We start from the raw sequence: 56574 nt of genomic DNA on the forward strand, positions 1-56574 counted from the left end.
CCTTCTTTGTCATTCGGCATGCAAAATTGACCCCGTAAGCCGGGGGATCGGCGTCCAAAATTGACCCCCTACAGGTTGGCTGTTGCGCTGCCTGCTTTGTCATGAAGCAGGTGGTCGGGGATGCTGATCGTGGAGACGATTGCGCGGATACGGCGCGAACACTTCATCAAGGGCAAGACGATCAAGGAGATCGCCCGTGACCTGAAGGTGTCGCGGAACACGGTCCGGAAGGTGCTGAGGTCGGGCAAGACCTTGTTCGAGTATGAGCGTTCGATCCAGCCGCGCCCCAAACTCGGGCGTTGGGCGGCGGAGCTTGATGAACTGCTGGCGGCGAACGCGGCCAAATCGGCTCGCGAACAGCTGACGCTGATCCGGATCTTCGAAGAGTTGCGCGGACGCGGCTATGACGGCGGCTACGATGCCGTACGGCGTTACGCCAGGCGTTGGAGCAAGGAGCGCGGGCAATCGACCGCGGCGGCCTATGTTCCGTTGAGCTTTGCGGCGGGCGAAGCCTACCAGTTCGACTGGAGCCATGAGATCGTTCTCCTCAACGGCGTGACGGCGATCGTGAAGGTCGCTCATGTCCGGCTGTGCCACAGCCGCATGCTGTTCGTGCGGGCCTATCCGCGGGAGACGCAGGAGATGGTATTCGACGCCCACGACCGGGCGTTCGCACTGTTCAAGGGTACCTGCAGCCGCGGCATCTACGACAACATGAAGACGGCGGTAGAGACGATCTTCGTCGGCAAGGATCGCCGCTACAATCGCCGCTTCCTGCAGATGTGCAGCCACTATCTGATCGATCCGGTCGCCTGCACGCCGGCGTCGGGCTGGGAGAAGGGTCAGGTCGAGAACCAGGTCGGGCTGGTCCGGGAACGGTTCTTCACGCCACGGCTGCGGTTCAAAACCCTGGACGAGTTGAACGCGTGGCTTCTGGATAAGTGCATCGCCTACGCCAAGGCGCACCGACATCCAGAACTGGCCGAACAGACGGTCTGGGAGGTGTTCGAAGCCGAGCGGCCCAAGCTCGTTCCCTATGCTGGCCGGTTCGACGGATTCCACGCGGTGCCGGCATCGGTCTCGAAGACCTGCCTGGTGCGCTTCGACAACAACAAATACTCGGTCGCTGCCAGCGCCGTCGGGCGCCCGGTCGAAGTTCAAGCCTATGCCGATCGCATCGTGATCCGTCAGGACGGGCGCATCGTTGCGGAGCATCCGCGATCGTTCGGACGCGGCGAGACGACCTACAATCCCTGGCACTACGTGCCGGTGCTCGCGCGCAAACCCGGGGCCTTACGTAACGGCGCACCCTTCAAGGACTGGGTGTTGCCGGCCGCGATCGAACGGATCCGGCGCAGGCTCGCCAGCACCGACGACGGCAATCGACAGATGGTCGACATCCTCAATGCGGTGCTGACGGACGGTTTGTCGGCGGTCGAAGCCGCCTGCGCCGAGGCGATCGCTCATGGCGTTCATTCCGCTGACGTCGTTCTCAACATCCTGGCTCGCCAACGCGAACCCGCTGCACCGGCCAACATTATGACGCCGGCGGCACTGACGCTCCGCCATGCGCCGATCGCCGATTGCGCCCGTTACGACAACCTCCGGAGGACCATCTGATGGAACGAACCCAAATCTTCGACCTCATGGGTGAGCTCAAACTCTACGGAATGAGGGCTGCCTTCGACGAGATCATGGCGACGGCCGTCAAGCGCCAGCACGAACCTCAGCACATCGTCGGCGACCTGCTCAGCGCCGAGATCAACGAGAAGCAGGCGCGGTCGATCAAGTACCAGCTCACCATCGCCAAGCTGCCATTGGCCAAGGATCTCGATGACTTCCAGTTCGAAGGCACGCCGATCAATCAGACGCTCGTCAATGATCTCGCCGGCGGCGGCTTCATCGCCCAGCAGCGCAACGTCGTGCTCGTCGGCGGCACCGGCACAGGCAAAACCCACCTGGCCATCGCAATCGCCAGAAGCTGCATCCGATCCGGCGCCCGCGGTCGCTTCTACAACGTGGTCGACCTCGTCAATCGCCTCGAGATCGAGACCCGTAACGGACGTCAGGGCCGGCTTGCCGAACATCTGACCCGGATGGACTTCATCGTGCTCGACGAACTCGGATATCTGCCCTTTGCCCAATCCGGCGGCCAGTTGCTGTTCCATCTCGTCAGCCGGCTCTACGAGCGTGCTTCCGTCATCGTCACCACCAATCTCGCCTTCGGCGAATGGCCCAGCGTGTTCGGCGACGCCAAGATGACCACCGCGCTGCTCGACCGGTTGACCCACCACTGCGACATCGTCGAAACCGGTAACGACAGCTGGCGCTTCAAAAGCCGCGACGACGATCACGCCACCCGCGCTCGTCTCGTCTCCGCAATCCCGGCCAGCTCCGACGAGTCGAGCGCTACCCTCAAACCACGCCGCGCGAAGGGGTCAAAATTGAACGCCGATACGGGGTCAAATTTGCGAGCCGATTGACACTTGGCCTTGCCGAGCCGTCATTTCAGGCAATCGTCCGGGCGCTCCGCATCCTCCTGACAAACGCGGCGATGACGGATTTCGACCCTTCGACGAACGGACTTGGCCTCAACAACATCCTCTATGTTTCGATCCTGATCGAATATTTCCACAGGCGCCTTGCGCAGCAGAAATCGGCGGGACAGATCATTCTGTTTGAGGAGCCCGAGGCCCACCTGCATCCGCAGCTTCAGCTCACGCTCTTCAAAGCGCTGAGCGCACTTCCCTTCCAGTCTGTCCTCACGACCCACAGCACCCACATCACCGCTAACGCTGACCTGGAATCGTACGTCGTCCTGACACAGACCGGGGAACCTGCCATTGCGTCGGCAGTCCCGGCCGAAGACGCCGGGTTGGACGAAACGGAGCTGCGCGACCTGGAGCGCTATCTTGACGCGACCAGATCGAACCTCCTGTTTGCCCGGAAAGTAATGCTGGTAGAAGGGCCGGCCGAGCTATTCCTTATTCCTGCGCTGGTCAAGCAGGTGAAGGGAATCGATCTCGACCGCGAGGGGATCTCCGTAATCCCGATCTACGGCGTGCATTTCGACGTATACGCGAAGCTCTTCTCGGGTGAGTCGCTACCCAAGAAGTGCGCCATCGTCACGGACGGCGACCTCAAACCCAGCGATGCAGACCCCGATCTTGAGGGAGAGGACGACCTGCCGCCGCCCCCCGATCTGAAGGAGCTTGAGAACGACTACGTTCGTGTATTCGCCTGCCAGACCACGTTCGAGCGTGCTGTCACGCTGGCAGGGACGCTGGAAATGTTTGCGCGGGCGGCCGACGATATAGGCGCTCCCACTGTGGCAAAGAAACTGCGCAAGGGTGCGGCGGAGCTTGACGACGATGACCTCGACGAAAAGCAGCGCGATGCGATCCTGAATCCCTTGCGCAAGATCGTGCTGAGTACCGCGAAGCGCTTCGGCAAGGCCCGTTTCGCCCAGATTGCCGCCCGCCATGTCGATCAGGCGACGAGCGTTCCCAAGTATCTCGGCGATGCGGTCAGGTGGCTCACCGAACCATGACGCTGACCGCCGAGCAGAAAGACGCCGTGCGTTGCGAAGACGACCTTATGCTCACGGCATGTCCGGGCAGCGGCAAGACCCGGGTCATCATCTCCAAACTATCGCGCGTTATCGACGAAATACGCGACACGCCGCGCGCCGTCGCGTGCATCACATACACCAATGCGGCTGTTCAGGAGATCGAGAGCCGTCTGCGGCACCACCTTCAGCCGGGGGACGATGCATACTACGAGATCTGCACGATTCACTCATTCTGCCTCAACCATATCTTCCGGCCGTTCTGCCATCTGATCAAAGGGTACAAAGACGGCTTCAAGGTCCTGACGCCGGAGAGCGCCGAGTTTGAGCGGCATGTCACTGCGATCTGCGCCCAGCACGGCAGATACAATCTGACCTTCAAGGATTTTGAGGACTTCACCCAGCTCCGCATGGACCTTGACGGAAGGCCCGTTGGAATCGGAATCGAACGCGGGGCGCTCACACCGGAAGTCGCGACCGCCTACTGGAAGCGCATACGCGAAGCGGGATTCGTCGACTTCGCCAACATCATCTACTACTCGCTGCTTCTGCTGCGTAGGCGGCCCGAAATTCTTAGCTACGTGTCGGCGAAGTTCGCCTGGATTCTGGTTGACGAATTTCAGGACACGACCGACTTGCAGGTCGAAATCCTGGCATTGATCGCCGGAAAGGGGCGGACACGTTTCCTTCTCGTCGGCGATCCGTGCCAGTCGATCTTCCGCTTCGCGGGCGCGCGGCCTGATCTTGCCGAACAGTTTGCCGGGCGCATTACCGCGCGCACCGACAAGCAGCTCTCCGGAAACTTCCGGTCAAGCTCGCCGATCATCGCGCATGCGAATATGCTGTATCCGCGAACACCGCCGATGACCGCGGTGGGGCGCGCGCGGAAGTATGCCGAACAGCCCGTGTGGCAGCACGGTGCGTCTGCCTTCACTGTCATCACGGATTATTTCTTGCCGGCGATTGAGGCGCTGGAAATTCCGATGGGAGAGGCAGCCATTCTGGCGCCGACGTGGTATTCGCTGTTCCCCCTCGGAAGGCGGCTCCGCGAATATGGTGTCAGCATCGTGGGACCGGGAGCGCGCCCTTATCGCCGAAACAGGCAGTTCGCCCCGCTGGCCGAGCAGGTCTGCGGCTATCTGATGGAACCCAGGCCCGACGCAATTGCCGGGATCGAACGCACGCTGTTCAACACGCTTCTGGATGTAACCGGCCGTCCGCACTTCGATATCTTTTCGTACCGTGGCCGCGTGATTGTTTTCAGGCTTCTGGATCACGCGAGGCGGCTTCACCAGATTCATATGGGCGGCATTGCTTGGCTTGAGGCGGCAGCGGCGGCATTCTCTCAGGTGCTTATCGAGAAGGAGTATCTGACCTCCGGCGACAAAGACGTGTTTGCGATATCGGTCGAGGAAATGAAGACCGACATGCGCAACAACAGGGTCGATCTGGCTAATCTGACGATCGACGACCTTGGAATCTACGCAAGCCCAGATGCGGCACTCAAATTGGCGACGTTGCATAACGCAAAGGGGCGGGAGTACATGGCCGTTGCCATGATCGACTTGCACGAGGGCAGGATTCCGTTTTATCAGGCGCGAAGCGCAGAAGATATCGAGGAGGCAAAGCGCCTGTTCTATGTCGGCGTCACGCGCGCAAAGCGGTTCCTGCTCTATGTGACCGACGCCTCGGACTCCCGCAACGGGCCAACACGGTTTTTGCGGGTAGGTACCGGCGTTGGGGTCGTGAATTAGCCGCTCATTCGGTTAGCCTCATAGGCGGAGGACTGCCGCCCTCTTTGGCCGCGCTAAGCTCCGCTCTCAAGCGTCAGAAATGTGCATACATTTTTTGACGGAGCTACGGCGGTGATACCACGAAGTGCGGCGGTAACTCCTCCCGCTGTGGGACGTGCGGTAGCAACCTTATTGCACCTCCAAGTATGGACTGGCTATCTCCCGACCTCCCGACAGCGGGCAGACTGAAGAAAGGATGACCGTGGCCCGAGTCTTCACGCGTGAGCAATTTTACGAGCTCGTCTGGTCCAAGCCGATGACGCACTTGGCGAAAGATTTCGCAATCTCTGATGTTGCGCTCCACAAGATCTGCAGAAAGCATGGCATCCCCAACCCGCCACTTGGCTGGTGGGCGAAGAAGGCGGCCGGAAAGAAGGTGAAGCAGACGCCACTGCCGGAAGCCAAGCCTGGCGCTCCCGACAGGATCACGATTGCCGATGGTGAGTTCGGTCGTGAATCCGCCAATCTGGCAGCCGCACGCGAGCGGGCACGCATACAGGCGTCGGAAGGCGACGACAACGAAGCTGCACCGCCGCACCCGTTCGTCGACCGCACCATCGCCAAGCTCAGAAAGGAGAAACCATCCGATATCGGCCTGATGGCCGTCAGCGAAGGTGGGCTCATCAAGTGCGAGGTTGCACCGCGATCTGTCGATCGCCTCGCAGTCATCCTGCCGCGGATTGTACGGGCGGCTTCATTGCAGGGATTCCAGCTTGTCGGCGGTGAGGGTTCAGCTCACTTCAAATCTGAGACCGAAGTCATCGGTTTTTCGATCTCCGAGCTGGTCAGTCGCGAGAAGCATGTGCTGACCGATGCCGAGCGTACTAAGGAGGAGGCTTGGCAACGCAAGCGTGACCTAGCTGCAAGGCGCAACGGCTGGGATTCAGTATTCTTCGATAGGCCGCGATTTCCCGAATGGGACTAGCACCCGACAGGTCGGCTCTCGTTCGAGTTCGAGCAGGTCTATGTGCTCGGAAGAGGTACGGCACCTCGTCGCAGTTTCCGCGACGCCAAGATCCAGCGGCTCGAGAACATGGCGAGCGAGATCGGCGTGGGGCTAGCCGTGCTCGCCGCGGCAAAGACAGAGCAACGGCTCACGAGGGAAGCGGAGGAGCGGAGAAGGCAGGAAGAGCGACGCCGGCGCGAACTGGTAGAGCGTGCTAAGCATATCGAGGATCGCCGCGTTGCTGGGCTTGGGGCCATCCTGTCGGAACTCGACGAGCTCGATCGGCTGCACCGACTCATCGCCATGCTCACGACAGAAGTACCGGTCGAAACGACACCACGCCTTACGACGTTCCTCTCGTGGGCACAGGATCATTTGGCAAAGCGCGAAGCGCGCCTTTCTGCGCAGGCGATCGAGGAGCGGTTCGCGGCCGAGCATTTGTTCGGCGACGACGACGATCGTGCCTTCATGCCGTCGAGATGGTACTAAGCGAGAAGTTTGGCGTGCGAGTGGATGGCGAATGATTGCTGGTCCTGCTAAGCGATGGCGGTATTTCTCGCACTGACCCCGTGACGCGCCGCGTGACCGACGAAGCGAAGAGTCGACCGATCGTTGTCGATAGTCGCTGAAACGTCGTTGAATCGGAATCGCGCGATTGTTCCTCGAAGACCCTCCTTAGACCTTAAAATTCTGCGGAGAGGCTCCAGACAGGGTGTACTACCACTCGCGACGGCGCGCTACCGGAACGAACCTGTCGTAGGTGTCCGGCTCGGCCTCTTCGTCGGTCCAATCGAACGGCGCCGCATCGTCGAGCAGCAGCAGCGAGATCGCGAAGTCATATTGTTCTGCAAACACCGTCATCTCCCGTACCGGCTCCCTGAACCATGCGCCAGCCGCGTGTTCGATACTGGCGCGGCCATCGACAAGGAGGCCTGGATTGAGCGGGAGCGACGCCTCCGGAATTTCAATGGGCCCGGCAGACGTTCTGAAGAACGCTCCGCTCTTCAGGGCGGGCGTGCTCGAGCGCGCCCAGAGAATAAAGCCGTCGCGAGAGACGACAAGCACCGCACGCTTCCCCGTATAGCTGAGCCAACGCAAGGTCGCGGCGATCAGTGACACGCGATAGCGATCGGCACAATGCGAGATCATATCGAGATCGACCTCCGCATTCGGCGCGATCTGCCGGCGAAAGTCGTCGAGCGGCATCAGGAAGTTCGCTGCGAAGACATTGGCCTGATGCTCGACTTGGCCATATTCGGAATCCCAGCGCACGACGTCCTGCTCGCCGCAGCGGAAGCCGTTGGGATATGCCAGCCGGTGCAGCAGGAAATGGCCGAATTCGTGTGCAAGGGTGAAGTTGATCCGACCCTTGGAGCTGAGTCGGCTGTTGTAGATGATGCCCCAGCCCTTGCGGCCCGCAGGGGCTTTGAAAAGCGCGCCATCGAAGCCCGGGAGGTTGTCGCCTTGGACGCTGATGATAGGGTCATCAGGGAAGCGCTGCGCCGTATATTCTCGGGCCACCATCGGAATATCGATCGGAAACCGGTCCGCGCCGAAGGCAGCGTTGAGGACATGTGTGATCTCGAACGCCCAGCGCTCGGGCGAGAACGGTCGGGTCATTCATCCTCGCCCAGCAGATCGACCATTCGCCGGACTTTATCCTTGGTCGCGGGATCCATCTTCCGGTACTTGCGAAAAAAGGCGTTGTCGGTCGCGTCCTCGACTCCCATCGTCTCGGTCGGGTCGATGAGATAGTCCGCCGTCACGCCCAGGGCCGCGGCAATCTTGGCGATCTTATCGGCCGAGGGCCGTGGCGGCGACTTGTTCTCAAGCTCCCAGATGTAGCTCTTGCTCGACTCTGTGAGCTCGGCAAGCCGGTCGAGCGTGTAGCCCTTTGCCTTGCGCAGCTCCCGGATCTTCTCGCCTAGCGGCGTCGCCACGTCATTCTCTCCTCCGGATCAGGGTTGGGCCTGTTCAGAGTAGCGATACACGACATGCTTGACAACACGTATTCGGCCCTTCATATTTTGTTCGGACTAGCGATACTTTTTATCCTACACACCTGAAATGGGCACAATATGCCGGGAAAGCGGGGACCAGATACGCATCATGTGGTACCAAGCCCCGGCGGCGGCTGGAATGTCAAGCGTGGCGGGGCAGCGCGCGCGTCGGGTCATTTCGACACCAAGCGCGAGGCGATCAGCCAAGGCCGCGAGGTGAGCCGCAGCCAGGGCACGGAGCTGCGGATCCACAACCGGGATGGCCGTATCGGACAAAGCGACAGCCACGGGCGGGACCCCAACCCGCCCCGAGGCTAACCCATCAGCACCGCGCCAACTCGGCGCGGTGTTTTGCAAACAGGCGAGACGGAAAGGCGATCGGCAATGCGGAATCTGGCGGCGGTGCAGGACGATGATGTGAACCGGCCCAAGGGCATCCAGCGGAGCCGTCGTCTGCCCGATCCGGCGCTTGGCGCGCTGTGGGACTCAATCATTCTCGACGAGGCGCTGAAGTCGCAGCTTGTTTCTCAGGCGGTGCTGAATTTCACGCTGCGCGGCAAGGTCGACCGCAGCGTGCTACCCCTGCACGGAGCGATCCTGCTCGTGGGTCCGCCGGGGACCGGCAAGACCTCGCTTGCGCGTGGGCTGGCGCATCGCACGGCCGAGTCCTTCCAGGGCGCCGGTTTCCGCCTGCTCGAGGTCGAGCCGCATGCACTGACGAGCTCGGCGATGGGCAAGACCCAACGGGCAGTTTCCGAGCTGTTCTCGCAGTCCATCGCGGAGGCCGCGGTCGGCGGCCCGACGATCGTGCTGCTCGACGAGGTGGAGACGCTGGCGGCCGACCGCTCGAAGCTGAGCCTCGAAGCCAATCCGATCGACATCCACCGCGCCACCGACGCGGTGCTGGTGCAGCTCGATGTGCTGGCGGAGCGGCACCCGAACCTGCTGTTCCTCGCCACCAGCAATTTCCCGCAGGCCGTCGACAGCGCGTTCACCTCGCGGTGCGACCTGGTCGTGCATGTGCCGTTGCCCGACCGCAGCGCCTGCGCGCGCATCTTGAAGGACTGCCTTGGCGGGCTCGGCAAGACCTATCCCGCCATCGGCCGGCTGTCCTCGTCGCCACAGTTGGAGCAGTGCGCCGCCGAATGCGTCGGGCTCGACGGGCGAGCGATCCGCAAGATGGTGGCGACCGCCCTCGCCAGCAGTCCGCAAACGGCGATGAACCCGGAGCGCGTCACGATCGAGAACCTGCTTGCCGCCGCGCGGGCCGCCAAGGCGAGCCGCATCCAAGGAGGCAAGCCAGCATGACCACCGTCGCCAGTCGCACCTTTCGTAGCACGCCGCAGCGTGATGCGCACACAACGTGGACCGCGATCGTCGATCTGCTGACCCAGGGGAAGACCGGCGCGGCACGAACCGAGCTGATGGCCGTTGCCGGCGTTGCGGCGAGCGTGATCGCTGATCAGGCGCCGACGGACGCCGCGATCGTCGTGACCTGCGACGGTCCGCGCACACGCATCTACTGCATCTATGATGACGACGCGATCGACGGCTCAGACGCCAATGAGGATCCGCTAGGGTTCGACCCGCTCAAGGGCGACTGGCGCGTGTCGCTTCCCTGCCTCGCCGAGGACCTTGCCTGGGTCCAAAGCGCACTCAAGCAGCACAGTAGCAGGATCACCGCGCGTGATCGCGATGCGTCCGTCTCGACTGAGGAGTCGGCGGCCGCCGCGAAAGCAGAGGCACTCGTGCTGAATCCGAAGGGGTTTCTCGGCTCATGACCAGCGTCGCCGTCAACACCTACACGCATTCCGTCACCTATGTGGCGGACAACATCCTGAAGAGCATGAAGGACATCATTCGGCTGAGCGGCCTGGATCCGACGAATCTCGTCGATGGGTGGTCGAGTAAGATGCGCGCCCTTCAGACCTGGCTGGAGTCGCGGCACCTGGAGGTGGTGGTCCTTGAGATCTTCGATCCCAGGACCGACAAGCTGGTCGGCCGTTGGGATATCGACGTGGTCTACACGACCGGCTCGGGTGACGGCGGTTTCTGGACCGATACCGATCAGATCAAATATCACGTGCGCAAGGCGGGGCTGGCGCCGAGCGAGGCCAAGTATCGCCTGCTGCTCCAGAACAAGCCGGGCCGACCCGATGTCGACGGCTGGGGGCCTGCGGAATATCGGTCGACCGAAGGTTTCGTGCGGCACGGCCTTGGCTCGACGATCGAGCACAACGGCCTGGGCGGCAGCGCGGCCTATTGGAGGAAAAGCTGATGCTGACCGTCGACGAAGCCTTCCGCAAGTTCAAGAGCCGGCTGGAGCTCAACGATAAGGAGCAGAAGAACGCATCGGCTCGGCACACCGAGGTGCGCGACTATCTGGCGACAAAGTTCAAGGTCGACCGCAGCTTCCTCACCGGGTCCTACGCCCGGCACACCAAGACGAAGCCGCTCAAGGACATCGACATCTTCTTCGTCCTGAAGGAGGACGAGAAGCACTATCGATCAAAAGCCCCTTCGGTGGTGATCGGCGACTTCCACGACGAGCTCGTCGATAAATATGGCAAGGACGCCGTACGCAAGCAGAGCCGGTCGGTGAACGTCGACTTCGGTGTGGTGGTCGATGCCGAGGACAATACCGATTACCGCGTCGTCAGCGTGGACGTCGTGCCGGCGTTCACCGCTGGCGACAATTATGAGATCCCCGACGACGACACCGGCAAGTGGATCAAGACCAACCCGGAGATCCATGCCAGCAAGGCCACGGCGGCGCATCAGGCCTATTCGAACGAGTGGAAGGGCCTGGTGCGCATGGTGAAGTATTGGAACAACAACGCGCGGCACGGAGAGAAGCCGGTCAAGCCGTCATTCCTGATCGAGGTCATGGCCCTCCAGTGCCTCTATGGCGGTTGGCAGGGACGCTTCGACTATGAAATCCAGGGCTTCTTCTCGACGCTGGCCGACCGCATCTTCGACCAATGGCCTGATCCCGCGGGCCTGGGGCCGGCGATCAGCGACGGCATGGACAGCACGCGCAAGCAGCGGGCGCGCGAGCTGCTGATGGCGGCAAGCCGCGATGCGACGATCGCGATCGACCATGCGCGCCGCGGCCGTAACGGCGAGGCACTTAAGGCCTGGCGCGCGCTCTTCGGGCCGAAGTTCCCACTCTCATGATGCTCAGCGGCAGCGGAGCGGCGGACGAGGAGAAAGGCGATGGCTGACGCGGTGGTCGCGCGCTGGCACGGGGACAATTATCAAGCGCGTGTCTTCTGGGAGAACGCCTTCAACCTTCTAATGCCGCATTCCTGCGTCGTGGAGGTGGCGTTCGAAGCGGACGGCCCGAAGGCTTTCGACGATGTCGTCGTCAGATATGACCCGCCGGTCGCGCGCTCCGGCCCTCAGCGCATCTCGGCCGAGTATCACCAGGTCAAGTGGCACGTCCAAACGGGCGGACGCTTCGGATATGAGGACTTCACCGACCCCGATTTCATCGGCGCGCAATCGGTCTCGCTACTCGAGCGGCTCCAGCAGGCGCGCAGGACGGCGCCTGCTTCGGCCCATTTCACGTTCCTCACGACCTATCGCATCAAGGATGGCGATCCGCTGGCCGAGCTGGTTTCCGGTCACGACCGGACTCTGCTGATCGAGCGCCTGTTCGACGGCACGACCGATCGGAGCCGCATGGGCAAGGTGCGCAAGCGCTGGCGCGAGCACCTCAGGCTGGCAAACGATGACGAACTCAGGGCCGTCGTGTGCGGCCTGCGTGTGCTCGACGGCTATCGGTCGCTCGAGGAGCTACGCGCCGAAATCAATCTGAAGGCGCAGGTCGTGGGCGTGCTCGCGTGCAACGCGGCCAATTCCGACTTCCGGTTTGACGAGCTTGCACGGCAGCTTAAGGTCCGCCAGCTCAGCGCACTGAACCGCGAACTGCTCCTGCAGCTCTGCCGCGAAGAAGGACTTCTGGTGGAGCGGACACCGGAGCCGGACCCATTCCTCCCTATCGCCATCCGCAGCTTTCTCGGGCCGTCGGCCGACATCGTCGGCGCTGCGCCCGAGGACACGCTGCTCCTGACCGACGACTTTCGGCAGCGTTATCTGCAGGATGGACGGGAGTGGCAACGCGATATCCGCCCTAAGGTGGAGAGCTTCCTGCGGGCCGCGGTCAAGCGATCTTCCAAGCTGCGGCTCATCCTCGATGCCCATGCCTCGATCGCGTTTCTTGCCGGCGCCGTGCTCGATCTGAAGTCCGGCCTCGAGACGCAGCTGGTCCAGAAGGGCCGCGTTGGCGCCAGGACCTGGCGCGCTGACGATGGCTCCGCCGCAAACGGCGCGCGATTCGAGGTGGCCGAGGAACAACTCGGGGGAGGACAAGACGTTGCGCTCGCGATCAGCGTCTCGCAACCAGCGGCAGCGCAAGCTCGGTCTTATGTGGCGGCGCAGCTGCCCGACGTGGGGAAGCTCATCTCATTCGCCTTGCCGAGCGGACCTGGCCAGCAGAGTGTCGCGGGCGGCGAACACGCTGCGGCGCTCGCGGAGCAAGTGTCCAACCATGTCCGCACCGTGACAGCCGACGATCCCGACGCCGTGGTTCATATCTTCGCGGCGGCCCCAAACAGCCTGCTGTTCTATCTTGGCCAGCACCATCAAGCGATCGCGCCGTGCATCGTCTATGAGTTCGATTTCGATCGACGCGCGCACAAGACCTATCAGCCATCCTTTGTAATCGACTGACGACGTTTCACTCGCGCGTCCCCTCCGCGGACATCCGGAAGGAGTGGCGCACCCGTCTCGAGTCGAACGCGGGACCTCCACCTTCCGAAGTTTGACGAACATCAGAACCCGCAGCCAGGACTGAAGCTAGGGTGGCGCTGCGGGCCGGACTCGAAACCGGCTGGTGGATGGGCTTAGCGCAACGAGCCATTACGCCGCTGCCTTCTCGTCACCATCTCGGGCCTTTGCTGGCCGTGTGTCCTTCCACACCGCCGCAGCCAACTGTATTTACTTTCGTCATCAAGCACCACGTCGATCGCGTGCGAGAAGGAGCCTGTAGGTCGCAATCGTGAGCGTGCCGTGCTACAAGCGATGACGGTATTTCTCGCGCTGGCGCGCAATGCGCTGCGTGATCGACGAGGCGAAGAATCGACCGATTGTTATCGATAGTCGCTGAAACGTCGTTGAATCCGAATCGCGCAATTTCTCCTCGAAAATCAGCACCAAAAATTTTTGTCGGTTCGCGGTTCGGATCGTGGAGTGCGATCAAAAAAAGTTGTGCGGGAAATTCAACGCGTTAACATGGCCGAAAATAGATGAGTGGGAGTGAATTAAGGTCGTTTCAGACCATCTCGCTCCGTGCCGAAAATCGCACGATCCCATTGATTGGTAGGCATTATCTTTCCTACCCCGTATCGCTGCATGTCACCCCAACCCAGCCACTTTGTTGGTAGCGATGTTGGTATGGCGCAGGATGGTCGAGAAACGGGCTTTCGCTACCAACACCACCCTTTGTTGGTATGCGTTTGCCCCCAGACCGGATGCGGATTCATGGGCGATCTCACTGATAAAGAACTGAAAAATCTGAAACCGAGGGCCAAGCTGTACAAGGTGACGGACCGCGACGGGATGCACGCGGCCGTGACCCCAACTGGGGTCATCTCGTTCCGGTATCAGTATCGGGTGAACGGGCGGCAGGAGGTCTTGACCATCGGCCGGTATAGCGCCGAGGCGGCGCGCAAGCTGACACGCGCGCCCGATGCGCTGGAATACGGAATGGAGGTGTCGCTTGCGGAGGCGAGGACGCTGCTGGCGCGCGCCCGGCGTCAGGTCGAGCGGGGCGAGTCGCCGTCGAAAGCCAAGGTAGAAAAGCGCACCGCGTCAGCCGCAGCACTGACATTCGGCGGATGGGCGGAAGCCTACTTCAAGCACAAGGCCGATCCAAAATCGGGGGCCGAGAAACTGGCTGACAGCACCTTGGCGATGCGCCGGTCTGCCTGTCATTCGGCCTGCAATATTGACCCTCTAAGCGGGGGGCTCGGCGTCCAAAATTGACTCCCTGAAGGTTGGTCTGTTGCGCTGCCTGCTTTGTAACGAAGCAGGTGGTCGGGGATGCTGATCGTGGAGGACGATTGCGCGGATACGTCGCGAACACTTCATCAAGGGCAAGACGATCAAGGAGATCGCCCGCGACCTGAAGGTGTCCCGGAACACGGTCCGGAAGGTGCTGAGGTCGGGAGAGACCTCGTTTGAGTACGAGCGGCAGGTTCAGCCGCGGCCCAAGCTTGGACACTGGGCATCTGAGCTCGATGTGTTGCTGGCGGCGAACGCGACCAGATCCGCGCGCGAACAACTGACCTTGATCCGGATCTTCGAAGAGCTTCGCGGCCGCGGCTATGACGGTGGTTACGATGCCGTGCGGCGTTACGCCAGGCGGTGGAACAAGGAGCGCGGGCAATCGACCGCGACGGCCTATGTTCCGTTGAGCTTTGCGGCGGGCGAAGCCTACCAGTTCGACTGGAGCCATGAGATCGTTCTCCTCAACGGCGTGACGGCGATCGTGAAGGTCGCTCATGTCCGGCTGTGCCACAGCCGCATGCTGTTCGTGCGGGCCTATCCGCGGGAGACGCAGGAGATGGTATTCGACGCCCACGACCGGGCGTTCGCACTGTTCAAGGGTACCTGCAGCCGCCAAGCTGCCGCTGGCCAAGGATCTCGCGGACTTCCAGTTCGACGGCACGCCGATCAACCGGACGCTCGTCAATGACCTCGGCGGCGGCTTCATCGCCCAGCAACGCAACGCCGTCCTGGTCGGCGGCACCGGCACCGGAAAGACCCATCTGGCCATCGCAATCGCCAGAAGCTGCATCCGCTCCGGCGCCCGCGGTCGCTTCTACAACGTGGTCGACCTCGTCAATCGCCTCGAGACCCGCATCGGACGACAAGGTCGTATCGCCGAGCATTCGACCAGGATGGACTTCATCGTCCTCGACGAACTCGGTTACCTGCCGTTCGCTCAATCCGGCGGCCAGCTCCTGTTCCACCTCGTCAGCAGACTCTACGAGCGTACGTCCATCGTCGTCACAACCAATCTCGCCTTCGGCGAATGGCCAAGCCTGCTCGGCGACGCCAAGATGACAACCGCACTGCTCGACCGGCTCATCCACCACTGCGACATTGTCGAGACCGGCAACGACAGCTGACGATTCAAAAGCCGCGACGACGATCACGCCACTCGCGCTCGTCCCGTCTCCGCAATCCAGGCCAACTCCGACGGGCCGAGCGCTACCTTCAAACCACCCCGCGCAAAGGGGTCAAAATTGGAAGCCGATCAAGGGTCAAATTTGCAAGCCGATTGACAATTGGCCGAGAAACCCCTGGTGCTTGTCGAAAACGTTTGAATGCTTGGATTGATTTTATAGAAGTCGTCCTGTCGGGAGCTGAACGTGTTCTCAAGCAGCGGAGCTGAGACCACATTGACGGAGTACGGGACATCCTTAATTTCCATTGACCCGAGTGGTCCGACATTCGAGACTGTCGAAGGACGATATCCCGCAGCGACACTGCCCTCAGGGGCCTGTACTGCAGTTTCCGAGATATTGCCGCTCGGCGGAGCTTCACGCCGTGCTGCGCGGCGAGACCGCCTCGGTTTCGCGCGTCGTTCCGAAGTCGGTTGCGGCTTGACGGACGCTGACCGGTGCGAAGGTGATTCGACGTATACTGGAGGTAATGGCGGTTGAGAATGCCGCCCTTGACCGAAAGCGTGTCCGGAAATCGCCACGCCTGCCACCGCGATGCAAGCGATCTCAATACGCCGCGCGCGAGAAATCTTATCTGATCTGGTCATTTAAGGCCCCAAGCCCATTAAAAAGAGATAGCATTTGCTGTGTTACACGCCTCCATTGTGGAGACTGCTGGTTACAGGCACAGCTCGACTTCCCACGCGATGTACTTTATCGTATATAACGATGTTGTGTAGTGTCAATATCAGGTACCTTCGAGAAATTTCAGGGATGCGGGTTCGTTGCTTGATGGAGGCTTCTCGTGGATTCCGAAATCAATCGCCACAAGGTCTATCCGTCCAGCGCAGCGCTGGGATCACTAGCAATTTGAGCGTCTTGTTTTTGCGTTCCCCGGGTAGCGATGGTCTCTCATTCTCATTCCGCGCTTGTCCGGCAGCGCTGCCTTGATATATCGCCGCATGATGTCCGCCACGCGTTCGCCGTCGCCCGACGGACATTCCTGGGCAGCGTAACAACTCATTTCAATCTAGGCCGATGATGAAGAAGACGACGGACCTATCCGAGGCGGATTCGTACCTCCGCTCGATCGTCCGGAGCGATCTGCTTCTGGCCATTCTGTTCCTGATTCTCATCACGTTAATGTTGATGTCGCTGACGATCGGGCGATATCCGGTACCAATTGGCAAGGTAGCGCAAATCGTGTTCACGACCCTGCCGTTTAATACGGTCGGAAGCTACGATGACAAGAGCTGGGTTGCCGTCGAAATCATCCGGATGCCGCGTGTCCTGCTGGTCACGATCTGCGGAATGGGTCTTGCTTTGTCCGGCGCGGTTCTGCAGGGCGTGTTTCGCAATCCACTTGTCGGCCCCGAAATTATTGGTCTCACCTCCGGCGCATCCCTGGGCGGCGTGATTGCGATTGTATTGGGATGGCCAACTGTTGCTCTGGTTGTGTTCGCATTTGGCTCGGGTCTGCTCACGCTGTTCGTTGCGTTTGCCCTTGCAGCACTCACCGGGCGGGCGAGCACGTTGGCACTGGTTCTATCCGGGGTCATTGTCGGCCACTTCTGCTCAGCAATCATCGGTCTGCTTCAGACTCTCGTTGATCCGACAGTGAAACTCCCGTCAATCCTCTACTGGCTGTTGGGAAGTTTTGTCGGCGCGACCTATGACAAGGTCGCCATCGCTGCTGCCATGACGTTGTTTGCGGGAGCGCCGTTACTTGCGTTGCGTTGGCGCATCAACCTTTTGTCGCTCGGCGAAGTGGATGCGCGGGCGCTCGGTGTCAATGTCGACGTGCTGCGCTGGGTCCTGTTGGGGCTTGCGGCGATGATCGTGGCAGCTCAGGTCTCGGTCAGCGGCGGCGTTGGCTGGGTCGGACTGATCGTTCCGCATCTGGCGCGGCTTCTAGTTGGGCCCGACCATGGCCGGTTGTTGCCGACAGCGGCCGTGCTCGGCGGTCTTTTTCTTCTGGCAATGGACGATATGGCGCGCAGCCTGACTGACCAGGAAATTCCGATCGGCCTTCTCACCAACGCTGTCGGAGCGCCCGTTTTCGCGTTTCTATTCTGGCGCACTCAGGCGAGGGGTTGGGTGCCGGGTTAAGGTATTGAGTTTGCAGACACGATGGTTGACTAGGACCATTGCAAATTTAGGTCACCATAAACAATCGCAGTTGCTGATCGAGCTATAATTGCTATTCGCTAAACGAGTAGGGCAATTCCGTTGTAGTTGCGAGGCCTGTTGCGTTCGATCGTAGTCGTCCTGATCCTAATGTTTATCGGCGAAAAGGTATCGGATCGCAGGCCCTCGCTATTGTGCCCATTACGTCTCTGATTGCTCTCCTCCTCGGCCCGCCGAGATCGAAGTAGCGCGGATCGCGAAGGTGTTCACCGACAGCCGCGGCGTGCAGACGCCGATCGCAGCGCCAGCCGTGGGCAGTGTTGATCCGACCACTGGCCTCAAGGCTGCCAGCCGAAACGCCGCCGCTCGATCCGGGCGCCGCGCAGAACATGCAGGATCGCAAGCTCGCCTTCGTCAATGCCGTCGACCGGCGCACCGTCACGCCCGATCGCGTGCAGGAAAAGGCGTCGCCCTATGTCGTGCAGGCCGGCACCGTCATCCCCGCAGCGCTGATTACCGGCATTAAATCCGATCTGCCCGGAACGTCGAGAAGCGCGATGGCGCGATGAGCTTGCCGGGGTATTCGAATCGCCGCGATGGGTGGTTGTTCCGCGAGGCATCAACCTTCGTGATGGGATGGTGACCGTCACCGATCTGGATTTCGTGACGTATGATACCGAAGCAAATGAACTGGCCGTCTTTCAGTTGAAATGGCAGCAGCCGGTCGGCATTGATGCGAGTCACAGACTGCGCAGGAGCACTGGCAGGAATCTCGTCACCGATAGCAACAAATGGATCGAAACTGTCTTCGGATGGATCGGCAAGTACGGCCTGGCAGAACTCGCCAAGCGACTCGGTCTTCGCGTGCGGCCGGATCTTCGCGTGCAATGCTTCGTCATGGCTCGATACAACGCGCATTTCTCCGGCTTCGCGAATACGGACGAACGAGCAACATGGATCGACTGGAGCCATTTCTTGAAGGCGTGGGTCGAATGTCCGGGATTTCCGCCGACTGAGTTGGCGGCCGCCCTCAAGAAGTGAACACGAGAAGCCTTCGATGAATACAAGGGTGATAGTTATCTATTTCCGCTTGGAGATTTGGCCGTAACTCTCAATCCCACGCGAACGCCCGAGGGATTTTCGAGTGATGGGGCTTGAGCCTGTTCGATGATGACGTAGACGGCGGCTGCACCGTCAGAGGTTCCCCGGCAATTCTCAACAAGGAATCTTGACGCAAGATTCCCGAAGCATCGGTAGGACGTCGCTGACGGTGAGAATATCGGCCGTTCCTTCTGAACTCCGGTCCATATCGGCCACGCCGTATGTCGTTTCCGACGTGGCGCCTCATGCGTCGCCGGCTTCGTTGAGGGAATAGGTCGTGCTGCGACCGCCTCCGGCATCTTTCTTTAGGATACCGCGTTCGACCAGATCAGTGATGTCACGCAAGGCCGTGTCGGCAGAACATTTCTCGATCTGTCCGGGATCAGCACCTATGGCACAGAATTGATGGTGTGATCTAAGGAGTGTTCGGTTCTCGTCGCAGACGAAGGAACGAACATGAGCACGAAGTCGACTGGCGGCAAACGCTCCGCCGAACACGTAGTCAAAGATATCCGCCGTGCGACGCGGCGGCACTTTTCATCAGAGGACAAAATCCGGATCGTGCTGGATGGGCTTCGGGGCGAAGACAGCATCGCCGAGCTGTGCCGCAAGGAAGGGATAGCCCAGAGCCTCTACTACACCTGGTCGAAGGAATTCCTGGAAGCTGGCAAACGGCGGCTGGCTGGCGACACGGCTCGTGCTGCGACGACCGGTGAAGTTCAGGACCTGCGCCGTGAGACCCGTGCCTTGAAAGAGGCGGTTGCCGATCTGATGCTGGAGAACCGTCTGCTCAAAAAAAGTATGATCGCGGATGGGGGCGACGACGAATGAGATACCCCGCATCCGAGAAGCTCGAGATCATCAGGATGATTGAGCAGTCGCATGTTCCCGCGAAGAAGACGCTCGATCAGCTCGGCATTGCTCGGCGCACCTTCTACCGCTGGTATGACCGCTACCTTAAAGGCGGGCCCGAAGCGTTGGAGGATCGTCCTTCCCGGCCGAGCCGGGTCTGGAACCGCATCGGCGACAATATCCAGGCTCAGATCATCGAATTGGCGCTGGAGCAATCCGAGCTGTCGCCGCGCGAATTGGCGGTGCGATTCACCGACGAGAAGCGCTACTTCGTCTCGGAAGCCACCGTCTATCGCCTGCTCAAGGCCCACGATCTCATCACCAGCCCGGCATTCGTGGTGATCAAGGCTGCCGACGAGTTCAAGGACAAGACGAAGCGGCCCAACGAGATGTGGCAGACCGACTTCACTTACTTCAAGATCATCGGCTGGGGCTGGGTCTATCTGTCGACCGTGCTCGACGACTTCTCCCGCTACATCATCGCCTGGAAGCTGTGCACGACCATGCGGGCCGAGGATGTCACCGACACACTGGAACTGGCGCTCACGGCATCAGGCTGCGACAGCGCCAGGGTGCTGCACAAGCCAAAGCTGCTCAGCGACAACGGGCCGTCTTACATCGCGGCCGAACTCGCTGAATGGATCTACGCCAACGGTATGAGTCATGTTCGCGGAGCGCCGCTTCACCCGCAGACCCAGGGCAAGATCGAGCGCTGGCACCAGACGCTCAAGAACCGCATCCTGCTGGAAAACTACTTCCTGCCGGGCGATCTCGAACACCAGATCGAGGCCTTCGTCGAACATTACAATCATCGCCGCTATCACGAGAGTCTCAGCAACGTCACGCCGGCCGACGCCTACTTCGGTAGGGCCTCTGCCATCATCGAACAACGCGAAAGGATCAAACGACAGACAATCCAATTCAGGCGCTTGCAACACCGCAAGCTCGCCGCTTAACATCACCAACCAGAGGCCGACACTCCGCTAAATCAGGCAGCCATCTGCGCCAAATGTTCTGACGACGGACAGAGGTTATGGCTCCAACTACGCTAGCAGTTCAGAAATCGCAGGCCAACCGCAACCTCGAACTTCGCGGAGTGCGCGACCAATATACGCTAGCAGTTCAGAAATCGCAGGCCAACCGCAACAGATTGTCAACTTTGTTGATGTCGCCATCGACGCTAGCAGTTCAGAAATCGCAGGCCAACCGCAACCCACACTTACAGATAGAGCTTTTGGAGAAGACGCTAGCAGTTCAGAAATCGCAGGCCAACCGCAACACGTAGCGCCATGATTAGCAGCACTGCACAACGCTAGCAGTTCAGAAATCGCAGGCCAACCGCAACTAAATCATCTGTGCAGCGAGGCACCAACCAACGCTAGCAGTTCAGAAATCGCAGGCCAACCGCAACAAGCCGCTCGCAGCGCGTATACGCCTCTGTACGCTAGCAGTTCAGAAATCGCAGGCCAACCGCAACCGCAGGCTCCGCACGTCAGCGTCATCAAGAACGCTAGCAGTTCAGAAATCGCAGGCCAACCGCAACTGAGTTCAACGGGATCGATCCATCGGCGGTACGCTAGCAGTTCAGAAATCGCAGGCCAACCGCAACGAAATATGTCAACTCGCGCTCTATTCCGATACGTTAGCAGTTCAGAAATCGCAGGCCAACCGCAACTGAACCTGCTTGTTGCCGCGATCGCGGATCACGCTAGCAGTTCAGAAATCGCAGGCCAACCGCAACGGCGTCGCCAATGACACCCTTTATACCTCGACGCTAGCAGTTCAGAAATCGCAGGCCAACCGCAACTGGTGGCCGCATTGGTCGATAAGCGATGCTACGCTAGCAGTTCAGAAATCGCAGGCCAACCGCAACAATGAACCGCCCCGGGTTTGCCGGAGGCCGTTTGGTTTAAGTTATGCCGCCATGGCCGATTGTTCCAGCATGGCGTAGTAGCGTTGCTCGGCTTCGGCGGGCGGGATGTTTCCGATGGGCTCCAAGAGCCGTCGGTTGTTGAACCAATCGACCCATTCCAGCGTTGCGAACTCGACGGCCTCGAAGCTACGCCACGGTCCGCGTCGGTGGATCACCTCAGCTTTGTAGAGGCCGTTGATGGTTTCGGCGAGAGCATTATCGTAGGAATCGCCGACACTGCCGACAGACGGCTCGATGCCAGCTTCAGCCAGGCGCTCGGTGTACTTGATGGATACGTACTGACTTCCTCTGTCGCTGTGGTGTACGAGCCCGCCGCGATGGACCGGCCGTCGATCGTGCAGGGCTTGCTCCAGCGCATCGAGCACGAAGCCGGCGTGCGCCGAACGTGATGCCCGCCAGCCGACGATCCTGCGGGCATAGGCGTCGATGACGAAGGCGACATAGATGAAGCCGGTCCAGGTGGCAACATAGGTGAAGTCGGAGAGCCAAAGCGCATTCGGCCTCGACGCCTTGAACTGGCGGTTGACGTGATCCAGCGGGCATGGCGCCGCCTTGTCGCCGATCGTGGTCCTGACCGACTTGCCGCGGATAACACCGTGCAAGCCCATGGTCCGCATCAATCGTGACACCGTACAACGGGCGATATCGAAGCCTTCGCGCTTGAGTTGCCGCCAGATCTTGCGCACGCCATAGACGCGGAAGTTCTCATCGAAGACGCGCCGGACCTCGATCTTCAGGATGACATCCTGCCTGGCGCGCGCCGACAGCTTGGCGGGATCACGCCGTTTGGCGACATGGGCATGATAGGTCGAGGGGGCGATCGACAGAACCTTGCAGATCGGCTCGACCCCATGCGCCGCGCGATGATCGTCGATGAAGGCGATCATGGCTTGGACCGGCGGTCGAGCTCCGCCGTCGCAAAATAAGCGCTTGCCTTGCGCAGAATCTCATTGGCTTGCCGAAGCTCGCGGTTCTCACGCTCAAGCGCCTTCAGCTTCTCCGCCACGTCCGTTGGGACGCCTGCTCGCTTGCCGCTGTCGATCTCCGCCTTCTTCACCCATTCCAGCAGGGTATGGCCGGAACAGCCAATCTTGGGGGCTATCGCCTCAATCGCAGCCCAGCGGGACGGATACTCGCTGCCGTGATCCAAAACCATTCGAACCGCTCGGGCCCGAACCTCCGGTGAAAACTTGTTCGTCGTCTTGCTTGTCATGGCTCCATCCTCTCAGGAGTTGGAGCCTCCGGCAAACCCGGGGCGGTTCACAAGGACGCGTCGAGGACGCGTCAGAGCCAAACGCTAGCAGTTCAGAAATCGCAGGCCAACCGCAACCTGGCTCAGATGTTTACAAATTCGCGTTCAACGCTAGCAGTTCAGAAATCGCAGGCCAACCGCAACGCTGCGTGCTGCATCATGATGCCGCTGCCTACGCTAGCAGTTCAGAAATCGCAGGCCAACCGCAACTGGCGCTTATGGAACCCGTCAAAATCGGCCACGCTAGCAGTTCAGAAATCGCAGGCCAACCGCAACGTCTCTTGCTCGCACTGTAGGCCGATGCTCACGCTAGCAGTTCAGAAATCGCAGGCCAACCGCAACGGGTGGACCGACGCGACGGAAAATGGCTGGACGCTAGCAGTTCAGAAATCGCAGGCCAACCGCAACGCGTCGTGGCGTGGGGGAATTCCAGCGTCGACGCTAGCAGTTCAGAAATCGCAGGCCAACCGCAACAGATTGGGCTGGCTGACGCGCGCGACCTTGACGCTAGCAGTTCAGAAATCGCAGGCCAACCGCAACTTGGCGGGGGTCTTCGGCAGGCGCGGATCGACGCTAGCAGTTCAGAAATCGCAGGCCAACCGCAACGCGTCGTGGCGTGGGATAATTCCAGCGTCGACGCTAGCAGTTCAGAAATCGCAGGCCAACCGCAACAGTAGATCGCGACCACCTTGCCGTAGGCGTACGCTAGCAGTTCAGAAATCGCAGGCCAACCGCAACTCGGTTTCCATCCGGTCCCACACAAGGTCCACGCTAGCAGTTCAGAAATCGCAGGCCAACCGCAACTGCATGAGCTCGCCTGGCATCTGATTTGCGACGCTAGCAGTTCAGAAATCGCAGGCCAACCGCAACATCTGGAAGTGAACTGACATTTCGTAGACTACGCTAGCAGTTCAGAAATCGCAGGCCAACCGCAACTGCGGCGGACATCAAGCCTTGGACTGTACGACGCTAGCAGTTCAGAAATCGCAGGCCAACCGCAACGCCTTCTCGACATCACTGAGCTGCCATAACACGCTAGCAGTTCAGAAATCGCAGGCCAACCGCAACCGCGGCGTGCTGGTGCCCGCCCTGGAGAATACGCTAGCAGTTCAGAAATCGCAGGCCAACCGCAACTGAAACCCGTTGCAGGGCATTTGATTTTCGACGCTAGCAGTTCAGAAATCGCAGGCCAACCGCAACGCCTTGTGCGCGAGATCGCGCACCGCGCCAACGCTAGCAGTTCAGAAATCGCAGGCCAACCGCAACACGCATCAATGACCCATTGTATAGCCGTGTTACGCTAGCAGTTCAGAAATCGCAGGCCAACCGCAACAACGCGAAGCCCATTGACAGGGATGACTGCACGCTAGCAGTTCAGAAATCGCAGGCCAACCGCAACTGAAGCGGTTCGCTGTCGCTTTGGCGAAGAACGCTAGCAGTTCAGAAATCGCAGGCCAACCGCAACGGGTACGGGACCTTGAAGTCGGCAGTCGTCACGCTAGCAGTTCAGAAATCGCAGGCCAACCGCAACAACCTAACTAAGGATGCGCCCTCTCCTAAAACGCTAGCAGTTCAGAAATCGCAGGCCAACCGCAACTGAAACCCGTTGCAGGGCATTTGATTTTCGACGCTAGCAGTTCAGAAATCGCAGGCCAACCGCAACTGGTTCTCTTTCGCTGCTTGTTTGCCTGTAACGCTAGCAGTTCAGAAATCGCAGGCCAACCGCAACGCCGTGGCGTCGTACTCAGGGCCGATCGGAACGCTAGCAGTTCAGAAATCGCAGGCCAACCGCAACAAGAACGCTTTTATCGGGCGGTTTGCGGACGGAATGAAATCTTGACCTGTGGTTCGTCCCAGTTGCATGGATTATCCATGACAACTTCGATAGGGATTGTATTTCTCGCAGCGTTGGTGACGGCAATCGCCACCGGATTAGGTGCGTTACCGTTTCTGTTTATCAAGCAGATGAGCCGGCGGTGGCTGGGAGTATCCAATGGGATTGCCGCAGGTCTTATGCTCGGTGCGAGCCATGCGCTGATTATAGAGGGAAGTGCGATCCACGCACCATGGACTGTTGCGGGACTCGTGATCGGTGCTTTGCTGGTTGCTGCGAGCTTTCATCTGCTACAGGGTCGCAGTGATCTCCACGTCGGTGAACTCAGAGGAGCTGGCGCCAGCAAAGCTGCATTGATCGTTGCAGTCATGACGCTGCACTCGATGGCCGAGGGAATTGGCGTAGGCGTATCATTCGGCGGAGACGAAGAGCTTGCGACTTTTGTCACGGGAGCGATTGCCGTTCACAATATACCGGAAGGCCTGGCGATTAGCTTGGTGCTTATTCCGCAGGGCGTGCGCGTGTGGAAGTCAGCGGCTTGGAGTATTTTCTCCAGCATGCCTCAACCTCTATTTGCGGTTCCCGCCTTCATGTTCGTTGCCGCTTTCGAGCCGTTCCTTCCTTTTGGCCTTGGCTTTGCGGCGGGCGCGATGATCTGGGTGGCCGTCGGAGAACTTCTATCGGACGCGTTCAACGACGCGCCTCACTCATATGTTGCCACATCGGTTCTGTTTGGTCTTGCAGCCATGATGACCTTTCAGATTCTTCTCAAAAGCTGATTTCTCCCGTTCCTGATTCCTGAGGTGCGCGCTTCAACTCTTTCACGTCTAGAGAATCTGGTCCGGCTGCAAGCGTGGGCAATGAACGGTGCGAAGACGCGCGGCCGGCAGAAAGCCATCGTTGCTTCGACGCGCCGTCTCGTCCGATGGTACTTGGCGTGACGGGCTGCGCAAAAGACAGCTCGCCGGGAACTACAGCCTCCTTTCATCAAATCGCAACATTCAAAATTGAAAACATGGACGCGACAAGGACACGCGATACGATTATCATGTTCTCGATCGGAAAAATTGCTTGCTCCAGAAGATTGCCTGGCTTGAATAAATAATGGTGTTTCCCCGCGTCCATGGCCAACTCATAGCCGAGGCCGAATACGGCCCGCCCGTCGTGAGGGATTGCGAGACGCTATCCATTTCTGGGGACGCTGTCTCGGACCGTCACGTCATGACAACCGAGCGGATAAGGCGTCCACTTGTCGATCCGCGCCAGGAGGCTTCGCCGGGCGCGGCTCCGTGCGCGCTGCGGCACGGCGAGGCAAGCGCTTCGCCGCTACGGATACTCTTGTCCGAGGGATCGAGCACGTCGGCGCGGGAGGCGATCACGGTTCTCGGAATGCAGGGGCATCATGTCGAGGTTTGCGATCCAAATCCGTGCTGCCTCGGACGCTTTTCGCGGCTCGTGCGGCGGTTTCATCGCTGTCCAGGCTTGGGTATCGATCCCGTCGGGTATGTCACCTTCCTACTGGAAATCCTCGCGAGGCGACGGTTCGACATTCTGCTGCCGATCCACGAGCAAGGATACGTGCTTTCGAAAACGCGCGAGGCGATCGAAAATCACGTTGCCGTCGCGCTGCCGTCGCACGCCGCGTATCAGAAGGCGCATAGTAAAGCTTCCTTTAGCCGCCTCCTGAGCGTCCTCGACCTGCCGCAGCCGCGCACGCTCCTCTTCAGGACGCGCGAGGACGTGGCCGCGCTCGATTGTTTTCCGTTGATGCTGAAAGCTGCGACCGGTACGGCGAGCAGGGCGGTGTGGCTGGTGAAGAAGCCGCACGAGCTTGCTGCCGCGGTCGAGGAGCTTGCGCGGGACGGCGCGTTCGCCGGCGACATCGTCGCGCAGGAGTTCATCGACGCTCCGGTGGAGCACGCGCAGGCGGTGTTCAGCCACGGGCGACTCTTGGGCATGCACGCCTATCGGCAGATTGCCCGCGGCGCGGGTGGCGGCGATGCGGTGAAGGAAAGCGTCCACCGCCCGCTCGTGCGCGAACATCTGACGCGCATTGGCGAACACCTCAACTGGCACGGCGCCCTGTCGGTGGATTATCTGGCCTTGGGCGAGAACGACGTCCGCTACATCGACTGCAATCCGCGCTTGGTCGAGCCGATGAACGCACTGCTTGCCGGCCACGACCTGTTGAACCTGCTTCTGCAGGTGACACGGGGAGCCTCGCCGGAGCCGCTGGCTCCGTGCCGCGCCGGCGTGCGCACGCATCTTGCTCTGCAAGCCCTGCTCGGATGCGCCATGCGGACGCGGTCGCGGCTGGAACTCTTGCGCGAATGCCGGCGTTTGCTAATGCGAACAGGGATTTACGAGGGCAGCGAGGAGGAACTGACGCCGCTGCGCATCGATTGGCCCAGTGTCATTCCCACCGTGGTCGCCGCCGCTTGGCTGCTGATCCGGCCCAAGGCGGCGGAGCAACTGGCGAACAAGGGGTGGGGGAGCCATCTGTTGAACTCGGAGAGTATCCGGATCATTGAAGGTTGGAATGGCTCGCCAGCGTAGTAGTTTTTCTTACCGAGGATCGAGCCCTCTTGGAGCAGCGGACGTGAAATCCATAACCCTGCAACCTCGCGTTAAAGCGACGCCGGCCAGCCGTCGCCGCGTCCTGGTCACAGGCGGAAATGGATTCATTGGGCAGCACCTTGTGGCGGCGCTTCACCGGCGGCATGAGGTGGTCCGCGTCCTGGATCTTCAACCGCCGCCGTCCGGACCTCTGTCGGAGTTCGTCCAAGGGACGATCCTGGATCCGCACGACGTGCGGTGCGCGCTGGACGGCGTGGATACCGTATATCACCTGGCTGCGATTTCGCACCTGTGGACGGCGAACCCCGCCGACTTCGAGCGCGTGAACCAACACGGTACCGAGCTCATGCTCGCGGCGGCACGCGAGAAAGGGGTGCGCAACATCGTCCACTGCTCCACCGAAGCGATCCTGTTTCCGTACCGCAGAGGCGAGACCAAAAGGCCGCAACGCGTCGAAGACATGCCGGGCCCCTATACGCGATCGAAATTCATGGCCGAGCAAGTCGCGCGCGAGGCAGCAGCCGACGGATTGCGCGTCGTTATCGCCAATCCAACCGTTCCAATCGGGCCCGGCGATCACAATTTTACCGAGCCGACGCGGATGCTCGAATTGTTCGCGCGCAAATCGCCGCCGCTGGTGCTTGACTCGATACTGAACCTCGTAGACGTGCGGGACGTCGCAACCGGCCTCATCCTGGCCGGAGACCGCGGCCGGACTGGCGAGCGCTATATCCTCGGCGGCGAGAACGTCAGCGTGTGCGAGCTCGCTCGCAGAGTCGGCAGCCTCTGCAACCGCAGTACCAACGCCCACCTTTTGCCGGGTCCCGTGGCGCTCGCGATCGGTGCGGCGTCCGAATGGTTTGAAGGTCAGGTGATCCACCGCACACCCCGCGTTTCAATCGAGGCGGTGCGCATCGCGCTGCACTCGATCCCGCTGGACACGCGCAAGGCGGAGATTGAGCTTGGCTATCTGCCCCATCCGATCGATGATGCGCTCGCCGACGCTGTCGCCTGGCTGACGCGCCGCGAGGACGTGGTTCGATCGCGGGTGCCCGCCTAAGCCGGTCGGCTGGCAGCCGACATGATGCGGGTGCCGTGTCGCGGAGGCATGTTGTTTGCGCTGCGTCTGCTCGCTCCGGCTTCTCCGCCGGAATGCATGGTCCATCGCCGTTCGGTGAGGAGGGCCTACCGGTATCGAAAACACACGACTTGACCACGACTCCAGCGCGGGCAGAAAAGGCCGAGGCGACAAAGGCATCCGCGCAGGGTGCGGTTATTTGCCCTACTTGATCTTTCAAATGTAAAGTAAGATACATTACGAAATGTAAAGTAGGGTACATTGAGCCGGGAGAGCGAGCCTGATCACCTCCACGCAAACGCGTGCTGCCCGCGCCTTGCCCGGCATCGACCAGCAGAAACTGGCCCGGATGTCCTGCGTTTTAAAGGCCCCAATTCATCGGGCGGAGGCCAGCGAGGTGAGCCCGCCCCGGGTCATCGACACCCTCACCAGAGTTATCGGGAAAGTTATCGAGGCGTCTGAGTGCGCCAAAATTAATTTGATCGGCGAGAATGTAAGAAGCGAGGGGGTGGACGTAGGGTCCGCTTCCGGCGCCCAGCCGCATCATCAGGCGATAACGCCTTCTCACAAAAAGCAAAAATTACGGGCCGGCGACCGCCGGCCCCGGGATGATCCCTCCACTCAAGCGGCATGAATAAAGGGATGGCTATGGCTGCGCGATCCGTTGAACCGACCTTCGTTGAAGCATTTACACCCAAGCTGGTTACGGTACTCCGGGAAGGTTACCGGGTCAGGGATTTCCGCGCGGATGTTCTCGCCGGTCTAACCGTTGCCATCGTGGCGATTCCGCTCTCCATGGCGATCGCCATCGCCTCCGGCGTGACCCCGGACCGTGGTTTGTACACCGCGATCATCGGCGGGTTCATCGTCTCGCTTCTTGGTGGTAGCCGCTTTCAGATCGGCGGCCCTGCGGGCGCATTCATCGTTCTTGTGGCGACGACCGTCGGGCTTCACGGCGTGGAGGGCCTGCTTCTTGCCACCCTCATTGCGGGCGTCATCCAGCTCACGGTCGGACTGCTGAGGCTCGGGACCTTCATCAAGTATATTCCCTTTCCGGTGACGATCGGGTTCACGGCAGGCATCTCCGTGATTATATTTGCCAGCCAACTCACAGAATTACTGGGTCTCACGCTAGCGGGAAAAGAGCCGGGCGAACTGATCCCCAAGCTGATGGCCATCGGCGAAGCGTTGCCTACCATAAACGCGGCGGCGGTTGCCGTCTCCATCCCGACGATCGGGTTGATTGTCGCGATACGCTACTTCCGCCCCCACTGGCCCGCGATGCTGATGTCGGTTGGCGTTGCCGCGGTCGCGGCCTGGTTGATCGGCCTGCCGGTGGAGACCATCGGCACCCGTTTCGGTGGCATTCCCCAAACGCTGCCAGCCCCCATTCTTCCCGTGATCTCGCTAGAGAAGATTCAGGAGGTGCTGCCCGCCGCCCTGTCTTTCGCGCTGCTGGGGTCTATCGAGAGCCTGCTATCGGCGGTGGTGGCCGATTCTATGAGCGGGCAGCGACACCGTTCCAACTGTGAGCTTGTGGCGCAGGGTATCGCCAACATCGCGTCTCCCCTCTTTGGCGGCTTTTGTGTAACGGGCACCATCGCCCGCACCGCGACGAATGTGCGCTCCGGCGCACATGGCCCGGTCGCGGGCATGCTGCATGCCGTGTTTCTGCTGCTGTTCATGCTCGTCGCCGCACCGCTCGCTTCGTACATCCCGCTGGCCGCGCTCGGAGCCGTGCTGGCCGTGGTCGCGTGGAACATGGCCGAAAGGCACGCATTCGCAATGCTTATACGCGCCTCGCGCAGCGACGCGGTCGTATTGCTAACTACGTTCCTGGTGGTGATCTTCCGTGGTCTCATGGAAGGCATTCTTGTCGGATTCGGGATTGGTGCGCTCCTGTTCCTGCATCGCATGGCGCAGATGGTGGAAGTCAAGAACGCGCGTCCGCTGATCGACGAGGATGAAGGGGACGGCGTCAATGGCAACGGCCGTGAGGCGCAGGATGTCGACCTTGCCACTCATCCCGATGTAGCCGTTCACCGGATTTCCGGGGCGTTCTTTTTCGGGGCGGCGGCGAATGTCGGCACGGCGCTTGATGGCATTGGCGACCATCAGAAAGCCTACGTCATCGATTTCTCGGCCGTGCCGGTGATCGATTCCTCGGGAGCCGCAACGATCGAGGGCTTCGTGCACAAAACGCATCGCCGGGGGGCGCCCGTCTACATTGCCGGGGCGTCTCCCGCGATCCGGCGAACGCTTCTAGTTCACGGCGTGAAGCCGCCTTACGTGCGGTTTCGCAGCGATCTCGCTGAAGCCGTCAAGGCCGCGCATAACAGGGTCGCGCATAACAGGGCCGCGCATGGCAAGATGGAGCAAAGCGGGATAGCGCGGCGCGACGCGGCCGCGGAGGAAGAAGAGGAGGAGGCGCTGACGTGAGCAGCCTATCGGGAGATAGGAACGGCTGCGACCCCGAAAGGCACCGTGCCAGATATCTTGCGTGCCAGCAAAAAGGAACACGCTAAAGCAGCGTAACAAACAAACCCCGCTCCGGCGGGGTTTTCTCTTTTACGGAACGAAGTAAGCTCCGAGGTGATTACAGGATCACTCAATTGCTTTCGTTGATCAATTGGTTATTCCACGCTGGCGCAAGTCCGTTATAGCGTTTTCGAGCGAAGTGGTTCGCGTGAAGAAAACGCGTCAAAACGTAAAGATAGGGACTTTCACCGTTTCCATGAAGCGGTGAAAGTCTCTAGGTTGCATACTTGCGGATTACAACTTGAATGTTTTTTACAAAAAATCACGAAGGTGATTGATGAACTTGGTGGTTCGCGTTCCTGGCGGTGATGAATTGTTTATCGCGCGGGCTGGTCACTCGGCTATCGAGACCGAAAGCCGAGATCTAAAAACCATTGAGAAAGAAGATGATACGCAGGATCGGGTTTCACCTTACAGAAGGTGCCGCTTCGGAATGTTGATCTGGGACATGAGCGTCCGGGAACCTCACCCTGCGCGTATCCGGTTTCGATAGCTACGCAGAATCTCCCGTTACGGACGTAACCGGTAGTGCAGGTTCCACTTTCAGTGAGATAGATATTCTCAGCCACAGCTGGCGTCACAGACATCAAAACAGCAAGGGCAATAACCGTCTTCATGTCGCGCTCACTCAAGGCCCAAAAGCGCCGTCCGGTGCTGGGCATCGCCATCCCTCTTAATTGCTCGTGCGCCCACGAGGGACGTCACACTGGATTCGCATAAAGTACAACAACGTCGTGCTTCACTAGTAACCAATAATGGTTGGGGGAGAACCACTCATGAGAGCGGATCAATTGAGCGAAGAGCAGGTTCGGAACTTGACCCAATACGCCGACCTCATGGAGGACGTTGCCGATTCCGCGGCCGGTGATTCCAACTGGCTCAGCTACGTCATCGAAAAGCATTGGGATGGTATCGGCGCCGCAAACGGCGACGCCTGGATTGCGTAAGGTGCGATGACAGCGCAAGCGGAATGGGCTTTGCCCGATCTTTGGTCAAGCTTTGGCGGGATAGAGTGTTTATTTTCGTTCAAAGGGTGACCGATGGCAAAGCGTGTAACCAAGACCAAATCCTGTAAGGATCGGGAGCGATTGGGAGTTTTGCGGGTCAAGGATCATCGTCAGATCGAGGAGCGTATTCTGAGATTGCTTGATCGATACGAAGCCTCGCCAGAGACGGATAAACGTTGGCTTGATATTGGAAGATCGTGCATCGAGCAGGGGTTCATGGCGATCAACCGGGCTGTTTTCGAGCAAAAGCGAGCTGAGTTGCCAGAGGATTGATCGATGATCAGATCCCGCTTAGCCAGATTGGTTTGGCCGAACAATTCGCGCGGGACGTAGAAGTTCGTCAGGCGAAGCTGGCTTGCCGCTTCACAGTCGATGTCCCGGCGCCGGCAGCACCATCCGCTTGTTGAGTCCGTTGCGCGTCGTGTTCAGGCGTGGGCTGCCTTCGGCTGATGCTGGTCCTGTTGTGACCTCTTCGATCTTCGCGCTGAAGAACACGGCCGGTGGCTTCGAAGTGGCAGAAACCCAATAAACTGGTGCCGGCGGAGAGGATCGAACTCCCGACCTTCGGTTTACAAAACCGCTGCACTACCGCTGTGCTACGCCGGCTTAGAGCCCCTTGCCTCCGATGAAAACAGAAGCGAGGCTCTATAATCTTGATTTGACGCGCTTTCTCCATGCGGGACTGGAGTCCATCCTCGGGGCCCGAGGATAGGCTTCGCTCGAAAACGCTATAGGACACGACAATAAACCAAAACGAATGCAGACAACAGCGGCGTAGGTGCGACTGACGCCACCGCCGTGTACGAAGCCTGCTTGGGACGGCACTTGGGTATCGTCAATATTTGGTCCACGTCAATATCGCTGGACTCCGTGTTAACGATTCGATGGCGGGATTGCTCGCATTTGAACCTCGGCGCATCCCGACCCGTTAGCCTTACCGAAAGTTTCGGCGCCAGCCTTAACCCCTGGCGGTGTTGGTTCGACTAGGGTCTACGGCGAACCGGAGTCCTGTGATGCGTATCGGACTTGTGCTGGCCTTTTTGATCGGGACGTCGTGGACGGCTCTGGCCGACAGCGGTCCGGTGTTTGTGCTTCCGGGACATCCCGGCGTCCCCATCATCATCAATGGTGTCGATATCTCCTATGCCGTAGTCGAGGGTGATTGGGGGCTTTCTCGGAGGATACAACCGCAGCCGACGGTCTACGGCGGACGCTACATCGATTCCGAACCGTATGTGGGTCACTATTATCCGAGTTTTGGTCGTTCGCCGGGTTACGGCCGCCTCGAAATCGAACCGCCACGCAATCGCAAGCTGCCGCGGCCGGCTGAAAACTTTCGTCAGTCGTGGTCTGCCCGTTCCAATCCGACGCCTGCGCAATCCGACATCCCGCAGATGCCGCCTCCGGTGATCCTCGCGCCCCGGATCGGGCCTTCGGGTTCGCCTCCAGGCTTTCGTTGAAATCAGAAAACACGACCTGAATAGAACAAAGAAAACAGCGGGAGAGAGTCATGCGTCAAATGATTTCCGGAATGGTCGCGGCTGCGGCCATCGTGACAGCAAGCATCGCGCCCGCGATGGCATGCGGAGGGTTGTTTACGGGTGGATGCGCTCCGTGCCTGTCGTACGGCTACTGCGCGTGGGGTTTTGACCCAGGTTATTACGGCGCAGGTTATGGCTTCGCCGGCTTTGAGCGCCTGCCGTCTCCGACGCAATATTACTATGTCAATCAAGGGCCAGCCTTCAGCGGTCCTGGCAACTTCGCGCCGGTGCCGACCTATCAGGAAAGCGCCGTTGCCGGATGGAATGCCTACAGCCGTCCTTATTTCTATCCTTACGACGGCGGCCGCTATGCCCACGCCATGCATCACTACTATGACGGCGCGCCCGCGACCGGCCCGGTCGTGTACAGCTATCGCTGGAATCATACCCGGCATTACGGTCATGCCTCGCGCCATGGCAATCGCGCCGCCCTTCCGCGCGTGATTTACGGATCGGGGCATCATCATGGCTACCGTCATTCGGCGGGGTATCATCAGCGCTGAACGGCGCGCCTGAAAACAAACGCTTTGCCTGCAATGCCGGCGCGGCGGGTGTTTTCATGCCGTCAGTGCATGAGGCCGAGACGGCTGGCGCCTATATAGAGCGCCAGCACCGCGGCATTGGAGACGTTAAGGCTCTTGATGTGGCCGGGCATGTCGAGACGCGCGACCAGGCTGCACGTGTCTCGCGTCAGCTGCCGCAGACCTTTGCCTTCCGCGCCGAGCACCAAAGCCAATGGCTGCCGCAACTGGACGGCGGCGAGATTTTCGCCGCCGGTGCTGTCGAGGCCGACGGTCATGTAGCCTCGGTCGTTCAGTCCTGTCAGTGCTCGCGCCAGATTCTGCACCTGCACCAGCGGCACAACCTCGAGCGCGCCGGAGGCGGATTTTGCCAGTACACCGGTGGCCTCGGGACTGTGGCGCGCCGTGGTGACGATCGCCTTCACCGAAAAAGCCGCGGCCGATCGCATGATCGCGCCGACGTTGTGCGGATCGGTAATCTGGTCGAGCACCAGCACGATGCCTTCCTGCGTCAGCGTCCCGATATCAGGCGAGGGCAGGGGATCAGCTTCAGCGAGCAGTCCCTGATGCACCGCGTCGGGGCCGAGACGCTGGTCGATCGTGCTTGGGCGTACAATTTCGGGCGTGATCCGGGTATTGATGTTCTCATGCTTGAGCCGCAGCGCGGCGTTTTCCGTAAGCAATAATTTTCGGATATGGCGGCGAGGATTGGCCAGCGCGGCCGTCACGGTATGCCAGCCGTAAAGCACCAAGAGGTTATTAGGGCCGGTCTCGCGAGCGTTCCGCGCCGAACCGTGCCTTTGCGAGCGTTTCGAATGGGCATACTTGGCGTGGCTGCTACCGCTACTGCTCCCCGGCCGTGAAATCCGCCGGAATCGCGGTTCTCGATCACGGTCCCTCATGCGCGCCTGTCTCGAACATTTGTAATCAATGAATTGGTCAGTGAGGCTAGAGCATGATCCCGAAAAGTGGAAACCGGTTTTCGGAAAAGATCATGCTCACTTAAAAAGACAGGCGACGAGTCTGATTCAACGCGGTTGAAACAGACTCTAGGGGCGGCTCGTTCCGCGCCCTGTAGCCAAAACCCCGTACCTCAGCCCATACCCCGAAAGCAAATCGGGCGCCGAAAAGCTCATTGCCAAGCATCTTACGAACCCGATTCCGAAGGCAATCCGATACGAGACCGCGGATGGTCCGCAACCCGGCTTGCGGCTGGTCATTCAACCGTCCGGCGCAAAGAACGGGACTGTGCATGACGCACGGGACGGACGCGATGGCTCTCCTAGCAAACCCTCCGCGCGCCCGAACCTTCGGCGTTGATCCCGCTGTTACATCTTCGGATGCGGATGGTCCTTAGGATTGATGTAGTCCGTCGTTCCCATTCCGAGGCGCGCCGTTCCCGAGAGCACAGTGACGATCTCCGGTTTCGGATGGGTGTGTGGTGCAATGTGATAGCCTTTCGGCATCTTCAGCCGCAGAGTAAACAGGCCCTCCTTTCCCGGGTTACCGTACAGCACTGCCGCCTGCGCGCCCTGTGGGAGGAAGGGGGGCGCTGGTCCCCGCATGATGTCCCGTGGCGAGATCAGCTTGTGCTCACTTGTCTCCTGACCAACGGCACTGCCAGCCATTGCTGTGAATACGATAGCCGTTATCGCGATAATTTTGAGAAGGGTGTGCCGACTCATTGTGGCTTCTCCTTTGACTTAGGTTCTGCCAATGGACAGCTCCGCGTCCGACGCAGGCGTGCGAAAGGTCAAGTCAGATTGACCTCAGCCGAGAAGCCTGCCTTGCCGGAACATGAAAACGCCGGGAATGAAGCTTCTGGCCACCGTGAGAGCGCTACTCTCGCAGTTTTCCAAAGCGATCTTCTGGGCGAGCATCACATCTCCCATTGGCAGGTCGCCCATCGTCCGGAAACACAGCCCGAGCCTCGGGCGGCCTTTTTCGTCGACCTCGCAAATGTTCGACATGGTGCCCGGGTAAATCCTGTACTGCCTGCCGGTGTCGCTACCGACGACTTCGAAATATCCCTTTTTCGTGAACTGCATCCGTTGTACCGGCGACAGCCACTCGCGCAGAAGCCGCAAAGACCGGCCCTCCGCAGTTCGCTCCGCCCCAAGTATGATGAAGAGCGCCCTTACGGCTCTCACACGGGAACGTTCGTATGGCGGATGGCGCGACATGGCGCTGACCGCTTCTATCCACCGACCAATCTGGGGAAGAACAACGTTTCTTCCGCGTCCGGGTCGAAAGACCGGATTTGTGAGACCTGACCCGCATCGGTCCGGACCGCGGCGGTGAAGCCGAGTTCCGTCAGCTCGCAAAACCGCTGCTCCGCCTGCGCGAGTTGCTGTGCGTTCTTCCGGTTGAAAAAGTGCCGGCTGTCGCCGGTGCGGTCCATCACGATCTGGATTGCCATGATCGTCCTCCTCGGATTGCTAATAGCCAAGGACCTTGATCAATTATCCGGCTGAAGCCGCGAAATTTCAAGAAATAGATTCGTGACGAACCTAAAATCAGGTGTCGGGATTATCGATCCGCTCGTGGTTCAAGATGGCTTCCGGACGTTTGCGGTCCTCAACGCTGGATTTGCTTCGCGTGCAGTCACTCGGATGAGATCGAGGCTGGGATGGAGAACGTTTGAGCTGCAACTCTAGCGGTCTTAATCGATGTGCGGCAGGACAGCGAAACGCCTTCCATCGTCATGAAGTGCCTCTTACGCCCGCATTGATGCAGTTCGGTGAGATTACGCTCCGCCGCCAAAATCGAACGAAAGAAGATGAAGCGATCGGATCGTGACGGCTTTCGTCGAACACCAACGGTTTTCCGATCTCGCGAATGCCACAATGCTATGATTTGCCAATCGACAGTTCGAAGAGTTTGTATAATGCACACGATGGAGATCAGAGAATGAAACTCAAACTCGCACTGGCGGGTCTGATCGCCTCCACATCGGCGTTTCCTGCCCTCGCTCAGATGGCGCCAGGTGCTTCGCCACGCTCACAGAGCACAACCGGCTCCGCCGGTAGTTGGTATATCGTGCAAGACACTTCAACGGAGAAGTGCGAGGTCACGAGCCTTAAGCCGAGGACAATAGGAAAAACAAAGGCTGTCGGGAAGAGTTCCTATAGATCGAGAACAGAAGCCGAAAACGACCTGGGTAAAATTCCCGAGTGCTTATGACGCTCTCGCTGACCGCTGATCCGGTGAAGGCTAACTTGCGCGAAACTCAGGGTGCAATCGGCAGTCTTGATTTTTCGACAGCACGTCAAAGCCTGTCGCAGATTGACGAACTGGCCGCGCTTATATCGATAGCCACGGACCTGCGAACATTGCTTGCACGTCATGCGGCACTCGCTTGAACCATTCGATCACGCTCGATTCGGGAGTCCTAATCTGGCCGCGCTGCATTATATTTTTTCGCGTCGCAGGGGGAGTATTCGCGATGCCCCGCAGCCCGAAAGACCTGGCGGATCGCATGGCGGCTCGGCGCCGGCAGGCCAAGGTCGATGACGGGTTCGCGCGCCAAACCTTCACTCAACCGCGGGAGCAAGCGCGCCAGACGGCGAGGGCGTTCCTGGATCGCTGGCCAGCTGCGGCTTACATGTCGGAAGTGGAAACCTGGCGGGAACTGCCCGGCGGCAAGATCGAGTTCACAATGAAGCGGTTGCGCAGCGCGGACTAAGAGGAGTCGGCGACAAAAAGGCCCGCCGGAAGTTACAGCGGGCCAATTCGGGTTCGGGGATCACGGGGGCTGTGGGATCAACCCGTTCCGGTTGATTCAATGCGCGGAGCAGAAGAGCGTTCCATCAAGAAAGCCCGTTACGGACGAGGAGGGTGGGGTGAGGAAAGTGGATGTGTCCGGCAAGGACGCGTCGCTAGTCCGAACCGCTTGGCGACCGATGTCCTGACGATTTTCTATCGATCAACACCATTCAACCAGATGTCGATGATGACGACGAGCGACATTAGCAGAGCAGCGCCAACTAATAAGATGATCGTATCCATCACCGCCTCACCCGGGCGTAGGGGCAATCCGCTTTTTCGCGTCGTGCAGGACGTCTTTAATCGTCAGTGGATGCTTCACGAAAAAATAGAAGCTCAAGACTAACCCGCTCCGGCGGCAGGCAGGGCCTTATTTCGGCGGTAGCAGTCCTGGCGATCTCGTCCATGCGTCATAGCGCGCCGCAGTTTCCGCCTGTTTGACCTTTTTCAGCAAGGCATCCCGAGCGGGGCCAGGTTCTAATTTGTCCGCTTGCTCGCGCGTCTTCTCAGCCCACGCCGAAAGTCGATCCTGGAGGGTGAGTAGCTTCGAACCGTGACGTTCCGCCATTGCCGCATCTCCACCTTTTGAAACTGGTAGAAATTATATCATATGACAACTTAAGCGGGTTATAGTCGTGTTACGGGTACGACCAAATCGGCATGCGAGATGCCGATCGGCGGCTAGGTGTCACCACACGGGCAATGGGCATACCCAGTTAACGATGGAACCCGCGATCTCATTTAATGGTCCGCCGCTATTGCGGCGGTTGGCAAGGCAGCGCCCGTGTCTGAACTGATCGCGGCCTGTATCTCCTGATAAAGTTCGAGCTTCGCCATTTCCAGAAGGACTTTCACCAAATCGAGGTCGAGGCGCCGAGCTATGTCCCAGGCGTCATCGATCAATTGTTCAAGTTCTTCATGTCTTTCGAGACCCCGTGCCATCTATTGTAGCCTCTCCCTGGGCATATTGGGTTATGGGCAATGAATCGGAGGACGGGTCTGGTGCTGCAAGGTCGATCCCATGTATTCCCGCCTTACCCAAACCGAATAGGCCAAAAAGGAAGGCGGCGAGACAAGTACGCGAATCCGTACCTTGATCTCTCGGATAAGGATTGCACTTAAGCAGGAGAGATTTGCTCGCCTTGCAAAAGAGGGCAGGCGACCGTCGCACAAAAAATCATCAGCACACCGCGGCTATCCTCAGAAGTGCGCAATGAAAGCCTTCTTCTTCGAGCTGATTTTGCTGTAAGTCACTGAAATATTTGGTGGGGGAGGTAGGACTCGAACCTACGAAGCCATAAGGCGGCTGATTTACAGTCAGCTCCCTTTGCCACTCGGGACACTCCCCCGCAACGCCATCGGATGCCATCTGCTGCAAGTGGCCCGACTGACCATGGATGACACTAAAAGGCACCTGCCCGGATGCCGAGCGCGCGGTTGCGCGCGTTTATTGGCGAAGCGCCCCGGCAAAGTCAACCGAGCGTTGGCCAAGAGGCGCACTTCCACGCATCCGATCATGGAAATGGCTGTGCTTTAAGACTCATAACGTGGGTGCGGGCGTTTTCCGTTCGCCCTTCAGTCCACTTGTTCACTGTGCATATTCGAAAATCGCGAATGCCGCGCCCAAGATAACGAACAGGACGATGCCGACGATCAGGCCGATCTTACCTCCTCTGGTGCTGTCACGCCTGCCCTCGAATTCCCGACTAGAACTGCGCCATTCCCAAAAATCATTCATTGTTCGCCTCCTTCATCTCATCGCTCCGTTTTAAGCATGCTTCTTCCGGAAGCCAGTGCGGCGTTGAGGAAATTCGGACCGGGAGCGCCTAGCCTAAGAAGGAAGTTGAGCGCATGCCAGTTGACCCTACGTAGGCGCGGAGGACAGAAACCGCCAGCGAGCGCGAGCCTGCATTCTCAAAGGGGCCGGGCCCGGTGGGTGAGCGTGCCTATGAATTTTGGGGATCCGGGCGGGCAGTTTAAAATCTTGGTGCACGGCTCGATTAGTCGCCGACCGCTCATGTCTTCTAAGGGTGGACCCGACGAAACGCGTGCGGCAGGCGGAGCCTGAACTTCTTCAGACGATAGACGATAGAGGTATCGTCTCCAGCTCCCGCAAGCCCCGGAGGCGCCTCCCAGCTCGTAATCGCTTCTAATTGATTCGGCTCGTTTTTTTGTCGCGGGAATTGGTATCTCGCGGCGCTCAATCCAAGCAAATTAACCTCAACCTTCAATCCTAATGCATGCACCGGTCTGCGTCTAGCTGGACAGGACATGGCTGCCCGTCCTAGGTACCGCCACCATGATTAGCGGTTCCGTGCCGGATATTTCAGAGCAGGGATTTAGTTGCCGCGTTCCCTCACTCCAGCGTTTCGGGAGATGTGATGATCCGACTGTTTATTGCATCGGCAATGATTTGCATTGTCGCCACACCGTTGTCGGCCAGACCCAAGAAATGGCACATTGCTACCGGCTGCGATGCGATGCGCCCCTGCTATGGCAACTGGAGCCCGCTGTATGGCTCGGCGGAGCATGGCGGCGGGTATTTTCGACATTTCGCCGTCCGGCACCGGGGCCGCCACAACTCGCACAGACGAATTTCTAGCGGACTGGCAAGGGTGATGGCCGATGGCGCGGGGAGAGCGGTCGGTATGATCCGTTCGGCCTCGGGGGCCACGGCGCATGTTGCTCGCCGCGCCACCGGTGCTTTTCAGTGTCTGGTGTCGGCTCTTGACCGGCAGGGCTATCCGATCCGGTTCATGGGCGGCTGGCGGGCGCACGGAAGTGTGCGTGGCTCGCTGCATCCGGCAGGATTGGCGCTCGATATCAATCAGTACGGACGCAACGTCACGCGGCCACGCATGCCCCGCAACGAAATCGCGCTGGCGAACTCCTGCGGTCTGGTTGCGGGCGCGCAATGGGCAAATGCCGACAGCGGCCATTTCCAGCTCGGCGGCTGGAGTGGAAGAGGGTATGAGGCGCGCCGTCACTATCGCCGCCGTGCGCGTTATGCCAACGCGCGATGGTGATGTCGGTTCAAAAATCCCGTTGTCATCTCGTTTGAACGATTTGCCGCTCCCGGCGTGACCTATGCAGCGCGCCATTATCGGCGCGGATGTTACGTGCTGAGAGGCGCTGATACGCGAAGTATCCAGCCGCTTGTCTGTCGCAGCAAAAGGCGCGGCGAGCTGTCCCGCCGCGCCCCGATGTTGTTCTCGCTGGCCCGGGCGCTGAGTCGCCCTCCACGAGGCAAAAGCCTAGCGGGCGATCCCAGCGAGGTGACAGCGCTCTGAATAAGACACTGGATCACCTCCTTTCGTTGTTGTTGGAAACTGGAACATAGGCACGAACTCACGGCATGTTAAGATCTTTGCTCGTGCGTTCCGGGCCGCTCATTGCGTTGCAGGACGGTTGAGGGGCCCGGCGCGACGTGATAGGTGATCGGCGGGCGCGGGTGTAGCTCAATGGTAGAGCAGCAGCCTTCCAAGCTGAATACGAGGGTTCGATTCCCTTCACCCGCTCCAGAAGGATTTCAATGCAGGAAGACGAGTTAGCCCTTCCGGCGCGTGGGCGAGGCTCGTGATAACATGAAGGTGATCGCCGAATTGCTCCGTTGACCCATATGGCACATGACCTGCTTGGTGGGCCTTGAGCCGGAGCAACCCTCATCGCCTGATCCTCCCGGAAGACGGCAGATAGTTAGCCGATGCGCGATGCTCGGCGGGAGAGCATCACAATAGAACTAGAGAGCCGCTTTACATACATATCGCACAGAACCGTGTGGCCTGCCTTCGTATAACGCAGTCCACCGCCCACAGGGTTGCAGTGGGAATCGCAGGCTGAGTTGCCGAAATAATTGAAGAGGGTTCGAGATGACCAAAAACAGCACCAATCCTTGCGCTCGCCAGATCAGTTTTGCCGGCAAGGTACGTACCTTCAATTTGAACGACCCCAAGGTCTTCGCCATGATCGCAGGTGGAGCGAAGTTGAAGCAGGTCTCGAGGATGATCACGATTGCACGCCTCGGAATAGGCAGGGCTCCACTGGCCGGACAGTACGGCGACACACCGGCGGCTTGCCACAAACGCTTTCTTGAAAAGATCTATTCGGAAACCGATGTGGAGAACGTCATCACCCTCGGGTTGATTGGTGGCGGGATGCCCGAAGATGAAGCTTTCGCGCTGGTTGATGAGCATGTCGTCGGTAAGCCGCTTGAAGCCAACGCGTTGATCGCATCGGAAACCATTGCTGCGTTGTTCGCCGACGCCGGCGATGCGCAAGCAGAGCGGAAATGATCCCCTTGAGCATGATCCCGATCCGAAGGGCCGCGCCAGCGCAAATGGAAACCGGTTTTCGGAAAAGATCATGCTCAAACAAAAGTTAAGCGAGGAGTCTGCTTCAACGCAGTTGAACCAGACTCTGGAGTGCCAGTCTTTGCGGATAACTCGGGTTTCGGTGGACGGGAATTGAGGAGTCGGAAATCACCATCGACGGCCCGGTAATCACCTCAGGGCGATGCCCGAGACGATTGCGTCGGAGCATGAAACGGGTCTGAACAAAGTTGCGAGCATGACTCTCGCTACCGATGGTTTCAATTCGTCCCTTCCGCAAGGCGATCCGCCGTATCATGAGCTGGTTCTGCTATTTTCATTTTTGCCGCGCGCTTGCGCGTAAGCGGACGTCATTGCGCGCTGATACTCCTTGATTGATCGCGGCCGGCAAGCGCGAATCATTTCTGTGTCGTCTCGACGGCGTCGTGGGGACATCTCGTTACTTTCGAGGTATTCAAGTTTGTCGGCTCTTGCGCCGCCTTGAAGGCGGCACATACCCCGCCTAGTTAGCTGCCATGCTCTGAGAGATGTGCGCGGCTGCATATTTGCAACTGTCGTATTATTCGCGGGACGGAGAGCGAAGGATGCACGTCATCATTGAAGCGTATCCGTGCGGCTGACGGTTGTGCGCATGTCATCAGGTCGTCCCCTCAACGTGTTACGATCATGCTGACCTGCGCCGATGTAAGTCAACTCTGTAGATCACAAGTTGCGGACGGCGGGTGATGGGAAACTCCATTGCCATTACGCGGGGCGGCTGGATACTTCGCTTCGTCTCGCGGAGAATTCCAGCCTGTGCTGCGCTCGTTGCACATATCGCCGTCTTTTTCACGCTGATTTACGATCCGACGGCCAGGCTCGTCATAAGCGAACAGCCTGGTCCGACGCTTGTAGAAATCGTCGCTGTTTCTCCCCAAGGCTCAACCGCCGTCGAGGGAGGCGAGGCTGCCGAACCAACATCGACGGCGATGATGGACTTACCCCCGCAGACGTTGGCGGAGGAACCGTCGCGTGAGATTTCTGAACAAGGAGAAACGATAGAAAAGCCGGTGACATTGCCGACACCGCGTCCCAAGCGAGCGGCGGTTGCCAGGGCGAGCGCACTTCCCGTTCTGCTAGCCCCAAGTTTCGCGCCGCCTCGTGAGAGAGGCGCTACAGGTGTGCCCGACCAGCCAACGAGCGAATTGACGGGAACGAGCGACACCGCTCAGGCGCCAGCCGATGTCCCGGCTGCCTGGAAGGCGAGGCTGCTCTCCCACCTTGAGCGCTACAAACGCTATCCGAGCGAGGCTCGTATGAAAGGAACTGAAGGGACAGCGCTTTTGAGTTTCGGGATGGATCGCGACGGTCAGGTGCTCCGATATCATCTGGTGCGCTCTTCGGGGTCTCCTGAACTCGACGACGAAGCCGTCGCAATGATCGTGCGCGCATCTCCTTTGCCTCCCGTGCCACCGGAGATCACAACGCAGGCTGTGCAACTCGTTGTTCCCGTCCGGTTCAGGATGTGAACTCGTTCTGCTCTTGCGCGGTCTGGCAGGTTTCGGGATTCGTATCTATGTCCGGTCGATAGAAGTGTCCGACCGATATTGAGCCAAAGGTGACCCATGCGCTGGTATTTTGGCATTGCTGCGGTTCTCGCAGTCATCATTTTTTCGCCGGCATCGAGCCGCGCTGGCGTGAACGTGCGCTTCGTCAATTCGGGCCACTATACCGATGCCGGTTCATTCGATGTTTCGCCCGCGTCGGTGGAGGCGGCCTTGCAGGCTCATCTGGAACGCCTCGGCAAGCGATTTCTAGCGCCTGGGCAGACCCTCAATATAGACATCCTTGATATCGATCTTGCCGGCTATCAACAACCGTTGCGTTTCGGTCCCAACAATGTCCGGATTGTGCGCGGCGTTACGCCACCGAGGATCGAGCTGCGATATGTGTTGAGCGAAAAAGGACGGCGCAAGCGCAGCGGCCAAGAAACGCTCACCGATATCAATTACCAGATAAATCCATCGGCCCGCTTTTCCAGCGACCGGTATGTATACGAGAAAGCATTGCTGGATGACTGGTTTCGGCGTGCCTTCGCCACTGGTCGCCACGGCTTCTGAGGCGCTATGCGTTCGCTATGATAGCCGTCGTAATGCCGCAGCGAAGCCAGTCCTTGCTGGGCAAGCTCGTTGCCTGTCGTTTCACCGAGACCGCTGTAAAGGCGTGAATGCCTGCAACGAGAGCGGGCATTATGGCGACAGCAGAACTTATTGATAGCGCATCTCCAGCCTCGCGCGGAGCCTTTAGACGCTATCTAAAAAATCGAGCGTTGCGGCTATTTTGCGGTTCTTCTATCAGGGCCTGGGCGACTCTTCTTCCGCAAGAGCTGAAGGTTTGCCGCCAGCACGCCCGGGATCGCGCATCAAAGCATGGATACAACGGCCACAACGGAGACCGATGACGACCTGATGTCGGCTTATCTCCGGCACTGGAAGGCCCTGTGCGCGCATTTGAAAAAGCGGACTGGGTCGCGCGAGCTTGCCGAGGATGCCCTTCAGGAAACATGGTTGCGGCTGGCCGGGATGAAAAATGATGCCGCCGCGATTCACGATCATCACGCCTTTATCCTGCGGGTTGCCGGCAATATTGCGATTGATCTCGTCCGCAAGGAGCGGCGGCATACGGTTCATTGCGTCAGCGATGAGACTCTGCTCGCCGCGGTGGCCGACAATACGCCGTCTCCGGAAATCTGCATCATCGACCGTGACCAGCTTCGCTTGCTGGTTCTGGCGCTCGCTCGATTGCCGGAGAAGCCGCGTGCGGCGCTGTTGCTGAATCGCTGCGACGGCCTGTCCCATCGGGAGATCGCCGCCCGGCTAAAGGTTTCGGAGAGCATGGTGGCGAAATATCTGGCTCAGGCTTTGCGCCATTGCCGCGATCATTACCGTCATCAGGCATGAAATGTGCGCTAACCGGTCTATGTTCGGCCCGCTCGTTTCGTCCTGGAAAGAAGGGGCCGGCGCATCGATGCGGTCTCGGTGGAGTAGCGGTTTACGATGAAGCCGGAAGACAAGCAGCAGCATGAATCCGATATCGCGCTGAGCGATGCGGCGATCGACTGGCTCGTCAGGCTTAAGTCCGGGCAGGCGACCGCCGAGGATCATGCCGCCTTTGCAGCGTGGCGTGGGCAGAGCACGGAGCACGAACTGGCCGCGCACGAGGCCGAAGCCGTCTGGCATGGCGTCGGCGTCGCGGGCGACCGCGCCAGGACCCTGGAGCGAAAGGAACGCCGCGCCAAGGTGACGCGACGGGCGGTGCTGGGCGGAGGAACGCTGGCAGCAGTCGGCTTTGTCGTGGCGCGGTCCGGCGTCATCGGGCCGCGGCTGTTTGCAGACTTCGTCACCGAGGTCGGAGAGCAGCGCACCGTTGGTCTTACAGACGGGTCATCCGTATTTCTGAACGCCAGCTCGGCGTTTTCCGTCAAGTTCAGTGCTCACGAGCGCCGGCTGTCGCTGTTCGAAGGTCAGGCGACCTTCACGGTTGCGCACGATACGGCGCGGCCCTTTGTCGTCGAGGCAGGGGACGGGCAGACCCGTGCCGTCGGGACGGTTTTCGACATCGATATCCGCGCTGGCGAGGTGGTCGTGACGGTCGTGGAGGGTGTGGTCGCGATCACGACCGATCAGGCGCCCGATCCGGTCATCGCGCGGGTGGACCAGCGCGTTCATTATCTTCCGCGCGGGAGGCCATCGGCGCCGGAAGCCGCCAATGCCGATATTGAAACGGCATGGCGCCGCGGCAAGCTGATCTTCAATCGCCGTCCGCTGGCCGATGTGGTGGCAGACATCGAGCGCTACCGCCGGGGACGCATCGTTCTGGTGGGAGACGGGTTGCGGTCGCTGGAGGTGACCGGCGTGTTCGATCTCAACGATCCGGAGGCGATCCTGCACACGATCGAGGATACTTTGCCGGTACAGATGACACGGCTGCCATTCGTCACCATCGTTCGTTAGAGCCATAAACGATCCCGCCCAGTTTTTCTTTGTCGACCGCTGCAAGATTTCGCCAGCCGTTTCGTCCTTGTTTCCGAGGGACGGTGCAGGGGCGTTATCGCCCAACGCCCTCTCGCAAATAATCGGGGCAGGCGGGTATCATATTATGAGTGGGGCAGAGGATAACGGATGCGGCAAAGGCGCGGGGGCTGCGCACAAGATTGTGTTGTTGGGATCGGCGGCCGCTCTCATGGTTGTGGTGAGTGGTGCAATCGTCGGCTCCGCGAGCGCCCAGACCATTCCGTTGCAGCAAAGCGCGCCGCAGACGATCGCCTTCAATATTCCGGCGCAGGATCTCGGCGGGGCGCTTAATGCATTCGCCGACCGTGCCGGGTTGCGGTTGCTATTCCCCTCGAATCTCGTAGCGGGACTGCGCAGCGCCGGTCTGGCTGGGTCGTTGACACGCAATCAGGCGCTCACCCGCCTGCTTGCCGGATCGGGCCTCACCTACCGCTTCACCAGCGCCAACACCGTGACCATCGCTGATTCTGCCGCCGCCTCTGCCGGAGCCGCGCCGGCCGGCGCGATCTCGCTCGATACCATCGACGTGCAGGGGGCGTCCTCAAGCGATCCCGGCAAGACCGAAGGCACTGGTTCCTACACGCCGAGCGTGACGGCAAGCTCGACCCGGCTTCAACTCACGCCGCGCGAGACGCCCCAGTCGATCAGCATCATTACGAGGCAGCAGATCGACGATTTCAAGCTGCTCACCGTCAACGATGTGATGACTCAAACTCCTGGCATCTCGACGGTGACCTATGAAAATGAGCGCGTCGAATATTATGCGCGTGGCTTCGCCATCCGGAATTTTCAGGATGACGGAATGCCCGGCTTCTACGCCAGCGGTTATCCTGCGGGTCAGTCGCTCAGCGACATGGCGATGTACGATCGGGTCGAGGTGCTGAAGGGGGCCAACGGCCTAATGACGGGCACCGGCGATCCCGGCGCGACGGTCAACCTGATCCGCAAAAAGCCGACCTCGGTTTTTCAGGGGCACACCACTCTCACCGGAGGTTCCTGGGATACCTATCGCGGAGAACTCGACCTGAGCGGTCCATTTAATAAAGAAGGGACCGTGCGGGGTCGCTTCGTGGCAACTCATCAGGATCGCGGATCCTACATGAACTACTTCAAGAATCGAAGCTCGTTGGTCTACGGCGTTCTGGAAGCCGATTTGACGCCGGACACGCTGTTCACAGTGGGCGCGCACTATCAGTACAATATACCGAAGGGAACGTCCTTCGGCGGAATTCCGCTGTTCGATAGCAACGGCGACTTCAACCAAATGCCTCGCTCCTTCAATCCCGGCGCGCGCTGGAGCAGTTGGGAACAGTACGTCTACAGCGCGTTCACCACCCTGGAGCATCACTTCGACAACGATTGGCGAGTCAAGCTGCAACTGAAGCGTCAGGTCAACGGCTACGACACGCGCCTTGGCTCCGCGAGTGACGGTAACCCCAATCCTCTCGACGGGTCCGGCGTCAGCATCTGGACCGGGGCGTTTCTCGGTCAGACCCAACTCGATGTCGCCGAGGCCTATGCGACCGGGCCCGTGCATCTGTTCGGACGCAAGCACGACCTCGTTTTAGGAGGAATTATTTCCAAAAGGCATTGGCGCAATTCGATTTCCTCAGCCGATCCGGCCTATGATCCCACGGTTCCGAACTTTTACGATTGGAACGGGAATATTCCGCAGCCGGCGTGGGTCCTTGATGGAGTCGGCAACGAAGTGATGCGGAATCGAGCGGCGTACGCCACTTTTCGCTTCAACGCGCACGACAAGCTGAAGCTGATCGCCGGTACGCGCATCCTGCGCTATGAATGGATGCAGCGTCCTTATTGGGATCCTTCGGTGGAAGAGCGTAGCAACAGGTCGGTCGTGGTGCCGTACTTCGGCGCGATCTTCGACATCAATGAACACCTCTCGATCTACGGCAGTCATACCGGCATCTTCCAACCCCAATACGAGCGAACCGAGCAGGGAATAACGCTGCCGCCGCAGGAAGGCGTCAGCAACGAGGTTGGGTTGAAGTCCGCCTTCTTCAACGGACGCCTCAACTCCAGCGCCGCTTATTTCGAAATTCAGCAGAACAACTATCCGGTTCCCACGGGCGGCCTCGCTCCGGATGGTAATCCTGCCTATCAGGCGGTCGATGGCGTCGTCACCAAGGGGTTCGAGCTGGAGATTTCAGGCCAGCTTTCGCCGCAGTGGCAGATTCAAACCGGCTTTACCCACAAGATCTCGAGACGCGACAGCATCAAGGTTTCGACGCTGACGCCCGAAAATCAGTTTACCCTCTATACGACCTACAAACTCGATGGCGCGTTGGACGGGTTGACGGTCGGCGGCGGAGCGCGGTGGCAGGACATCACATGGAGCGATCAGGTCTGGAACGGGGTAATTGGCGCCGACGTCACGAGCACGGCGCCGAGTTATTGGGTCGCGGATTTGATGGCTAACTATAAGTTCAACGAGAACCTTTCAGCCACCTTCAATGTCCGAAACCTCTTCGACAAGAAATATTACTCGATCTACAACTGGTACAGCAGCTACACGTGGGGCGCGCCGCGTAGCTTTCTTCTCAGCATGACATACAAATTCTGAGGTCGCGGCCGAGCGGGCCGTTCGGAAAAGCAATCCGTTCGGCGTTCGGCAGGAGTTCGCCCGGGGCGGTAGTTTCTTCGGGATTGATGGCGCATTTTCGCCCGGCCGACCAGATCGGCGTTTAAGGCTGCAAGTCTTTTGAATCAAAAATACAATTCCGCATTCGGCAACTCCGGCACCGGCGTTTATGGCGAGCCGCAACATTATACCGTGTCCACCAAGTTCCGGTTCTAAAGCGTCTGGAAGACAGATGGGCGCGACCTTGTTCGCTTGCGACGTAAAAAATTTTGCAACTAGGGGGTTCAAAAAGCGGTCGCTCGAACGTCTCTAACTATAGAGGGTCGCCATTGTTTGACTTGGGGATGTCCCGTGGCGGGACAACCAGCGCGCCGAGGGACAGCAGGAGTGAATGGAACCGTATCGCGTAAATCCTCAGGCGCCCGCCTGTGGTTCGTAATTCACGGCTGGTTGGCGCTGCCGATCTGGGCGTTTTTGTTCTTCGTTTGTCTGACGGGGTCGATCGCCACCGTCAGTCAGGAGATTGTGTGGCTGGCGAGCCCGATGGTGCGGGCCAACGCGCCGGCTGCGGATGCGCGGCTGCTGGGCTACGACCAGATCATGGCGGCTGTCGAGCGTGAGGTGCCCGGCGCGCGGGTGCGGTTCATCTCGCGGCCGGTGAAGTCGATGTTCGCGCTGACCGTCTCGGTCACCCGCCCCGAAGGCAGCACCGATACGCTCTACGTCAACCCCTACACCGGCGCGGTGCAGGGCGAGCAGGGCGAGTTCGATTTCCGCGATTTCGTGCGCGCGCTGCATGGCTGGCTGTTGGTGCCGTTCAACGACGGTTTCTCGCTCGGCTGGTACGCGGTGTCGGCGTTATCGATTCCGCTGCTCGGCTCATTAATCACCGGCATCGTCGTCTACAAGCGGTTCTGGCGGGTTTACCTGCGGCCGCGCCTGCGCACCGGCAAGGGTCGGCGGGTGTTCTGGGGCGATCTACACCGGCTGGCGGGCGCGTGGTCGATTCCGTTCATCGCCATCATGGCGGTGACCGCGGGCTGGTTTCTGGTTCGCGCGATCCTTGACGATAATCATATCAGCATCTCAACGATAGGCGTGCCTGCTGTGGTGGCGCGGGGCGATGTTCCCGTGGTGGCCAGAGGCGAGCCGGCTCCCCGCATCACGCTGGAGCAGGCGGCGGAGGCGGTGCGGCGGCAGTTGCCCGATCTCGAGCCGAGTTTCGTGCAGTTCCCGAGCAGCGCCTATAGTCACATCCGGGTCGGCGGGCGGGGTAGCTATCCGCTTTTGTTCGAGACGGTCGACGTCAACCCTTACAACGGCAAGGTCGAGCGGACGCGGCGCGTGTCCGACCGCTCCGCGCTCGAGCTTGTCACCGGCTCGATGCGGCCTCTGCACACCGGCGACTTCGCCGGCGTCTGGCTCAAACTGGTCTATTTCGGGTTCGGACTGTTGCTGACCACGCTGGTGTTCTCCGGAATGATGGTGTGGACGAAACGCACCGCGATCGAGACGGTGAAACTGGTGCGCGAGCGCGCGTCGGCGCGGCTCGGGCTGGAGGCGGCGGAATGACGGCGCTCGCCTCCCCATCGCGCGGCGCATCGCTATGGCAGCGCTGGCGTTTTCACTTGAGCGCGCTTGTGCTGATCGTGCCGGTCATCTTCACGCCCGTATTCTTCCAGGAAAACGCATTTTTCGACGGCAAGAAGGGACTCGGTCAGCGCGAGATCGGCGAGATCGCGGTCGGACCGTGGAGCGTGCGGCTGGCGGAGTTCAAGGTGGTTGCGCCGGATGCGGAAGGCCGCGCCGGCTATGCCAAGACCTTCGCGTTGGCGCTGTGCCCGGCCTGCGTCGATGAGGTGAAGGCGGCGTACCTGCGCGTGGGCAAACCGCGCAACATCCGCACCGCGGGCGCGCTGTTCTCCGGCACGCCGTACCGGCAGACCGCCGAGATGCGAATCCCGGACCGGACCACGGCCGACGATGTGCTGTGGCTGACGCTGGAGGGTTGGGACGGCGCGCTGCATCAGGCGACAATTCCGATCCGCGCCGCTTCGCCCATCACCGCTGCCTGGCTCGAGAAGAGGGGGCGGCCATGAAGGGGCTTCGGAAAGGCGGGCTGATCATCGCCGCCATCGGCGCGGTATCCCTGTTTATCGGCGCTGCATGGGCGCATCCGCCGTTCTGCATCTGCAAGATGGCCAATGCGACGACAGTGCGCTGCGAGGGCGGCTTCGCGGACGGGAGGGGTGTTCCCGGCGTCAAGCTCGACGTCGTCCGCTATGACGAATCCATCGTGCTGGAGACGAAGTTCGGACCGGATTCGATCGTGAGCTTCAGGCGGCCCGAAGGCGAGTTCTATGTCCTGTTCGACGCCGGACCCGGACAGTCGTTCGACGTCGATTACAAAGACATTCAGTGAGCGGATGCCGACGATGAACGCCCCGTTGCCTCCTGAAGATGTCGACGGCCTGACGCTGCCGCCGGCCTGGGCCGCGCCGGCACGAGCGCGCGGCTCCCGGCGGCTCGTTCTGGGGGGGAGCGTCGTAGGGTTGGCTGCGCTCGGCACCCTCGCCGTCATGGGATTCCGCGCGCCGTCGCCTGACAGCCTCTATGAGACCGCTGCCGTCACACGGCAGGACATCGAGAGCACGGTCGCTGCGACCGGAAAAATCCAGCCGCACGCCTATGTCGATGTCGGCGCGCAGGTGTCCGGACAGTTGAAGCGTCTTCACGTTGCTGTTGGCGACAAGGTGACCGCGGGGATGGTAGTGGCGGAGATCGACGCCGAGATGCAGGCGGCCAAAGTCGAAGGCATCGAGGCCGATCTTGCGAGGTTATCCGCCGAACTGGCCGAGCAGGAAGCCGGGCTGGTGTTCGCCAAACGCAATGTCGAGCGCCACCTGACGCTGTCGCAGACCAGCGCGGTGTCGCAACTCGCCTTTGAGACCACGACGCGCGACCGCGATATCCTGATCGCCCGCATCGACGCCTCCAAGGCCCGCATCCGTCAGATGCAGGCCGATCTTCGCGCGCAGAAGACAGCGCTGCGCTTTGCCCGCATCACCGCGCCGATGGGGGGGACCGTGGTCTCGGTGGACGCGAAGGAAGGCCAGACCCTCAATGCGAACTATGACACGCCGCTGATCCTGCAGATCGCCGACCTCGATACCATGACGGTGTGGACCGATGTGTCCGAAGCCGACGTCGTCAAGCTGCGTGAAGGCATGCCGCTGTGGTTCACCACATTGGGCCGGCCGGACCGCAAGTGGCATGCGCGGCTGCGGCAGATCCAGCCTGCTCCGCGCCGGCCCGACAAGAAGGCCGAGCCCAAGGCTGCGACGCAATCGGGCAATGTCGTGCTCTACACCGCGCTGTTCGACATTCCCAACGAGGACGGCGGCCTTCGCGCCGGGATGACGGCGCAGGTGTTCTTCGTGACGGCGGCGTCGAAAGATGCGCTGGTGGTGCCGGTGTCGGCGCTCAGCGAAGGGCGCGTCCGCGTTCTCCTGGACGACGGCAAAATTGCCGCGCGCAAGCTTGAGACCGGCGTACGCACCCGTTTCCTTGTCGAGGTCACGCGCGGCGTTGCCGAGGGCGAGCGCGTCATCACCGGCGTGAAGGCGCCTGGCCCGCCCGCAAAGCTGAGGGTGGAGTCATGAGCGCTTTGCATGTTCCGCTCATCGAGCTCAAAGGCATCTGCCGCTCCTATCGCAGCGGCGATGTTATTACGCGCGCGCTGCGCGGCGTCGACCTGTCGATCCACGCGGGCGAGTTCGTGGCCATCGTCGGCGCCTCCGGCTCGGGCAAGTCGACGCTGATGAACGTTATCGGCCTGATCGACCGGCCGACAAGAGGAACCTATCGCTTTGCCGGACAGGATGTCGCCGGGCTCGATCGCGACGGTCTCGCCAGCCTTCGCCGCAATTCCTTCGGCTTCATCTTCCAGCAGTATCATCTGATCCCGACGGTCTCGGCGCTGGGCAATGTGGAGATGCCGGCGGTTCATGCTGGCGCGCCGCGCGCCTATCGTCATCGCCGCGCGGCCGCGCTGCTGGCGCGGCTCGGCCTCGCCAGCCGCATGGTCAATCGTCCGTCGCAGCTATCGGGCGGCCAGCAGCAGCGCGTCTCGATCGCGCGCGCGCTGATGAACGGCGGCGCCGTCATCCTCGCCGACGAGCCGACAGGGGCGCTGGACTCAAAGAGCGGCGTTGAGGTGCTGGCGATCCTGAAAGAGCTGTCCGCCGCCGGCCACACCGTCATTCTCATCACGCACGACCCGAAAGTAGCCGCCGCGGCGGAGCGAATCATCCGGATCGAGGACGGGCTGATCGCCTCCGACAGCGGTTGCGGCGTTCACGCTGTTCTGCCCTCGTTTGCGGCAAACACCGCACGGCCGGGAAACGATGCTGCACCGGCGTTCTGGGGGTGGCTGGAAGAGGCGGTACGCTCCGCCTTCGCCGCCCTTGCGGTCAATCCGGCCCGCACCGCGCTCACCTTGAGCGGCATCGTCATCGGCGTCGCTTCCGTCGTCGCCATGATGGCGATCGGGCGCGGCGCGCAGGTCTCATATATGGAGCAGGCATCCGCCATTGGCACCAACTGGGTGGTGGTCGGCCGCGTCGGCGAATCGGCCGCGACCAGCCTGCCGCTGACCCCCGCCGATGCCGAGGCCATCAAGGACCTCGACAACGTGTCCGGATCGATGCCGGCGATGTGGGAGATGGCGACCTTCCAGCGAGGCAATGTCAGCCTGAGCGCGGAGGTTATCGGCACCACGGCCGAGTTCCGGACGGTTCACAACTGGAATGCGGCCAAGGGAGCTTTCTTCACCCGGGAAGACGAGCTTTCCGGCAGCGCGGTCATGCTGCTCGGGAGCACCGTGGCTTTGAAGCTGTTTCCCGGCATTGCCGATCCGTCGGGCCGCTCCGCTCTCGTCAACAATGTGCCGTTTCTTGTCACAGGCGTTCTGGAAGACAAAGGACTTTCCGCAAGAGGCACGGATCGTAACAACAACATGGTGATGCCGCTTCGGACAGCGGCGACGCGGCTGTTCGGCAAGGACGACCTGTCGGAGATCGTCGTTTCGATCGCAGACATGTCGCGTCTGCGCGAGACCAAGGACGCCATCAAGACGCTGCTGATCCGCCGTCATGGCCGCGAAGACTTTTACATTCACGATGCGGCATCGGCGTTCCAGAAAGCCGAGGACGAGCGCCGCTCAAGCAATCTTTTGCTCGGCGCCATTGCCGCGATCTCGATGCTGGTCGGCGGCATCGGCATCATGAACATCATGCTGATCACCGTGGCCGAGCGCACCCGCGAAATCGGGGTCCGCGCCGCGATCGGAGCCAGGACCGCGGACATCCTGGGCCAGTTCCTGACGGAAGCGATCGTGTTGTCGGCAATCGGCGGCGTGGTCGGGCTGCTGCTCGGCGTGCTGATCGGAATAGCCGCCGCCACGCTGTTCGGCATGACGGTCATCTTCTCGATCACGGCAGCGGTCGGGGCGGTGGCGGGGGCGGTGGTTATGGGAACGCTGTTCGGTTTCATGCCTGCGTTTCGGGGGGCGCGGCTTGATCCTGTCGTCGCGCTCGCCGTTCTGGCGATTGCTGCGCCGGCGGCTGCGCAGCAGCATGGGAGCCATCCGGCTGCGGCATCACCGGCGCAGCCATCATCGTCGGTGCCGGCGTCTTCACAAGCAACGTCATCGCAGGCATCGACGCCGGCGCAGCCGTCCGCAAAGCCATCGTCCGCATCGCCGCCAACCTCGGTTGCGCCGGCGGTTCCGTCAGCGTCCGGCCCGGCTTCGGCGACATCGCCGCCTGCGGCTGAAGCTGCGTCCGGGGAAGCTTCGCCGTCGTCGCCGCCCTCATCGGATGCGGCTGCCGCCACGTCTTCGGATGCGGCCGCGCCTCTGGATCAGTCCGCTCCGGCGGCCGCGCCGTCGCCTGCGCCGAATGCTTCATCTTCCACGCTTCCGCAAGACCTGTCGCCGTGGGGGATGTTCATGCAGGCCGACATCATCGTGAAGGCGGTGATGATCGGTCTGGCGTTTGCATCCTTGGTGACGTGGACGATCTGGCTGGCGCGGGGCGTGGAGCTTGCGGCGTCGCGGCGGCGGGCGCAGAGCTGCCTGCGCAAGCTGGAGCGCGCCGGCACTCTGGCGGCGGCGCGCGCCGAGATCGCCGAGGGCTGGACCGGCAAGGGCCCGGTGTCGGATCTGATGGAGGCGGCGGAGAACGAATGCAGGCGTTCGAACGATCTGTCCTCCGAGGGCATCAAGGAGCGGCTGGCGATCGCGCTGTCGCGGATCGAGGCCAAGGCGGGGCGCGACATCGCCCGCGGCACCGGACTTCTGGCGACCATCGGGGCGACCGCGCCGTTCGTCGGGCTGTTCGGCACGGTGTGGGGCATCATGAACGCCTTCATCGGCATCTCCCATTCCAAGACCACCAATCTTGCGGTGGTGGCGCCGGGCATCGCCGAGGCGTTGCTTGCGACCGCGCTCGGGCTGGTCGCCGCGATCCCGGCGGTGATTATCTACAACGTGTTCGCGCGGGCGCTTTCCAGCTACCGGGCGCTGCTGTCGGACGCCTCCGGCGAGATCATTCAGCACATCTCGCGCGACCTCGAGCGCCAGGAGCGGGGGCTTGGCCCGTCCGTGGTGCCGCTGTCGCGCGGCCGCTCCGCCGCGGAGTGATGCGCCATGGGGGTATCGCTGAAGAACCCGCAGGACGGCGGCATCGACGAGCTGAGCGAAATCAACGTCACGCCGTTCATCGACGTGATGCTGGTGCTGCTGATCATCTTCATGGTGGCGGCGCCGTTGTCGACGGTGGACGTCGCGGTCGACCTGCCGGTGTCGAACGCGCAGCCGCAGCCGCGTCCCGACAAGCCGGTGTTTTTGACGGTGAAGCAGGACCTGGGGCTGGCGCTCGGCAATGAGGAGGTGCCGCGCAACGCGCTTCAGGCGACGCTGGACCAGCAGACCGGCAATGACCGCGAGCAGCGGGTGTTCCTGCGCGCCGACGGGACGGTGGCCTACAGCGAGCTGATGAAGGTGATGAACCTGTTGCGCGAGGCCGGCTATCTCAAGATCGCGCTGGTCGGGCTTGAGGACACCGGACAGGCGCAGGCGGGTGGCGTGGCCGCCGGTAGCAGCGTGCCGGCGGCGGCGTCGCAGCCATGAGGATCGACTGGCGCGATCCGGACGGGCGGCCCGAGGGCGCGGTGACGAGGGCCGCGGCGCTGCGCTGGACCGCGGCCGGGCTTGCGGTGGTCGCGCTGCATGCCGGCGGCATCTGGCTGGCGCTGCACTGGCCGGCGCAGGCGGAGGCGCCGGGCGATCCGCCGGCCGCGATCATGATGGAGCTGGCGCCGCTGGCGGTGGCGCCCGAGGCGCCGCAGCAGGACATCGCGCCGGGGCCGCAGATGGTGGAGGCCGAGGAGCAGCCTGACGAACCGGACAAGCCGGTCGAGGAAAAGCCCGATCCGACGCCGCCGGAGGTGAAGGAGGCCGAGGTCAAGCTGCCGGAAACCCCGAAGGTGGAGAAGGCGGAGGTGGTGCTGCCGGCCAAGGTCGAGCCCAAGCCGAAACCGAAGCCGAAGAAGAAAAAGCAGAAGAAGGCGCCGCGCACCACCGCGCCGCAGAGTTCGCAGGCGCAGCGCGCCGATCGTGCGGCCGCGCCGGCCGCGGGCATGGCGTCGTCGATGTCGCCGGCCTCGTGGAAGGGCGCCTTGATGGCGCATCTCAACCGCCACAAGCGCTTCCCCTCCGGCGCCGGCGCCGGCGTCGCCACCGTCGCGTTCACCATCGACCGCTCCGGCCGGGTGCTGTCGGCGCGCCTGGTGCGCTCCGCCGGAGATGGTATGCTCGATGCCGAGGCGGTGTCGCTGCCGCGCCGCGCCAGCCCCGTCCCGGCTC

General features: G+C 60.6%; 49 protein-coding genes, 3 tRNA genes, 3 pseudogenes, 2 CRISPR repeat arrays and 1 other annotated feature. Of the genes and pseudogenes, 44 read left to right on the forward strand and 11 right to left on the reverse strand.

All coding sequences use genetic code 11. The features are described from left to right. Positions 1 to 120: 120 nt before the first annotated feature. From istA (NB311A_RS06890) to NB311A_RS22245, 6 genes are all read left to right on the forward strand, one after another. Entirely contained in the window at positions 121 to 1620 is a 1500-nt protein-coding gene (istA, locus tag NB311A_RS06890) for an IS21 family transposase (RefSeq protein WP_009796680.1), read from the forward strand. Next, positions 1620 to 2483 (forward strand): IS21-like element helper ATPase IstB, encoded by an 864-nt coding sequence (gene istB, locus NB311A_RS06895; protein ID WP_009796681.1) that lies wholly within the window; start codon positions 1620 to 1622, stop codon positions 2481 to 2483. Before istA (NB311A_RS06890) ends, istB (NB311A_RS06895) begins: the two co-directional genes overlap by 1 nt. Beyond that, on the forward strand, positions 2480 to 3550 hold the full coding sequence (locus NB311A_RS06900) for an ATP-dependent endonuclease (protein WP_009797781.1): 1071 nt from the start codon (positions 2480 to 2482) through the stop codon (positions 3548 to 3550). Before istB (NB311A_RS06895) ends, NB311A_RS06900 begins: the two co-directional genes overlap by 4 nt. After that, complete coding sequence (locus NB311A_RS06905) at positions 3547 to 5322, forward strand: UvrD-helicase domain-containing protein (protein WP_009797782.1); 1776 nt, start codon at positions 3547 to 3549, stop codon at positions 5320 to 5322. Before NB311A_RS06900 ends, NB311A_RS06905 begins: the two co-directional genes overlap by 4 nt. A 235-nt stretch (positions 5323 to 5557) precedes the next feature. Further along, positions 5558 to 6286 carry a hypothetical protein gene (locus tag NB311A_RS22240; RefSeq protein ID WP_009797783.1) on the forward strand — a complete coding sequence of 243 codons (729 nt, stop codon included), beginning with the start codon at positions 5558 to 5560 and terminating at the stop codon, positions 6284 to 6286. Between the two features lie 108 nt (positions 6287 to 6394). Next, complete coding sequence (locus tag NB311A_RS22245; protein ID WP_207382356.1) at positions 6395 to 6796, forward strand: hypothetical protein; 402 nt, start codon at positions 6395 to 6397, stop codon at positions 6794 to 6796. A 228-nt stretch (positions 6797 to 7024) separates the two neighbouring features. Here the strand turns inward: NB311A_RS22245 and NB311A_RS06915 are convergent, their stop codons facing one another. After that, on the reverse strand, positions 7025 to 7927 hold the full coding sequence (locus NB311A_RS06915; RefSeq protein WP_009797785.1) for an ImmA/IrrE family metallo-endopeptidase: 903 nt from the start codon (positions 7925 to 7927) through the stop codon (positions 7025 to 7027). Next, positions 7924 to 8247 carry a helix-turn-helix domain-containing protein gene (locus NB311A_RS06920; RefSeq protein WP_009797786.1) on the reverse strand — a complete coding sequence of 108 codons (324 nt, stop codon included), beginning with the start codon at positions 8245 to 8247 and terminating at the stop codon, positions 7924 to 7926. Before NB311A_RS06920 ends, NB311A_RS06915 begins: the two co-directional genes overlap by 4 nt. 138 nt (positions 8248 to 8385) lie before the next feature. Between NB311A_RS06920 and NB311A_RS06925 the strand changes: the two genes are divergently transcribed. The 13 genes and pseudogenes from NB311A_RS06925 (at position 8386) to NB311A_RS06990 (ending at position 20575) form a co-directional block, all read left to right on the forward strand. Beyond that, positions 8386 to 8625, forward strand: a complete 240-nt coding sequence (locus NB311A_RS06925; RefSeq protein ID WP_009797787.1) for a DUF2188 domain-containing protein — start codon at positions 8386 to 8388, stop codon at positions 8623 to 8625. A 66-nt stretch (positions 8626 to 8691) separates the two neighbouring features. Then, positions 8692 to 9615: an AAA family ATPase gene (locus NB311A_RS06930; RefSeq protein WP_009797788.1), complete on the forward strand. Its 924-nt coding sequence runs from the start codon at positions 8692 to 8694 to the stop codon at positions 9613 to 9615. Continuing rightward, positions 9612 to 10088 carry a hypothetical protein gene (locus NB311A_RS06935; protein ID WP_009797789.1) on the forward strand — a complete coding sequence of 159 codons (477 nt, stop codon included), beginning with the start codon at positions 9612 to 9614 and terminating at the stop codon, positions 10086 to 10088. Before NB311A_RS06930 ends, NB311A_RS06935 begins: the two co-directional genes overlap by 4 nt. After that, positions 10085 to 10585 carry a hypothetical protein gene (locus NB311A_RS06940; protein ID WP_009797790.1) on the forward strand — a complete coding sequence of 167 codons (501 nt, stop codon included), beginning with the start codon at positions 10085 to 10087 and terminating at the stop codon, positions 10583 to 10585. The genes NB311A_RS06935 and NB311A_RS06940 overlap by 4 nt, the downstream gene beginning before the upstream one ends. Then, on the forward strand, positions 10585 to 11484 hold the full coding sequence (locus tag NB311A_RS06945) for a CBASS oligonucleotide cyclase (protein WP_009797791.1): 900 nt from the start codon (positions 10585 to 10587) through the stop codon (positions 11482 to 11484). Before NB311A_RS06940 ends, NB311A_RS06945 begins: the two co-directional genes overlap by 1 nt. A gap of 39 nt (positions 11485 to 11523) precedes the next feature. Then, positions 11524 to 13041, forward strand: a complete 1518-nt coding sequence (locus NB311A_RS06950; RefSeq protein WP_009797792.1) for an SAVED domain-containing protein — start codon at positions 11524 to 11526, stop codon at positions 13039 to 13041. Positions 13042 to 13851: 810 nt separating this feature from the next. Then, entirely contained in the window at positions 13852 to 14355 is a 504-nt protein-coding gene (locus NB311A_RS06955) for an Arm DNA-binding domain-containing protein (protein ID WP_009797794.1), read from the forward strand. Positions 14356 to 14412: 57 nt separating this feature from the next. After that, positions 14413 to 14992: pseudogene (istA, locus tag NB311A_RS06960) on the forward strand (IS21 family transposase); the annotation flags it as partial. Beyond that, positions 14991 to 15659: pseudogene (istB, locus tag NB311A_RS06965) on the forward strand (IS21-like element helper ATPase IstB); the annotation flags it as partial. The pseudogenes istA (NB311A_RS06960) and istB (NB311A_RS06965), both read left to right, overlap by 2 nt. Positions 15660 to 16577: 918 nt before the next feature. Continuing rightward, a complete protein-coding gene (locus tag NB311A_RS06970; RefSeq protein ID WP_009797797.1) occupies positions 16578 to 17648 on the forward strand; it encodes an iron ABC transporter permease in 1071 nt (356 codons plus the stop codon). Between the two features lie 244 nt (positions 17649 to 17892). Then, positions 17893 to 18211: pseudogene (locus NB311A_RS06975) on the forward strand (conjugal transfer protein TraI); the annotation flags it as partial. A 91-nt stretch (positions 18212 to 18302) separates the two neighbouring features. After that, positions 18303 to 18707, forward strand: coding sequence for a hypothetical protein (locus tag NB311A_RS06980; RefSeq protein ID WP_009797799.1), 405 nt, complete (start codon positions 18303 to 18305; stop codon positions 18705 to 18707). A gap of 516 nt (positions 18708 to 19223) precedes the next feature. Beyond that, positions 19224 to 20575 (forward strand): IS3 family transposase gene (locus NB311A_RS06990; RefSeq protein WP_086008686.1). Its coding sequence is split into 2 segments (ribosomal slippage): positions 19224 to 19560 and positions 19560 to 20575, totalling 1353 coding nucleotides; the frame shifts between segments, so codons are not numbered across the junction. Between the two features lie 89 nt (positions 20576 to 20664). Further along, positions 20665 to 21492: a CRISPR direct-repeat array (repeat unit 36 nt; unit sequence ACGCTAGCAGTTCAGAAATCGCAGGCCAACCGCAAC). A 41-nt stretch (positions 21493 to 21533) separates the two neighbouring features. Here the strand turns inward: NB311A_RS06990 and NB311A_RS06995 are convergent. Continuing rightward, positions 21534 to 22765, reverse strand: a protein-coding gene (locus NB311A_RS06995) for an IS3 family transposase (protein WP_086008680.1) whose coding sequence is annotated in 2 segments (ribosomal slippage) — positions 21534 to 22474 and positions 22474 to 22765 — 1233 coding nt in all. Because the reading frame shifts where the segments join, the coding sequence is not laid out codon by codon here. Further along, positions 22365 to 22481, reverse strand: a sequence feature (AL1L pseudoknot). Its footprint overlaps the gene before it by 117 nt. Before the next feature lie 81 nt (positions 22766 to 22846). Beyond that, a CRISPR array of direct repeats spans positions 22847 to 24599; the repeat unit is 36 nt; unit sequence ACGCTAGCAGTTCAGAAATCGCAGGCCAACCGCAAC. A 77-nt stretch (positions 24600 to 24676) separates the two neighbouring features. Here NB311A_RS06995 and NB311A_RS07005 point away from each other — a divergent pair. The 6 genes from NB311A_RS07005 to NB311A_RS07030 all read left to right on the forward strand — a co-directional run bounded on the left by NB311A_RS07005 (position 24677) and on the right by NB311A_RS07030 (position 32111). After that, complete coding sequence (locus NB311A_RS07005; protein ID WP_009797802.1) at positions 24677 to 25417, forward strand: ZIP family metal transporter; 741 nt, start codon at positions 24677 to 24679, stop codon at positions 25415 to 25417. A 442-nt stretch (positions 25418 to 25859) separates the two neighbouring features. Continuing rightward, positions 25860 to 27194, forward strand: coding sequence for an ATP-grasp domain-containing protein (locus NB311A_RS07010; RefSeq protein ID WP_009797804.1), 1335 nt, complete (start codon positions 25860 to 25862; stop codon positions 27192 to 27194). Positions 27195 to 27237: 43 nt separating this feature from the next. Beyond that, complete coding sequence (locus NB311A_RS07015; RefSeq protein ID WP_009797805.1) at positions 27238 to 28275, forward strand: NAD-dependent epimerase/dehydratase family protein; 1038 nt, start codon at positions 27238 to 27240, stop codon at positions 28273 to 28275. Positions 28276 to 28941: 666 nt separating this feature from the next. Beyond that, positions 28942 to 30732 carry a SulP family inorganic anion transporter gene (locus NB311A_RS07025; protein WP_009797807.1) on the forward strand — a complete coding sequence of 597 codons (1791 nt, stop codon included), beginning with the start codon at positions 28942 to 28944 and terminating at the stop codon, positions 30730 to 30732. Between the two features lie 875 nt (positions 30733 to 31607). Next, the gene (locus NB311A_RS21870; RefSeq protein ID WP_009797808.1) at positions 31608 to 31778 is read left to right on the forward strand and encodes a hypothetical protein; all 171 of its coding nucleotides are present in this window, start codon (positions 31608 to 31610) and stop codon (positions 31776 to 31778) included. A 93-nt stretch (positions 31779 to 31871) separates the two neighbouring features. Beyond that, positions 31872 to 32111 carry a hypothetical protein gene (locus tag NB311A_RS07030; protein ID WP_009797809.1) on the forward strand — a complete coding sequence of 80 codons (240 nt, stop codon included), beginning with the start codon at positions 31872 to 31874 and terminating at the stop codon, positions 32109 to 32111. Between the two features lie 258 nt (positions 32112 to 32369). On the opposite strand, the gene NB311A_RS07035 is transcribed toward NB311A_RS07030, so the two are convergent. Next, a tRNA-Thr gene (locus tag NB311A_RS07035) sits at positions 32370 to 32444 on the reverse strand. Positions 32445 to 32851: 407 nt separating this feature from the next. Between NB311A_RS07035 and NB311A_RS07040 the strand changes: the two genes are divergently transcribed. Next, on the forward strand, positions 32852 to 33298 hold the full coding sequence (locus tag NB311A_RS07040; protein ID WP_009797811.1) for a hypothetical protein: 447 nt from the start codon (positions 32852 to 32854) through the stop codon (positions 33296 to 33298). A gap of 50 nt (positions 33299 to 33348) precedes the next feature. Next, positions 33349 to 33882 carry a hypothetical protein gene (locus NB311A_RS07045; protein ID WP_040674215.1) on the forward strand — a complete coding sequence of 178 codons (534 nt, stop codon included), beginning with the start codon at positions 33349 to 33351 and terminating at the stop codon, positions 33880 to 33882. A gap of 62 nt (positions 33883 to 33944) precedes the next feature. Here the strand turns inward: NB311A_RS07045 and NB311A_RS07050 are convergent, their stop codons facing one another. The 4 genes from NB311A_RS07050 to NB311A_RS07065 all read right to left on the reverse strand — a co-directional run bounded on the left by NB311A_RS07050 (position 33945) and on the right by NB311A_RS07065 (position 36319). Beyond that, positions 33945 to 34802: an RNA methyltransferase gene (locus NB311A_RS07050; protein ID WP_040674217.1), complete on the reverse strand. Its 858-nt coding sequence runs from the start codon at positions 34800 to 34802 to the stop codon at positions 33945 to 33947. Positions 34803 to 35228: 426 nt separating this feature from the next. Further along, positions 35229 to 35585, reverse strand: a complete 357-nt coding sequence (locus NB311A_RS07055; protein ID WP_009797814.1) for a cupin domain-containing protein — start codon at positions 35583 to 35585, stop codon at positions 35229 to 35231. A gap of 84 nt (positions 35586 to 35669) precedes the next feature. Then, complete coding sequence (locus NB311A_RS07060; protein ID WP_050752079.1) at positions 35670 to 36083, reverse strand: hypothetical protein; 414 nt, start codon at positions 36081 to 36083, stop codon at positions 35670 to 35672. A gap of 14 nt (positions 36084 to 36097) precedes the next feature. Further along, entirely contained in the window at positions 36098 to 36319 is a 222-nt protein-coding gene (locus NB311A_RS07065) for a hypothetical protein (protein WP_009797816.1), read from the reverse strand. 760 nt (positions 36320 to 37079) lie between these two features. Here NB311A_RS07065 and NB311A_RS21535 point away from each other — a divergent pair. Beyond that, the gene (locus NB311A_RS21535; protein ID WP_009797817.1) at positions 37080 to 37262 is read left to right on the forward strand and encodes a hypothetical protein; all 183 of its coding nucleotides are present in this window, start codon (positions 37080 to 37082) and stop codon (positions 37260 to 37262) included. 83 nt (positions 37263 to 37345) lie between these two features. Next, complete coding sequence (locus NB311A_RS07075; protein WP_009797818.1) at positions 37346 to 37585, forward strand: hypothetical protein; 240 nt, start codon at positions 37346 to 37348, stop codon at positions 37583 to 37585. An 821-nt stretch (positions 37586 to 38406) separates the two neighbouring features. On the opposite strand, the gene NB311A_RS07085 is transcribed toward NB311A_RS07075, so the two are convergent. The 3 genes from NB311A_RS07085 to NB311A_RS21875 all read right to left on the reverse strand — a co-directional run bounded on the left by NB311A_RS07085 (position 38407) and on the right by NB311A_RS21875 (position 39403). Beyond that, positions 38407 to 38607, reverse strand: a complete 201-nt coding sequence (locus tag NB311A_RS07085; protein ID WP_009797821.1) for a hypothetical protein — start codon at positions 38605 to 38607, stop codon at positions 38407 to 38409. A gap of 321 nt (positions 38608 to 38928) precedes the next feature. Next, a tRNA-Tyr gene (locus NB311A_RS07090) sits at positions 38929 to 39014 on the reverse strand. Between the two features lie 239 nt (positions 39015 to 39253). Next, positions 39254 to 39403: a hypothetical protein gene (locus NB311A_RS21875; RefSeq protein WP_009797822.1), complete on the reverse strand. Its 150-nt coding sequence runs from the start codon at positions 39401 to 39403 to the stop codon at positions 39254 to 39256. 643 nt (positions 39404 to 40046) lie between these two features. Between NB311A_RS21875 and NB311A_RS07095 the strand changes: the two genes are divergently transcribed. From NB311A_RS07095 to NB311A_RS07170, 15 genes are all read left to right on the forward strand, one after another. Then, the gene (locus tag NB311A_RS07095) at positions 40047 to 40691 is read left to right on the forward strand and encodes a hypothetical protein (RefSeq protein WP_009797823.1); all 645 of its coding nucleotides are present in this window, start codon (positions 40047 to 40049) and stop codon (positions 40689 to 40691) included. Between the two features lie 421 nt (positions 40692 to 41112). Continuing rightward, a tRNA-Gly gene (locus NB311A_RS07100) sits at positions 41113 to 41186 on the forward strand. Positions 41187 to 41534: 348 nt separating this feature from the next. Continuing rightward, the gene (locus NB311A_RS07105; RefSeq protein ID WP_009797824.1) at positions 41535 to 41957 is read left to right on the forward strand and encodes a GTA-gp10 family protein; all 423 of its coding nucleotides are present in this window, start codon (positions 41535 to 41537) and stop codon (positions 41955 to 41957) included. Positions 41958 to 42718: 761 nt separating this feature from the next. Further along, positions 42719 to 43501 carry an energy transducer TonB gene (locus tag NB311A_RS07115; RefSeq protein ID WP_009797826.1) on the forward strand — a complete coding sequence of 261 codons (783 nt, stop codon included), beginning with the start codon at positions 42719 to 42721 and terminating at the stop codon, positions 43499 to 43501. 174 nt (positions 43502 to 43675) lie between these two features. Beyond that, positions 43676 to 44092, forward strand: a complete 417-nt coding sequence (locus NB311A_RS07120; protein ID WP_245256957.1) for a DUF3016 domain-containing protein — start codon at positions 43676 to 43678, stop codon at positions 44090 to 44092. Between the two features lie 309 nt (positions 44093 to 44401). Further along, complete coding sequence (locus NB311A_RS07125; RefSeq protein WP_009797828.1) at positions 44402 to 44932, forward strand: RNA polymerase sigma factor; 531 nt, start codon at positions 44402 to 44404, stop codon at positions 44930 to 44932. Between the two features lie 96 nt (positions 44933 to 45028). After that, positions 45029 to 45985: a FecR family protein gene (locus tag NB311A_RS07130; protein WP_009797829.1), complete on the forward strand. Its 957-nt coding sequence runs from the start codon at positions 45029 to 45031 to the stop codon at positions 45983 to 45985. A gap of 145 nt (positions 45986 to 46130) precedes the next feature. Continuing rightward, positions 46131 to 48629 carry a TonB-dependent siderophore receptor gene (locus tag NB311A_RS07135; protein ID WP_009797830.1) on the forward strand — a complete coding sequence of 833 codons (2499 nt, stop codon included), beginning with the start codon at positions 46131 to 46133 and terminating at the stop codon, positions 48627 to 48629. Between the two features lie 405 nt (positions 48630 to 49034). Then, complete coding sequence (locus NB311A_RS07140) at positions 49035 to 50219, forward strand: PepSY domain-containing protein (RefSeq protein ID WP_207382357.1); 1185 nt, start codon at positions 49035 to 49037, stop codon at positions 50217 to 50219. Beyond that, the gene (locus NB311A_RS07145) at positions 50216 to 50746 is read left to right on the forward strand and encodes a hypothetical protein (RefSeq protein WP_009797833.1); all 531 of its coding nucleotides are present in this window, start codon (positions 50216 to 50218) and stop codon (positions 50744 to 50746) included. The genes NB311A_RS07140 and NB311A_RS07145 overlap by 4 nt, the downstream gene beginning before the upstream one ends. After that, complete coding sequence (locus tag NB311A_RS07150; RefSeq protein WP_009797834.1) at positions 50743 to 51069, forward strand: hypothetical protein; 327 nt, start codon at positions 50743 to 50745, stop codon at positions 51067 to 51069. Before NB311A_RS07145 ends, NB311A_RS07150 begins: the two co-directional genes overlap by 4 nt. 13 nt (positions 51070 to 51082) lie before the next feature. Then, positions 51083 to 52309, forward strand: coding sequence for an efflux RND transporter periplasmic adaptor subunit (locus NB311A_RS07155; protein ID WP_245256958.1), 1227 nt, complete (start codon positions 51083 to 51085; stop codon positions 52307 to 52309). After that, positions 52306 to 55350: a tonB-system energizer ExbB gene (gene exbB, locus NB311A_RS22500; protein ID WP_009797836.1), complete on the forward strand. Its 3045-nt coding sequence runs from the start codon at positions 52306 to 52308 to the stop codon at positions 55348 to 55350. The genes NB311A_RS07155 and exbB overlap by 4 nt, the downstream gene beginning before the upstream one ends. 6 nt (positions 55351 to 55356) lie before the next feature. Then, the gene (exbD, locus tag NB311A_RS07165) at positions 55357 to 55839 is read left to right on the forward strand and encodes a TonB system transport protein ExbD (protein ID WP_009796378.1); all 483 of its coding nucleotides are present in this window, start codon (positions 55357 to 55359) and stop codon (positions 55837 to 55839) included. After that, on the forward strand, positions 55836 to 56574 hold a 739-nt coding region (locus NB311A_RS07170; RefSeq protein ID WP_009797837.1), incomplete at its 3' end, for an energy transducer TonB. The genes exbD and NB311A_RS07170, both read left to right, overlap by 4 nt.

The organism is Nitrobacter sp. Nb-311A (genome assembly GCF_000152905.1).
In the GTDB taxonomy this organism is placed as follows: Bacteria; Pseudomonadota; Alphaproteobacteria; order Rhizobiales; family Xanthobacteraceae; genus Nitrobacter.

Coding starts and splice junctions, on each gene's coding strand:
- istA (WP_009796680.1), top strand. CDS start 121: ATGCTGATCGTGGAGACGATTGCGCGGATACGGCGCGAACACTTCATC.
- istB (WP_009796681.1), top strand. CDS start 1,620: ATGGAACGAACCCAAATCTTCGACCTCATGGGTGAGCTCAAACTCTAC.
- NB311A_RS06905 (WP_009797782.1), top strand. CDS start 3,547: ATGACGCTGACCGCCGAGCAGAAAGACGCCGTGCGTTGCGAAGACGAC.
- NB311A_RS22240 (WP_009797783.1), top strand. CDS start 5,558: ATGACCGTGGCCCGAGTCTTCACGCGTGAGCAATTTTACGAGCTCGTC.
- NB311A_RS22245 (WP_207382356.1), top strand. CDS start 6,395: ATGGCGAGCGAGATCGGCGTGGGGCTAGCCGTGCTCGCCGCGGCAAAG.
- NB311A_RS06915 (WP_009797785.1), bottom strand. CDS start 7,927: ATGACCCGACCGTTCTCGCCCGAGCGCTGGGCGTTCGAGATCACACAT.
- NB311A_RS06925 (WP_009797787.1), top strand. CDS start 8,386: ATGCCGGGAAAGCGGGGACCAGATACGCATCATGTGGTACCAAGCCCC.
- NB311A_RS06930 (WP_009797788.1), top strand. CDS start 8,692: ATGCGGAATCTGGCGGCGGTGCAGGACGATGATGTGAACCGGCCCAAG.
- NB311A_RS06935 (WP_009797789.1), top strand. CDS start 9,612: ATGACCACCGTCGCCAGTCGCACCTTTCGTAGCACGCCGCAGCGTGAT.
- NB311A_RS06940 (WP_009797790.1), top strand. CDS start 10,085: ATGACCAGCGTCGCCGTCAACACCTACACGCATTCCGTCACCTATGTG.
- NB311A_RS06945 (WP_009797791.1), top strand. CDS start 10,585: ATGCTGACCGTCGACGAAGCCTTCCGCAAGTTCAAGAGCCGGCTGGAG.
- NB311A_RS06950 (WP_009797792.1), top strand. CDS start 11,524: ATGGCTGACGCGGTGGTCGCGCGCTGGCACGGGGACAATTATCAAGCG.
- NB311A_RS06955 (WP_009797794.1), top strand. CDS start 13,852: ATGGGCGATCTCACTGATAAAGAACTGAAAAATCTGAAACCGAGGGCC.
- NB311A_RS06970 (WP_009797797.1), top strand. CDS start 16,578: ATGATGAAGAAGACGACGGACCTATCCGAGGCGGATTCGTACCTCCGC.
- NB311A_RS06980 (WP_009797799.1), top strand. CDS start 18,303: ATGGTGACCGTCACCGATCTGGATTTCGTGACGTATGATACCGAAGCA.
- NB311A_RS07005 (WP_009797802.1), top strand. CDS start 24,677: ATGACAACTTCGATAGGGATTGTATTTCTCGCAGCGTTGGTGACGGCA.
- NB311A_RS07010 (WP_009797804.1), top strand. CDS start 25,860: ATGACAACCGAGCGGATAAGGCGTCCACTTGTCGATCCGCGCCAGGAG.
- NB311A_RS07025 (WP_009797807.1), top strand. CDS start 28,942: ATGGCTGCGCGATCCGTTGAACCGACCTTCGTTGAAGCATTTACACCC.
- NB311A_RS21870 (WP_009797808.1), top strand. CDS start 31,608: ATGAGAGCGGATCAATTGAGCGAAGAGCAGGTTCGGAACTTGACCCAA.
- NB311A_RS07030 (WP_009797809.1), top strand. CDS start 31,872: ATGGCAAAGCGTGTAACCAAGACCAAATCCTGTAAGGATCGGGAGCGA.
- NB311A_RS07040 (WP_009797811.1), top strand. CDS start 32,852: ATGCGTATCGGACTTGTGCTGGCCTTTTTGATCGGGACGTCGTGGACG.
- NB311A_RS07045 (WP_040674215.1), top strand. CDS start 33,349: ATGCGTCAAATGATTTCCGGAATGGTCGCGGCTGCGGCCATCGTGACA.
- NB311A_RS07050 (WP_040674217.1), bottom strand. CDS start 34,802: ATGAGGGACCGTGATCGAGAACCGCGATTCCGGCGGATTTCACGGCCG.
- NB311A_RS07055 (WP_009797814.1), bottom strand. CDS start 35,585: ATGAGTCGGCACACCCTTCTCAAAATTATCGCGATAACGGCTATCGTA.
- NB311A_RS07060 (WP_050752079.1), bottom strand. CDS start 36,083: ATGTCGCGCCATCCGCCATACGAACGTTCCCGTGTGAGAGCCGTAAGG.
- NB311A_RS07065 (WP_009797816.1), bottom strand. CDS start 36,319: ATGGCAATCCAGATCGTGATGGACCGCACCGGCGACAGCCGGCACTTT.
- NB311A_RS21535 (WP_009797817.1), top strand. CDS start 37,080: ATGACGCTCTCGCTGACCGCTGATCCGGTGAAGGCTAACTTGCGCGAA.
- NB311A_RS07075 (WP_009797818.1), top strand. CDS start 37,346: ATGCCCCGCAGCCCGAAAGACCTGGCGGATCGCATGGCGGCTCGGCGC.
- NB311A_RS07085 (WP_009797821.1), bottom strand. CDS start 38,607: ATGGCACGGGGTCTCGAAAGACATGAAGAACTTGAACAATTGATCGAT.
- NB311A_RS21875 (WP_009797822.1), bottom strand. CDS start 39,403: ATGAATGATTTTTGGGAATGGCGCAGTTCTAGTCGGGAATTCGAGGGC.
- NB311A_RS07095 (WP_009797823.1), top strand. CDS start 40,047: ATGATCCGACTGTTTATTGCATCGGCAATGATTTGCATTGTCGCCACA.
- NB311A_RS07105 (WP_009797824.1), top strand. CDS start 41,535: ATGACCAAAAACAGCACCAATCCTTGCGCTCGCCAGATCAGTTTTGCC.
- NB311A_RS07115 (WP_009797826.1), top strand. CDS start 42,719: ATGGGAAACTCCATTGCCATTACGCGGGGCGGCTGGATACTTCGCTTC.
- NB311A_RS07125 (WP_009797828.1), top strand. CDS start 44,402: ATGGATACAACGGCCACAACGGAGACCGATGACGACCTGATGTCGGCT.
- NB311A_RS07130 (WP_009797829.1), top strand. CDS start 45,029: ATGAAGCCGGAAGACAAGCAGCAGCATGAATCCGATATCGCGCTGAGC.
- NB311A_RS07135 (WP_009797830.1), top strand. CDS start 46,131: ATGAGTGGGGCAGAGGATAACGGATGCGGCAAAGGCGCGGGGGCTGCG.
- NB311A_RS07145 (WP_009797833.1), top strand. CDS start 50,216: ATGACGGCGCTCGCCTCCCCATCGCGCGGCGCATCGCTATGGCAGCGC.
- NB311A_RS07150 (WP_009797834.1), top strand. CDS start 50,743: ATGAAGGGGCTTCGGAAAGGCGGGCTGATCATCGCCGCCATCGGCGCG.
- NB311A_RS07155 (WP_245256958.1), top strand. CDS start 51,083: ATGAACGCCCCGTTGCCTCCTGAAGATGTCGACGGCCTGACGCTGCCG.
- exbB (WP_009797836.1), top strand. CDS start 52,306: ATGAGCGCTTTGCATGTTCCGCTCATCGAGCTCAAAGGCATCTGCCGC.
- exbD (WP_009796378.1), top strand. CDS start 55,357: ATGGGGGTATCGCTGAAGAACCCGCAGGACGGCGGCATCGACGAGCTG.